The following is a 57,006-nucleotide window of genomic DNA, read 5'->3' as shown; positions in this document are numbered from 1 at the left end:
GTCCCGTCCAATGGGCGCATCAATCGTTGTCAAGGTCGCAGCCACCCGGCCATGCACAAGGGCACAGTACTCGCGCCGCACCACCCGGTCAGCGATCATGCGGGTCAACGCCGTTTGCGCCTCCAAGGTTCTGGCCACCACCATCAAGCCGCTGGTGTCCTTGTCGAGCCGATGCACGATCCCAGCCCGGGCTAACTGGACCGAGGCTGGGTAGCGGGCCAGCAAGCCATTGAGCAGAGTTCCCGACCAGTTGCCAGCGGCCGGATGGACCACCATGCCTGCCGGCTTGTTGACCACCACCACATGCGCATCTTCGAAGCACACATCCAAAGCAATCGGCTCCGGCTTGAAGGCTTGGCTCTGCGCTGTTGGCATCAGCGTCACGCTGACGTTTTGGCCCATCTGGACCTTGCGCGACGGCGTATTGATGGCCAAACCGTTGACACTGACGTGGCCGTCACGGATCAGGCTCTGGAGATGATTGCGTGAAAACTCGCCCGCCAAGCGACCCAACCAGCGGTCCAAGCGTTCACCATGCCCGGTTTCATCCACGCGTTCGGTACGGGTTTCGGCCTCCCATGCCGGGGAGGCCATCTCATCGGTGGCAGATACTTCAGCCCATGCCAGAGGGTCATTCATATAATTCGCGCTCTCTTCGGACCAACCTGACAATGAAAAAACACGGCCCCATGAGACCGACCAACTTGCGATTGACTTTCTTGGGCCCCAGCATGCAGGTTCTGCGCATGGCCCTGATCAGCCTCGGACTCGGGCTGGCGGCTGGATTATCGGGGTGCAGCAGCAACTCCGCACTCAGCAACAGCGAGCGAGAAAGTCCCGAAAAATTGTACGCAATGGCACGCGAAGAGCTTGACGGTGGCGGGTTGGAGCAAGCCCGGCAACTGTTCGAGAAGGTTGAAAACCGCGCCACAGGCTCCTTGCTGGGTCAGCAAGCCCAGCTGGAGCAGGCCTACATCTATTTCCGCCAGCAAGAACGTGCGCAGTCCCTCGCCATCGTCGAGCGTTTCTTGAAAATGCACCCGACAAGCCCAGCGCTTGACTACGCCTATTACCTGCAAGGCCTGATCAATTTCAACGACGATTTGGGCATCTTTGGCAATTGGAGCAAGCAAGATCTGACCGAACGGGATCAGCAAGCGGCCAAGGAGGCGTATCAGTCGTTCAAGGTCGTCACCGACCGATATCCCGATTCGCGCTACGCCCCCGATGCGCAACTGCGCATGGACTACATCACCCATTCGCTGGCCGCCTATGAGGTGCATGTGGCGCGCTACTACTACCAGCGCCATGCCTTCGTCGCCGCGATCAATCGTGCGCAACGGGTGGTTAAAGATTTTCGCGGTGTCCCGGCCACGGAAGAAGCGCTGTTCATCCTGCTCAAAAGCTACGAGCAGCTCGGCCTGACACCCCTCAAGCAAGATACTGAACGGGTGATGCGCCTGAACTACCCCAACAGTCCCTATTTGGCCCAAGGCTTTGAGCCTTCACGCAAGCGTTGGTGGCATCTCTGGTGACATTGGGCGCACCGTCAGTCCGCTCAGGCTTCATAGGCCCTCAACTGCCGCAGCCAAGCCATGGCCTGATCCTCATGACCCAATCGAGGCATGGGCGGCAAGGCTTTGATCAGCCTGCGACCGTAAAACATCCGCACCAAGCGGACATCACAAATCACCAGCAAGCCCAGATCACTTTCGCTGCGAATCAATCGACCCGCCCCTTGTTTCAAGGCAATCGCTGTTTCAGGCAGGGACACATCCCTGAACGCATCACCCCCTTCGGCCTGACAGGCTTTGGCACGCGCATCCATCCAAGGATCATCGGGCACGGGGAAGGGCAACTTGTCGATCACGACACACTGCAAAGCCACGCCGGGCACATCAATGCCCTCCCAGAAACTTTGCGAGCCCACCAACACGGCAGCACGGCCCTCACGACCGGCCGCGACGAAGCGCGCCAACAAGGCGCGACGCGGCTCGTGACCTTGCACCAAGATCTCAACGGCTGGGCCAACGTCAGCAGGGGTGGCCACGAAATGCTGATGCAGCGCCTCCCCGATGCTGCCCAACGCCCGCAGGCTGGTTGTCAGCACAAACGTCCGACCACCCAGTTGACGCACACATTGAGCCGCCACCGCCGCGACCGCCAAAGAGTGGGCCGCGTCTTGCGGTCGGGGCAAATGCTCCGGCACCCAGAGTCGGGCTTGGGTGGCGTAGTCGAACGGACTTTCCACCCGCAAGGTCTGAGCCTCCTTCAGGCCCAAACTACGGGTGAACCAATCCAAGGTTTCGGTCTCACCCAAGGTGGCCGACGTCATCACCCAGGCTCGACCTGGCTTGGCCAAGGGCTCACGCAGCGCTTCACGCAGATCCAAGGGGGCCTCGGTCAAAACGCCGTTCGAGCCAAGCACATCCACCCAACGAACCCGATGTGGCGGGGTTTCAGCGTCAAACAAACGCACACTGTCGGTCAAACTTTGGGCGCGCTGAAAAAGGCGTTCCAGCTCTGGATCCATGCCACGCACAGGCTCCAACGCGGCCAACAGTTCATCCCCCAAGGGCATCAAAGCCTGCAAACCGGGTCGAAAATCGGGGCGATCAACCACGTCATCCCAACGCAGACGGCCCGATCGACGGCCATGCGATTCAGCAAGCGTCAGGGCCCAAAGGCGCACTTGGCGCTCGATACGCCCGGACAAGGCACGCCAGTCCTGCAAGCCACGGGCTTTGGTCAGACCCACCGCCAAGAGATCTCGCCCCAATTCCAACCAAGCCCCCGAGGCCAGGGTTCGACCGAGAAACTGCACCCCAATTTCGTTGAGCTGATGCGCTTCGTCCAGCACCACCGCATCGACTTGGGGCAACAGTTCGGCCAAACCACCATCACGCAGACTCATGTCCGCAAAGAACAAGGCGTGATTGACCACCACCACGTCGGCTTGCAACGCCTCACGCCGAGCCTTCAGCACGTGGCAGTCCCGCAATCGGGGACAATCGCCGCCCAAGCAGTTATCCCGCGAAGACGTGACCCAAGATCGCACCGGCGTGCGCTCATCGAGTTCAGCCACCTCGGCCATGTCACCACTGAGCGTGGTGCGTGCCCACACTTCGACGCGACCCAAATCGCGCAACATGCGCGGATCAGCAGGAAACGGCAAACGATGACGGGCTTCTTCGAGACGATGCAAACAAAGGTACGCCCCTCGGCCCTTCAGCAAAGCCGCCTGCACAGGAAGCCCCAAAGCGCGCGTCAGACGCGGCAAATCGCGCAAGAAGAGCTGATCCTGCAAGGCTTTGGTGGCAGTGCTGACCACCACCCGCAGCCCAGCCAACAAAACAGGCACCAAGTAAGCGTAGGTTTTGCCCACTCCGGTGCCCGCCTCCGCCACGAGCACTTGGCGACGCTCCAAGGCTTGGGCCACAGCACGGGCCAGTTGAATTTGCGCCGACCGAGGGCGGTAACCCGACTCCAATCGGGCCAAAGGCCCCTCGGCAGCGAACACATCGATCACCTCGGCTTCAAGCCCAAGCGGCGATGGGGACAACGCATCAGACGTCATGCAGGATCATGGTTGGTTGTTTCTCGTCTGGACGACGCAACCTTTTGCTGCGCCGTATGCGTAAATACAGGAGATGTTGGGCAGTCCTCGACAGACCCGGCCTCTGATCAAGCAAAACAACCCACTGGGTCCGATTATAGTTTTCAGCCATGAGCCATCCCCCTTCCCAAGGCTACCGACTTTCTGCGGCCACCGGCATCGACCGGGGCGACCGCATGTATCAACAAGATCAGGTTGAAATCATCCCGCACCCGCGCATGCCAGGCTGCTTGCTGGCTGTGGTCGCTGACGGTATGGGCGGCAAGAGCGGAGGTCGCAAAGCCTCCGATCAGGTCATCATGATCGCGCGCCAACTGTTTGGTGCTTTCAGTCCGACACGGGACAAACCCGGTGAACTGCTCGAACAATTGGTGCGCGAATCCCACATGACGATTCGCATGACCGCGATCACGGCCGAGCAAGAACCCCACAGCACCATTGCGGCTTGCTTGGTCACCCCCAACCGAGAGGGCTACGTGATTCACGCCGGAGACTCGCGGGTTTATCACTTTCGAGGCGCCCAAATGGTGACCCGGACGCTGGACCATTCCTTGGTGCAACGCTTGGTCGATCAAGGCAAGATCACCGAAGAAGAGGCCAACTCGCACCCTCAGTCGAACCTCTTGGTCGGCTGCTTGGGGGCCGAGGAAGATCCTCCGCTGGTGCTGCACCACATCGAACATCTCGAAGTGGGCGATTCGTTGCTGCTTTGCAGCGACGGACTGTGGCACTACTTCACCCCACGCGAGTTGGGCACCATCGTCAACGCCCTCAAACCCAGCGACGCCAGCAAGATGCTGATCAGCAAGGCGCGCCAACGGGCGCGCGGAGGTGGCGACAACCTGTCCTTGGCCTTGGTCCGCATGGACCCCTTGGGCTAAGGCCCCTTCGACTCAGGTCAACCGGGTATCCACCCGGCGATAGTCGGTCGCCAAAAACTCGGCCGACTGCATTTCGCGCAACCGAGACACCGTGCGTGGAAACTCATGCACCATGGGCCCCTCGGTGTAGAGCTGCTCGGGCTCAACCTCGGCCGACATCAACAGCTTGACGTGTCGGTCGTAAAGCACATCGACCAGCCATGTGAAGCGACGCGCCTCCGAGGCCAGCTTGGGCGGCATGTAAGGCACCCCAGAGAGCAGCACGGTGTGGAACTGCGAGGCCAGCTCCAAGTAGTCGTTCTGTGAACGCGGACCACCGCATAAGTCCTTGAAGTCAAACCACACCACACCACCTGCTCGTCGCCGAGCACGGATGGGCCGGTGCTCGATATGAAGCAGCGGATCGGCGTCCTTGGCTTCCGCCAATCGATCAAACGCCTCACTCATCCGCACCTCGGTTTCATGACCCAATGGCGTCATGTAGGTCTGCACGTGGGTCAAGGCCCGCTGGCGGTAATCGGTACCCGCATCGACGTTGATCACATCCATGTGCGACTTGAGCAACTCAATGGCCGGCAGGATGCGATCTCGATGCAAACCGTTCGGATATAAATCATCCGGCCTGAAGTTCGATGTTGTGATGATGGAGACCCGATTGGCAAACAGCGCTGTCAACAATCGGTGCAGGATCATCGCATCGGTCACGTCGGCAATATGAAACTCATCAAAGCAGATCAGCCGAAAACGCCGCGAAATCCGCCGGCCCAATTCATCAAGCGGGTTGGGCGTGCCCTTCAGGTCTTGCAGCTGCCGATGCACCTCTCGCATGAACTCATGAAAATGCAATCGAGTTTTGCGAGTCAGCGGCACAGCCTGATAAAAGCAGTCCATCAAGAAGCTCTTGCCGCGCCCTACCCCGCCGTGCATGTACACCCCCTTTGGCAGGGGTGGGCGAACCAAGATCTTGGTCAACGCATTGCCGCGCTGGAGCTTGTAAGCCGACCACGCATTTTGGCAACGCTGCAATGTGGCGATGGCGTGCAACTGCGCGGCATCGGCGCGATAGCCACGCTCAGCCAAACTCTGGTGGTACAGCTCGGTAACGGTCTTCATCGGCACAGTCTTTGGGGGGACACGCAGTATCCCTGTGCAAACTGGCGCCGGCTTGACAAAACTGCGGCATCGCACAGTCCATCGCCGCCCTCGCGATGGACTGTGCGCGATCCCTCACGGATGCAGCACGCGTTGTGAGCTTTCCCGGGCCACCAACTCGGTGCGCAGGGTCCGGGAACGGGAGGATTCACCGGCCACCTGATGGAGCAGTTCCTCCACCAACACCCGACCGGCATCGACGATGGGCTGGCAAATGGTGCTGAGGGAAGGATGGAAGTGCGATGCCAGCGTGATGTCGTCATAGCCCACCACCAAAACATCCTCAGGCACGCGTCGCTCCAACCGACTTAAGGTCAGGATCGACGTCATCGCCGCCAAATCGCTGCTGGCAAAGATGGCATCAAAACGGCGACCCTCTCGCACCATGGTGCTGACACTTTGCTGGATATCGGACGTCACAAACGGCGCGGGAAGACACAGTGAAGGCTGCACAGCCAGCCCCCGTTCGGTATGGGCCCGCAGATACCCAGCATGGCGCAAACCAATCTCAGGCAGCAGCGGATCGCCCACAAAGGCGATGTGCTTGGCGCCTTGATCAATCAGATGCAAGGTCGCCAGACGCCCACCCTCAAAATTGTCACTGCCCACCGTGGCATAGGCTTGCTGAGGCAACTGCGCGCCCCACACCACCATGGGCATGCCACGCACCGCCATGGCATTGAGCTGATCGTGATGGCGCCACTGCCCAATCAACACCACACCGATCGCACGTCCAGTTTCGTACAGCTGCATCGCACCATCGAGCTGATCGGCATCAATGCGCGACAACAGCATGTCGTACCCCTGCTCTGTCAGCGCATCCGCCACGCTGCCAATCAAACTGAGGAAAAACGGGTCTGACAAATGCTGGCGGGTGGTCGGGTCATAAGGCACCACCATCGCCACCGTTTTGTTTTGTTGCAAACGCAGACTTTGCGCACCCGCATTGATGGCGTAGTTCAAGCTACGTGCCAACTCGACGATACGGGTTCGCGTTTCCAAATTGACCAGCGTGCTGCCACTCAGCGCCCGTGAAACCGTCGATGTGGACACCCCAGCCAAACGTGCGATATCGGCCATTTGCAGCCGCGTGGCACGGCGCACACCACCAGAAGTCGATAGAGAAGATTTCATATCCAAGAAAGTAGCAGGCATGACCATGTGCCACGCGCAATCACCTTAAGTGTATGCGCCGACATGGCGACCATACCGGTCATCCACCACCCCGCTCTGGCAGAGAATGTCCAACCTCACCCGAGGTGGTCACGCATGATTTCGACCCTCTTCATGGTCGAAATCATGGCAAAGACCCGTCGGATCGGGCTGCGTTTTTGGCCAAAAACGCAGCCATTTCACTAGGGCAAATACCTAATGCAATCGATTGCAATAAGCACAAAATCACACCATCAGCCCAATGACGAAAAGCTGAGTCCCACAGTTGACTCAGCTGCTCTTCTAGGAACCGCGTCAGCCAACGAATCGTTCGCCATGCATCAAACCTTTCGCTCACAACTGGCTGCAATCGCTTGTATTGCAGCTTGTGTCTTCACCACCGCTGTCCCCGTGACAGCCCAAGCGCAGACAACGACCCCCCAAGCCGTCACCGCTGAGACAACGGCATCCACCCGCATGGCTATCGATACCGCAGCCTCGGCGCTACCGGCTGCGGCCCACAAAGCCGCCGCAGTCCAGAAGCTTGACAACCCTTACGGCCTCGAAGCACTTTGGACCCAAAGCGATCTGGTGGCCAAGGCGGTGCTGATGATCTTGGCTGTGATGAGCATGGGCAGCTGGTACGTCATCGTCACCAAGCTGCTTGAGCAAGGCCGCATGCTGCGTCAGGCGCGCAAGGCTGAAAACGAGTTCTGGCCCGCTGGCACCCTCCAAACAGGCACCGAGCGTCTCGAACAAAGCAGCCCCTTCCGCTTCGTGGCCGAAGCTGGGCTCCATGCCAGCAGCAAGCACGGCGGCCTGCACGCCAAGGTGGATTTCGCCGATTGGGTCGATCTGTCACTGCACCGCGCCACAGAACGCATCCAGCGCCGCCTCGCCAACGGCATGAGCCTGCTGGCCACCGTCGGTTCCACCAGCCCCTTCGTCGGCTTGTTCGGCACCGTCTGGGGGATCTATCACGCGCTCACCGCCATCGGTGTGGCCGGCCAAGCCAGCATCGACAAGGTCGCGGGCCCCGTGGGTGAGTCGCTCATCATGACCGCCATCGGCTTGGCGGTGGCGGTGCCTGCGGTGCTGGGCTACAACTGGCTGCTGCGACGCAACACCGCCGTCATGGACGAAGTGCGCGATTTCTCGGGTGAACTGCACACCGTCTTGTTGTCCTCGGCCCAACAACCGGCCCGCACCTAAGAGGCTTTCATCATGGCCATGAACATACCCGCCGCTGGCGGGGAGGACCAAGCCGTCTCGGCCATCAACACCACCCCCTTGGTGGACGTGATGCTGGTGCTGCTGATCATCTTCCTGATCACTATTCCGGTGGTGAATTACTCGGTGCCGGTGGATCTGCCCAAAGAACGCAACGAGGTGCGCGAAAGCAAGCCGGAAGACATTGTGATTTCGGTCGATGCCGCCGGTCAGATCTACTGGCTTGACGCCCCGGTCAAAAGCCGTGACGACTTGATTGAGCGCTTGAAAAAGATCGCCGTTTTGCCGCAGCAGCCCGAAGTCCATATCCGGGGTGATTTCCGCAGCGACTACGAGCCCGTGGGCAAGATCATCTACGCCTGCCAACGCGCTGGGATTCGCAAGATTGGCTTCATCACCGAGCCGCCCGCCAAGGGTTGAAGGAAAACGCGATGATGAATCACCGGAAAAAACGCCGCTCAGCCACCCCCATGGATGAGCCGGTGGCCGACATCAACACAACCCCGCTGATCGACGTGATGCTGGTGCTGCTGATCATGTTGATCATCACCATCCCGGTCCAGTTGCATTCGGTCAATCTGAACATGCCCACGGGCAATCCGCCGCCCAGCGATGTCAAGCCGGAGGTGCTGCGCATCGATATCGATGCTGGGGGACACGTCCTATGGAACGGCGAGATCGTGGCTCAACGCGAGGACCTTGAACGCCGCATGTCGGAACAAGTCGCCCGCCCCGTGCAACCCGAGGTGCATCTACGCCCAGATCGCAAGGCGCGTTATGACATCGTTGCGGGCGTCTTGGCCTCGGCCCAAAGAACGGGACTGACCAAGATCGGCGTCGTCGGCTCGGAGCAGTTCGCCCAATGAACACCACCAGCATGCCCACCCCTCACGTCACCATGCGTGGCTCGGGGCACAAGAGCTTCCAACCAGCGAATCGCTTCAGTCCTGCCGGCTTGGGCGTCATGGTCGGCGCACACCTGCTGATCGGGTATTTGCTGGTCAGTGGCTTGGGCCGCCAAGCCTTTGAGATCGTCAAGCGGCCCCTCGAAGCCACCATCGTGCAGGAGGTGAAGTTACCGCCACCGCCCCCACCGCCTCCGCCGCCCAAGATCGAGAAAATCCCCGAGATCCCCAAGGTCGAGGCGCCGCCGCCGCCAACCTACGTCCCACCCCCCGACGTGGTGCCCCCACCAGCGCCAGCGCCTGAGCCGTCGATCACGGCGGTGCAGACCAGCAAGCCTTTACCGCCACCCACCCCCGCGCCAGCACCGTCCCCAACGGGGCCGGTCCGCCAAGACATGACCGTGGCCTGTCCGCGCCAAGTCGCCCCCGTGATGCCGGAACGCGCCCTGGATGAAGGCATCAGCGGCAAAGTCCGCGCCGAAGTCCGGATTCGTGGCGGCCGGGTGGTGGACGTACAGATCGTCTCGGGGCCCAAGATTTTTCATAGCGCAGTGCGTGCGGCCTTGCAGCAGTACCAGTGCCTCACCAGCGGTGGGGGCGACATCGTTGCCACCCAAGAGTTTGAATTCAAGGTCGAATAAAGCCCGAGGAGCGATGGATGACGTGCCTTCAATCACCCAAAAATCATGCTGCGGCCCTCTTGCTCGTGATGGCAGGTTCCGTATCCGCACAAACCGTCGTTTCGATGTGGGTTCATGCTGGCGCCGGCCCCGAGGCCAAGGCCTACGCGCAGGCTGCCGAAGCCTTCAACAGCGCCCACAAGGACGTTCGCATTGACCTCGTGCGCTTGCCTGAAGGCAGCTACAACGATCAAGTCAACGCCGCCGCCTTGGCGCACAAATTGCCTTGCGTGCTCGATTTCGATGGCCCCAACGTCTACAACTACGCGTGGACCCAAAAACTCATCCCCTTGGACGCGTTTCCCGAGTTGAAGCAGATCGCTGAGACCGAACTGCTGCCCTCGCTCAAGCGTCAAGGCACCTACAACCAGCAGCTCTACAGCTTGGGACAGTTTGACTCGGGCTTGGCGCTTTGGGGCCAGCGCAAGCTGCTGCAAAAAATCGGGGCGCGCATCCCGACCCAAGTCAGTGAGGCATGGTCGCTCACTGAGTTCGAAGATGTGCTGAAAAAGCTCAAAAGCGCGGGCGTGGCCTTCCCGCTCGACATGAAGCTCAATTACGGCATGGGCGAATGGTTCACCTACGGCTTCTCACCCATCGTGCAAAGCATGGGCGGTGATCTGATCGATCGCCAGACCCTGCATTCGGCCCAAGGTGCGATCAACGCTCCGCAAGCCATCAAGGCGCTGGGCATGCTCCAAGCGTGGTCCAAAGCTGGTTGGATCAACCCATCCACCAAAGACGACGGCGACTTCATCAAGGGCAAATCGGCCCTGTCTTATGTGGGTCACTGGGTCTACGCCGATTACCGCAAAGCCTTGGGCGACGATCTGGTGCTGATACCGATGCCCAAGTTTGGCGCCAAGGCCGTGACCGGAGCAGGTTCTTGGAACTTCGGCCTCTCCGCCGATTGCAAGGCACCCAAGGCAGCGGCCACCGTGCTGGCGCACCTGATGTCGGTCGAGGAGATCACCCGTGTGACCCAAGCCAATGGCGCCATCCCTGGCACCCGCAGCGCCTTGGCCAAGAACCGCAACTACAGCGCTGGTGGCCCGCTTTCGATCTACACCGAGCAGATCCAGCAAGGCGTGGCCGTGATCCGGCCGGCCACCCCAGCCTACCCCGTGATCACCACCGCCTTTGCCGAAGCGGTGAACAACGTGCTGGCGGGTTCGGACCCGAAAAAGGAGCTGGACCGTGCGGCGCGCAAGATCGATCAAACCCTCAAGGACAACAAGGGCTACCCGGTGATCAAGTGATCCCCTCTCGGCCATGCCCCTGACTTTTGAGCGCTTTATGTCGTCCTCCAGATCCCCTCGTTCATCGGTGTTCACCCCGTGGCTGTTCGCCGCTCCGGGGCTGCTGCTGATGGTGACCTTCTTGGTCGTGCCCTTCCTGATGGCGGCCGTCTTGTCGTTCACCGATCAGCGCTTGCTCACGCACGCCGCCATCGCCACCGAGTTCGTCGGCGTCGAGAACTACCTGCGTCTTTGGGAGGACGAGAGTTTCTGGGCCGCCTTGGGCAACAACCTGCGCTTCGTGATCGTCGTGGTGCCGGTGCAAACCGCGCTCGCCTTGGCTCTGGCCATGCTGGTGAATCAAAAGTTGCGCGGCAGCCGACTCTTTCGCACGATCTATTTCATGCCGGTGGCCACCACCATGTCGGTCGTAGCCGTGATCTGGTCGCTGCTCTACAGCCCCGATCAAGGCGTGATCAACCGCATGGTCGATGGGCTGAGCTTCGGGCAGATCGGGCCCCAAGACTGGCTGCGCGATCCTGCGCTGGTGATGCCCGCCGTGATGCTGCTCTCCATCTGGCAGGGGGTGGGTTTTCAGATGCTGGTGTTTCTCGCCGGCCTGCAAGCCATTCCACTCGATCTGTATGAAGCCGCCACGCTTGAAGGGGCGCGTGCTTGGCAGCAGTTGCGCTGGATCACCCTGCCGATGCTGCGCAACACCACCATCTTCGTGCTGGTCACCACCACCATCTACGCCTTCCAGCTCTTCACGCAGGTGCAGATCATCGCCAACAGCGGTGCGGCGGCGCCGGTTGACAGCTTTCGCACCATGGTCATGCTGATGGTTCACGAAGGGTTCCGCAACGGCAACATCGGCTACGCCTCGGCGCTGTCGGTGGTGTTTTTTCTGATCGTGCTGGCGATTTCGCTGCTCCAGCGCTGGGTCATCCGCGAAGAACGGGCGGTCGCATGAAAGCTGCGCTTCAAGCCAAGCTCGTGGCCTACGTGCTGCACGCCTTGCTGTGCGTGTTCTTCCTCTTCCCGCTGCTGTTCATGGGGGTGTCGGCCTTCAAGGGCGATGAGATGCAACTGCTGCAAGACATGGGCACCTTGCGCGCCTTCTTGCCGGTGGGCGATCTGTCGCTGCAAAACTTCCGTGATGTGGCGGAACGCACCCGCTTCGATCTGGCGTTTTGCAACTCGGTCGGATTGGTCGGCATCACCGTGGTGCTGGGTTTGCTGGTCAACAGCATGCTGGCCTACGCCTTGGCACGCTTTCAGTTTCCCGGCCGCCAGGTGCTGCTGGCCAGCATCGTGGCCCTGATCGTCATTCCCTTCGAAGCCATCGCCGTGCCCTTGCTGCTGCTGGTCAACCAGCTGCCGTGGTTCAGCGAAGGGGCTTGGGTGCAGGGCTGGCTGGACAGTTACCACGTGCAGGTGCTGCCCTTCGTCGCCAACGCTTTCTCGGTCTACCTGTTCTATCAATCCTTCATCGCCCTGCCCAAGGATTTGGAAGAAGCCGCGCTGATGGACGGTGCCGGCCCGTGGCGCATCTACTGGAGCATCGTGATGCCGCTGTCCAAGCCGGTGATTGCGACCGTGGCCGTCTTGCAATGCCTGGCCCGTTGGGGCGATCTGCTCTGGCCGGTGATGGTGGTGCGTGGCGACGAGCATGCCACCCTGCCTTTGGCGATGCAGACCTTCTTTGGTCAATTCCCGCGCCAATGGGGCGATGTGATGGCCTTTGCCGTTTTGGCCACCTTGCCCACCTTGCTGGTGTTTCTTGTTTTCCAACGCTGGTTCGTGCGCAGCGTGGTTTCCAGCGCCATCAAAGGCTGATCGATATGACCCGTATCACGCTCAACGCTATCCGCAAAAGCTACGACAGCGGCCCAGAAATCATCCAAGGCATCGATCTGTCGATCCAGGACGGTGAGTTCATGGTCTTCGTCGGCCCTTCGGGCTGCGGCAAATCCACCTTGCTGCGCATGATCGCCGGGCTGGAAAGCATCTCACAGGGCCAGCTGCTGATCGGTGATCAAGACGCCACCCATCGACCCCCGGTCGAGCGCGGGGTGGCCATGGTGTTTCAGAGTTACGCGCTTTACCCGCACATGACCGTGGGCGACAACATGCGCTTTGGCCTGCGCATCAACAAAGTCCCCAAGGCCGAGATCGCTGAGCGTGTGGGCCGCGCCGCCGAGATCTTGCAGATCAGCCATCTGCTGGATCAATACCCCCGGCAACTCTCGGGCGGCCAGCGCCAGCGAGTAGCGATTGGTCGGGCGATTGTGCGCAAACCTGCGGTCTTTTTGTTCGACGAGCCGCTCTCCAACCTCGACGCCAATTTGCGCGTGCAAATGCGCGTCGAGCTGACGCGGCTGCACCGTGAACTGGGCACGACGATGATTTACGTCACCCACGATCAAACCGAAGCCATGACCATGGGCGACCGGATCGCGGTCTTCAACGGCGGTCACATCGAACAAGTCGGCGCCCCGCTGGCGCTCTACGAAGCCCCCGACAACACCTTCGTCGGTCAGTTCCTCGGCTCGCCGAAGATGAACCTGCTCCCCGCGAGCCACGAGGGTTTGGGCCCTTGGCGGCCCTTCAAGACCGAACAAGGCGTGGCGCACCTTGGCGTGCGCCCTGAGGCGCTGGTCACGGTGCCCACCGGCCAAGGCTGGCCCGTGCAGGTCGATGTCATCGAACACTTGGGCGACACCACGTTAGTGTACCTGCGCGTACCCGGCATGGAGGCGCCCCTGTGCATGAAGCTCGCCTGCGGCCGCTGTGACTGGCAGCCCGGACAAGCTCTTTGCATCGCACCCGCTCCCGGTGGTCTGCATCTGTTCGGTGCGGATCACCGCCGCATCACCACGCTTTGAAGCGGACACGCTCAGACATCCACCATGCGTAACCAAGTCCAACTCATCACTTATGTCGATCGCCTCTGTGGCGGCGGCATTGCCGATCTGCACCGTCTCCTAGGTGGCCCCTTGAAGGGGGTCTTTGGTGGCGTTCACCTGCTGCCTTTCTTTTTTCCGATCGACGGGGCCGACGCTGGTTTCGATCCCATCGATCATCTGCAAGTCGATCCCCAACTCGGTGACTGGTCAGACATCGCCCGTCTGGCCAAGGACATCCCGATCATGGCGGACGTGATCGTCAATCACATGTCCTGCGACTCACCGCAGTTTCGGGACTACGCCCGCCACGGCGCAGCCTCGCCCTATGCCGGCCTGTTCCTGACTCTGGACGCTGTTTTTCCGAACGGCGCCACTGAAGCTGATCTGCTGGCGATCTACCGACCGCGTCCCGGTTTGCCGTTCACACCGATCACCTTGGCCAACGGTGACAAGCAGATTTTTTGGACCACCTTCACCCCCCAACAACTCGACATCGACGTCAAGCATCCCCAAGGTCAGGCGTATCTGGAGGCGATCTTGGTTCGTCTGGCCAGCTCAGGCGTGTCGATGGTGCGGCTTGATGCGGTGGGCTACGCCGTGAAAGAGGCCGGGAGCAGCAGCTTCATGACACCGGCGACCTTTGCGTTCATCGCCGAGTTTGCCGACCGGGCCCGCGCTCACGGTCTGGAAGTGCTGGTGGAAGTGCACGCCTATTACCAGCGCCAGATCGAGATCGCCAAAGCGGTGGATTGGGTCTATGACTTCGCCTTGCCGCCGCTGATCCTGCACGCGCTGGCTTTTGGCACCACGGGCCCCTTGAGCGACTGGATTGACCAGCGGCCCCACAACGCGCTGACGGTGCTCGACACCCATGACGGCATTGGCATCATCGATATCGGGGCCGAGAGCAGCGACCGCGCAGGGCATCCCGGCTTGGTGCCCGATCACGAACTGGATGCCTTGGTCGAGAAGATCCACCTCGCCAGCCAAGGCCAGAGCCGCCAAGCCACCGGGGCCGCAGCCTCCAACTTGGATCTCTACCAAGTCAACTGCACCTATTACGACGCGCTGGGTCGCAACGACGCGGCTTATCTGCTGGCCCGGGCGCTGCAATTTTTCCTGCCCGGCATCCCGCAGGTCTATTACACCGGCTTGCTGGCCGGCCACAACGACATGGCGCTGCTGGCGCAAACCGGGGTCGGCCGCGACATCAATCGCCACCATTACCAAACCGCAGAGATCGAACAAGCCTTGCAACGCCCCGTGGTTCAAGACCTGATCACCTTGATTCAGCTGCGCAACGCGCACCCGGCCTTTGCGGGCACATGCCAAGCAGAGCGCATGGGCACAGCCGGCCTGCGTTTGCGCTGGGTCCATGGCGACCACGCCATCGAGCTGGCGCTGGACGTCAGCACGACGCGCTTTGTCATCGACATGCACGGCCCGGAGGGCGCCACCCGCTTGGCTTTGAAAACCCCGGTCGATTTTTGTTGATTTCTTTTGCAATCGATTTCATTTTCTGCCCCTGTCCACTTTCCAACCAAGAATGGAGACCTCGATGAAACGCTCCCCCACCTTGTCTTTGCACCCCATCGCTTGGGCCTCGCTGATGGCTTTGGCGCAAGCGGGCACAGCCTACGCACAGACCGTGGCAGAACCGGCCGCTGCAACGGCCACTGCGACTCCTGCCGTGAGCGAAGCACCTGCACCGGCTGCCACGTCTGCGGCAACAGGCGCCAGCAGTGACGGCCTAAAACTGGACGCCATCGTGGTCACGGGCACATCGACGGCACGCAGCAAGATGAAGCAAAGCGTTTCGATCAGCACGCTGGGGGCCGAACAGTTGCAAAACTCCACCGCCACCAGTGCTGCCGAAGTGCTGCGCGCCGTGCCGGGTATCCGTGCTGAATCTTCGGGCGGCGAAGGCAACGCCAACTTGGGCGTGCGTGGTCTGCCCATGTCCGACGGGGGTGGCCGCTACGTTCAACTCCAAGAAGACGGCCTGCCGGTGATGCTCATCGGCGATATCTCCTTCGCCACCGCTGACGAGTTCGTCCGCGCCGACTATTCGGTCAACGCCATCGACGTCATCCGGGGCGGCTCGGCATCCACCTTGTCCACCAACTCCCCCGGCGCCATCATCAATTTCCGCTCGCACAACGGCAAAGACAGCGCCGGTGGCGCGGTGGGCATGAGCTTCGGTCTCGATCACCGCCAGCAGCGCTTGGACTTCGATTGGGGAGGGGCGATCGGCGATCGCCTCTACGCCCATGTCGGTGGTTTTGAGCGCATGGGCCAAGGCTCGCGCAACACCGACCTCACCGCAGAAAATGGTGGTCAGGTCAAGGCCTCCATCACCAAGGAATTCGACAACGGCTACCTGCGCCTCAACGTCAAGCACTTGGATGACCGGACACCAACGTATCTGCCAGTGCCCGTGGCCCTGAACGGCAACACCATCAGCGCCATCCCCGGGGTCGATCCGCGCAACGCCTACTTCATCAATTCGAATTTCCCGATCGACACCGTGATCGATCGCAACGGTAATCCACAAGTCACCAACCCTGCGGATGGCTTGCACGTGCAAGTCGATGCCATCGGCTTGGAAACTCAACTCAAGGTGGGTGGCGGCTGGACGGTCACCGACCGTTTCCGGCGCAGCGCCAATTCGGGCCGCTTTACCGGCGTCTTCCCGGCGGGCGGCCAGCCCGCAGGCTACACCGGCACCACCCCGGTGTTCTCGGCCAACCTGTTCAACACCAGCTTGGACGACATGGGCAACGTGTTCAACGATGTGCGCGCCCAGAAGGAAATCAAGCTCGATACCAGCAAAGTCACGGTCACCGGCGGCCTATTCAGCGGCGTGCAAAACGTGGCTCAGACGTGGTACTGGAACAACTACAACATCGGGCTGACCGGCAACGGCGCAGCCTTGTACAACAACGCCGGCAGCCCCACCACCGCCCCTGTGGGTAACGCCCCGACCACATGGGGCGGGTGCTGCTTCCGCGCCATCGATGTGCGTATCACCGCCATGGCGCCCTACGCCGCAGCGACTTGGGAAAACGGTCCCCTGAGCATCGATGCCAGCGTGCGACGCGATACCCAAGACGGTAGCGGCTGGCAACGTTTCGGCAGTGCGGGCGGTACCACCATGGGGGCTTGGAATGCCGCCGTCGATAAGGTCAGCTTCTCATCGTCGGCCAACTCGTACTCGTTGGGCAGCAACTACGAGCACAACCGCAACTTGGCCTCCTTTGCGCGCGTCAGCCATGGCGTGTCGTGGAAGTCACCCGACCGCGTGATCTGGGACACCCGCGCTGCGGCCGGTCTGGATCCGTATCCGCTCAACGAAGTCGATCAACTCGAAGGGGGCGTCAAGTTCCGCAGAGCCGGTTTCTCGGCGTTCCTCACGGCCTTCTTTGCCAAAACCAAAGAAGGGGCCGGTTACGAAGTCACGTCGCAAACCGTCAAGCAAAACGCCTATGACTCCAAGGGCGTTGAAGCGGAAACCACCTTCAGCACGGGCAACTTCCGCCTAGCCAGCGGGGCCACGTTGACCAAGGCGCAGATCACCTCCGGTGCCAACAGCGGCAACATCCCACGTCGCCAAGCCAATCTGCTTTATCAGATCGCGCCGAGCTACACCTTGGATGCCGTTGAGATTGGCGGCGCCATCATCGGCACCACCAAGTCCTATGCCCAAGACGACAACGTGGTTGAGTTGCCGGCCTACACGGTGGTGAATGCCTTTGCCAACTACGAGCCGCAGAAAAACACGCTCATCTCGCTGGGTGTCAACAACCTGTTCAACGCCATCGGCTACACCGAGGCGGAAGCCCAAGGAAGCCAATACGTGGCACGTTCCATCAACGGACGCACCGCCAAACTGAGCTTCAAGTACATGTTCTAAACATGTACTCAAAAAAGGGGGCCTTTGGCCCCCTTTTGATCAGAAGTTCAGCGTGCGCTTGTCCACGGCCAAGGCCGCTTCCTTGGTCGCTTCGCTCAAGCTGGGGTGGGCGTGACAGATGCGCGCGATGTCTTCGCTTGACGCCTTGAACGCCATCGCCACCACAGCTTCGGAGATCAACTCCGAGGCCATCGGGCCGACGATGTGCACGCCCAAAATCTCGTCGGTCTTGGCGTCGGCCAAAAATTTGACGAAGCCGGTGGTGTCGCCCAGCGCTCGGGCACGACCATTGGCCAAGAACGGGAACTGACCCGCCTTGTAGGCCACGCCGTCCGCTTTGAGCTGCTGCTCGGTGCGCCCGACCCACGCGATTTCCGGACTGGTGTAGATCACCCACGGGATGATCGAGAAATCAACGTGCCCATGCTGCCCAGCGATGCGCTCGGCCACCGCCACGCCTTCTTCCTCGGCCTTGTGCGCCAGCATCGGGCCGCGCACCACATCACCCACGGCCCAAACGCCGGGCAAGTTGGTTTTGCAGTCGCCGTCCACGACGATCAGGCCGCGCTCGTCGAGCTTGAGACCCACGGCCTCCGGGTTCAGCCCGGTGGTGTTGGCCGTGCGGCCGATCGAGACGATCAGCTTATCCACCGCCAGCGTGACTTCCTCGCCCTTGGCGTTGGCATAGGTGACGACCACGCCGTCACCCGAGGCATCCACCTTGGAAATCTTGACGCCGAATTCGAGCTTCAGCCCCTGCTTCTTGAACGCCTTGAGCGCCTCCTTGGCCACACCTTCGTCGGCAGCCGCCAAAAAGGTCGGCATGGCTTCGAGGATGGTCACTTCAGCGCCCAAACGACGCCAGACCGAGCCCATTTCCAAGCCAATCACGCCCGAACCGATCACGCCAAGCTTCTTGGGCACCGCAGCGATGCGCAGCGCGCCGTCGTTGGACAGGATCTTGTCTTCGTCAAACGGCGCACCCGGCAACGCACGGGCGTTGGAGCCGGTGGCGATGATGACTTGCTTCGCCACCAAGGTCTCGGCGGCTGCGCCTGCGACATGGATCTCATAGCCACCGCCTTCGACGGCCTTGGCAAAGGAGCCCAGACCGTGGAAGAAGCTGACCTTGTTCTTCTTCAGCAGGTAGAGGATGCCGTCGTTGTTTTGCTTCACCACCGCATTCTTGCGATCCACCATCTTGGCCACATCCATCGACAGATTCGACAGGCTGATGCCGTGGTCGCCGAAGTGGTGCGCGGCGTGCTCAAAATGCTCGGAAGATTGCAACAGCGCCTTCGACGGAATGCAGCCAACGTTGGTGCAGGTGCCGCCTGGGGCTGGACCGCCCTTATCGTTCTGCCACGCGTCGATGCAGGCCACGTTGAAGCCGAGTTGTGCGGCACGGATCGCGGCGATGTAGCCGCCGGGGCCGCCGCCGATCACGACGACGTCAAAAGACTTGGACATGTTGAATTCCTAGAAATCTTGGCAAAACGCCCCCGAAGGGGCGCCTGTGAAATCACATCAAATGGAGCGCGGCTCAGATATCGCTCAGATATCGAACAGCAAGCGGGCCGGATCTTCCAACGCTTCCTTCATGGTCACCAGACCCAGCACGGCTTCGCGGCCGTCGATGATGCGGTGGTCGTAGGACATGGCCAGATAGTTGATCGGGCGCACCACCACTTGGCCGTTTTCAACCACGGCACGATCCTTGGTCGCATGCACGCCCAGAATGGCCGATTGCGGCGGGTTGATGATCGGGGTCGAGAGCATCGAGCCGAAGGTGCCGCCGTTCGAAATCGAGAACGTGCCACCCGTCAAATCGTCCAGCGAGATCTTGCCTTCCTTGGCCTTTTGACCAAACTCAGCGATCTTCTTTTCGATGTCAGCAAAGCTCATCTGATCGGCATTACGGATGATGGGCACCACCAAGCCACGGGGCGAGCCCACAGCGATGCCGATGTCGAAATAGCCGTGATACACGATGTCGTTGCCATCGACCGACGCGTTCAGCACCGGGTACTTCTTGAGCGCAGCCACCGCGGCCTTGACGAAGAAGCTCATGAAACCCAGCTTGACGCCGTGTTCCTTTTCGAACTTGTCTTGGAACTTCTTGCGCATCTCCATCACCGGCGCCATGTTCACTTCGTTGAACGTGGTCAGAATGGCGTTGGTCGATTGCGACTGCACCAGACGCTCAGCCACACGGGCACGCAGGCGGCTCATCGGCACGCGCTGTTCCGGGCGATCACCCAAGTTGACCATGGCCGGGGTGGACACCGCCGGCAACGGCTTGGCCACAGCAGGCACGGGAGCCACTTTGACCGCCGGAGCAGGTGCCACCGGGGCGGCAGGAGCGGCAACACCCGCCGCCACAGCACCCAGCACATCCCCCTTGGTGACACGACCATCCTTGCCGGTGCCAGTCACGGCCCCGACCGACAAACCGTTGTCAGCCAACAGCTTGGCCGCCGCAGGCATGGCCACACCGGATTTATCCGCTGCGGCCGGCGCAGCGGGAGAAGCCACCGCAGCCACCGAAGCAGCAGCGGGCGCAGCAGCCCCAGCCTTGCCTTCGGTGTCAATCTGGGCAATCAACTGATCGCTGACCACGGTGCCACCATCGGCCACCACCAAGGCAGCCAGCACACCTGCGGACGGGGCAGGCACTTCCAGTACCACCTTATCGGTTTCGATTTCGATGAGAATTTCATCGATCGCCACGGCATCACCGGGCTTTTTCTTCCATGTCAGCAAAGTCGCTTCAGCGACGGATTCGGACAGTTGGGGAACTTTGACGTCTACGATAGCCATGATGAAGTCTGAATGCGTTATTTGGACAGAACGAAGCCCTTGAGCTTGGCGAAGGCTTGATCAAGCAAGGCCTTTTGCTGCTCTTGGTGCAAGTGGGCATAACCCACCGCCGGCGAAGCCGAGGCCGGACGCCCGGCGTACCCAAGCTTCTGTCCTTCTTGCATGTTTTCGTGGATCTGATGCTGAACGAAGAACCAAGCACCTTGGTTCTGCGGCTCGTCTTGACACCACACGATTTCGGCCAGATTGGGATATTTCTTCAACTCGTTCGCAAACGCCTTGTGCGGGAACGGATAGAGCTGCTCCACACGGATGACAGCCACATCGTTCTTCTTTTCCTCGCGCTTCTTGACCAAATCGTAATAGACCTTGCCCGAGCAAGCGATCAGTCGCTTGACCTTCGAAGCATCCACTGTCGCGCTTTGATCACCGATCACGGTGCGGAACTCACCCTTGGTGAATTCATTCAGTGGCGAGGTGGCATCCTTGTTACGCAGCAGCGACTTCGGGGTCATGATGACCAGCGGCTTGCGGAACTGGCGCACCATCTGACGGCGCAGCAAATGGAAGATCTGGCTGGCCGAGGTGGGCTGCACGATCTGCATGTTGGTGTCAGCGGCCAACTGCATGAAGCGCTCCAGACGCGCCGAGCTGTGCTCAGGGCCTTGGCCTTCGTAGCCGTGCGGCAACATCAGCGTCAGCCCATTGGCACGGCCCCACTTCACTTCACCCGAGGCGATGAACTGGTCGATCACCACTTGAGCGCCGTTGACGAAGTCGCCGAATTGACCTTCCCAGATGGTGAGCGTGTTCGGATCCGAGCCGGCGTAGCCGTACTCAAAGCCCAACACGGCCTCTTCGGACAGGATGGAATCAATGACGACGAACGGCGCTTGGTTCTCGGCAATGTTCTCCAAAGGAACATAGGTGCCGATGTCCCACTTCTCGCGGTTTTGGTCGTGCAGCACAGCATGGCGGTGCACAAAGGTGCCCCGACCGCAATCCTCGCCCGACAGACGCACGGCGTAACCCGAAGCCACCAAAGAGGCGTAGGCCAAGTGTTCGCCCATGCCCCAATCCACATTGATCTGGCCTCGACCCATCGCAGCGCGATCAGCGATGACCTTCTCCACCAGCGGGTGCACCTTGAAGTTGGCCGGAATGGTGGTGATCTTTTCAGCCAAGCGGCGGATTTCCGTCAAGGGCAGACCGGTATCGGCCGCATCGGTCCACTTGCGACCCAAGTAAGGCAGCCAATCGACAGCGTACTTGCTCTTGAAGTTGGTCAGCACCGGGTCCACCGTGTGCTTGCCCGCATCCATGGCGGCGCGGAAGTCCTTGGCCATCTGGTCCGGACCATCGGCTGGCAACACGTTCTGCGCCACCAACTTTTCACCGTAGAGACGCCGCGTCCCCGGATGGGCGCTGATCTTTTTGTACATCAGCGGCTGCGTCAGCGAGGGCGTGTCTTGCTCGTTGTGGCCCAGCTTGCGGAAGCAGACGATATCGACCACCACGTCCTTCTTGAACTCTTGGCGGTAATCCATGGCCAGCTGCGTACACAGCACCACGGCTTCAGGATCATCGCCGTTCACATGCAGCACCGGCGCTTCGATCATCTTGACGACGTCCGAGCAGTACAGCGTCGAGCGGCTGTCGCGCGGGTCCGAGGTGGTGAACCCGATCTGGTTATTGATCACCAGATGCACCGTGCCCCCCGTGTAGTAGCCCCGGGTCTGGGCCAAGGCCAAGGTTTCCATCACCACGCCTTGACCGGCAAAGGCCGCATCACCGTGCACCAGCACCGGCAACACTTGTGAGCCCTCCTTGTCACCCCGACGATCCATCCGCGCCTTGACGGAGCCTTCGACCACCGGATTGACAATTTCGAGGTGTGACGGATTGAAGGCCAAGCTCAAGTGAACCGCGCCACCCTTGGTCGGGATGTCGCTGGAGAAGCCTTGGTGGTACTTCACGTCGCCAGCCGGCAAGTCTTCAGGCGCGGTGTGATCGAACTCGGCAAACAAGTCCTTGGGCATTTTGCCCAAGGTGTTCACCAGCACGTTCAGCCGGCCTCGGTGGGCCATCCCGATGACGATTTCCTGCACGCCCTTGGCACCGGCGCGTTGCACCAGTTCGTCCATGGAGGCAATGAAACTTTCGCCACCTTCGAGCGAGAAACGCTTCTGACCGACGTACTTGGTGTGGAGAAAACGCTCCAACCCTTCCGCTGCGGTCAAGCGCTCAAGGATGTGTTTTTTCTCTTCGACCGAAAAACTCGGCTTGCTACGGATCGCTTCCAGCCGTTCCTGCCACCAACGCTTCTCCGTGGGATCGGTGATGTGCATGTACTCCGCACCCACCGAGCCGCAATAGGTTTCACGCAGCGCCTGCACGATCTCGCGCAGCGTCATGTTTTCCGCTTTGGTGAAGTAGGTGTTCGTGGCGCTGAACGTGATGTCCATATCGGACTCGCTCAGGTCGTAGAACGCTGGTTCCAACTCGGGAATCTTGGGCCGCTCATGACGCTTGAGCGGATCCAAGTCGGCCCAACGGGAGCCCAAAAAGCGATAGGCCGCAATCAGGGACTGCACATGCACTTGCTTGCGCGCCACAGCAAGATCGGCCGAGCTGGCTTTAAGGGCAAACGCATTGGATTTCGCGCGTTGAGCAAAGGACTCGATCACCGGCGCATGGGCCACATCGCGCGTGTCCGACCCATCGGTGGCCGGGACGTTTTGTAGGGCGTCGAAGTAGCTACGCCAGTTGTCTGGTACGGAGCCTGGATTGTCGAGATACGACTCGTACATTTCCTCAACATAGGGCGCGTTACCACCGAAGAGGTACGAATTCGACCTGTATTCCTGCATCATCTGCGCTCACCTTTCGCCTTGGTATGCAAGGCTTTGATGGGTTGAAAAACCTTCCGCGACACGGCTTGACCGATTGGCGGACTGCAATCTGCGTTGGCCCGATGCGTCAGTCATCAAGCAAAACCAGATCGTTGCGGGGGCGAACTCTATCATCAAGTTATCCCTGTCTCGCAAACCGGTCCTCGGTCAAAAAACTTAAGGGATCATAAGACCCATCAAGCCGGCACCAGCGTCGTTCTAGAGTGTTGTCCCGGCTCACTTACCAGCTGCTTGCGTTCTGTCCTAGTGATAACCCTTAATCTTGGGTTCTGCGGCTGCTTTTCATCCTGCGACAGAAGCATTTCGTCATGCAAAATAGCGCTTCTATTGCTTCCCATCCATCATGATCCCCAAAGACACTGTCTCTCCCACGATCCAGGTTCTTGAACGCGTCTTTGTCGTCTTGGATGTGCTGGCGAGCCATCAAGATCCGGTCCCGCTAAAACAGATCAGTGCACAAAGCGGCTTACACCCTTCGACGGCACACCGCATCCTCAACGATCTGGCGGCGGGTCGTTTCGTGGATCGACCCGCAGCAGGAACATACCGTCTCGGTATGCGATTGCTAGAACTGGGTAACCTGGTCAAGGCCAGACTGGATGTACGCGACGCGGCGATTGGACCGATGCGCGAACTGCACAAACTGACCTTGCAGCCCATCAACCTATCGGTGCGCCAAGGTGATGAGATCGTCTACATCGAACGTAGCTTCAGCGAGCGATCTGGCATGCAAGTGGTGCGCGCCATTGGGGGGCGAGCTCCCTTGCACCTGACCTCGGTGGGCAAGCTCTTCTTGGCCCAAGATGACCCGATCAAGGTGCGGGCATACGCCGCCAGAACGGGTCTAGCAGGTCATACACGCAACAGCCTGACGGACTTGGGGCAGCTGGAGCGTGAACTATCGCGTGTCAGACAACGAGAATTGGCGCGCGATAACGAAGAACTAGAGTTGGGCGTGCGCTGCATGGCGGCCGGCATTTACGATGATCAAGGCCGTTTGATTGCCGGCCTGTCGATCTCAGCCCCATCGGACCGACTCGAAGAAAGCTGGTGTGACCGGCTGAAAGAAACCGCAGCACAGATCTCGACCGCACTGGGTTATCGCGCAGCCTGAAGGACGCTCAAGAAACGGGCGTTGGCTGCTCGGCTTTGGCTCGGTTGAGCATCCAGCGACGAACACGCTCGGCATCGGCAATACGAGAGTACTTGCCCTGTGAATCAAGGAAGACCATCACCACATCTCGGTCCGCCAAACGCGCTTGCATGATCAAGCAACGCCCTGCTTCAGCGATATAGCCCGTCTTTTGGAGACCAATTTCCCACGCGGGATTGCGTACCAGCGCATTGGTGTTGCGATAGGGCAGCACGCGATGTCCCACGGTCACTTGATGGGCGGGCGAGGTCGAAAATTCGCGAATCAGTGGTTGCTGGTAAGCCGCCATGACCAACCGCGCCAAGTCCATCGCAGTGGATTGGTTCTTGCTCGACAGCCCCGTAGGCTCGACATAGTGCGTGTCGTGCATGCCCAACTGCTCAGCCTTGCGATTCATGGCCGCCACAAAAGCCTCTTCCCCCCCAGGGAAATGACGCCCCAGCGAACTGGCTGCTCGATTCTCAGAAGACATCAGCGCCAAGTGAAGCATCTGCTCACGAGTGAGATGGGCGCCCACGGGAAGGCGTGAACGACTGTGCTTCTCGTTATCGACATCGTCATCACTGACTTCGAGGATATCGTCCAAGGGCAACCTGTTCTCGACCACAACCAGCGCCGTCATCAACTTGGTCAAGGAAGCGATGGGCAAAACCGATGACGCGTTCTTGCTAAACAGCACCTCAGCAGTGTGTTGATCCACCACCAAGGCCACGCTAGATTCCAGCGCCAGCGGATCGTGTGCCGCATGCAACCCGTTACTGCGACCGTAAGAAACGGGCGAAACATACCCAGCACCGCCGCGCCGCGCCTTGGTTTTCTTGACATGGGCCGTCTTTTTGGCCGCTTGGGCAGGTTCAACCATCCCCAAAACCAAACCAGAAACCCCGACGCTCAAGACCAACGCACGCAGGAGAGAGGAACCCAGCAGATGATATTTATTTCGCATGGACACGATCAGAAACCCAAGGACTAAGCGCCCATGAACGGGCTTCATCAGTCTATGAGAAAGCGGCCCGTGCAGCAACGACAGAAACGGTGAGAAAAGGCTGTGCTGTGTCCGTTCGAACACAGCACAGCCTCGAATCAAGGGTTCAAAGTGGCGTTTTTTATCCCTGTGCAGCAACCCGTTCGTTTTTGCTGCGCAGTTTGTTCAGTGCGGACAAATACGCTTTGGCGGATGCCACCACGATATCGGGATCAGCGCCGACACCATTGACCACACGCCCACCTTGCTGGAGACGCACAGTCACCTCACCTTGAGACTCTGTGCTGCCGGACGTGATGGCATTCACCGAGTAAAGCAACAGCTCAGCACCGCTGCGAACCTGCATTTCGATGGCTTTGATGCTGGCATCCACGGGCCCATTGCCCTCCGATTCGGCGTGATGTTCTTCCGCACCCGCAGCAAAGGCAACTTTGGCCCGAGGCCGCTCACCCATCTCGGAGCTCTGCGACAACGCCAACAAGCGAAAGTGCTCATCTTCGCTGCGCGCACCGTCATCGTTCACCAAGGCCAAGATGTCCTCATCAAAGATTTCACTCTTGCGATCGGCCAGATCCTTGAATTTCATGAATGCGGTGTTGGTTTCGGCTTCCGAGTTCATCTCGATGCCCAGATCCTGCAAGCGCTGCTTGAAAGCGTTGCGCCCCGACAGCTTGCCCAACACGATCTTGTTGGCACTCCAACCCACGTCTTCAGCGCGCATGATTTCGTAGGTATCACGCGCCTTGAGCACCCCGTCTTGATGGATGCCAGAAGCATGAGCAAAGGCATTGGCCCCCACCACCGCCTTGTTGGGCTGCACCACAAAACCGGTGGTCTGCGCCACCATGCGCGAGGCCGGTACGATCTGCGTGGCATCAATGCCCACGTCCAAGCCAAAATAATCGCGGCGCGTCTTGACCGCCATCACCACTTCTTCGAGCGAGCAGTTGCCCGCACGTTCACCCAAACCGTTGATGGTGCATTCCACCTGACGCGCACCACCAATCTTGACGCCGGCCAAAGAATTGGCCACCGCCATGCCCAAATCGTTATGGCAATGCACCGACCAAATCGCCTTGTCGGAATTGGGCACACGCTCACGCAAGGTACGGATGAAGTTGCCGTAGAGCTCAGGAATGGCGTAGCCCACCGTATCGGGCACGTTGATGGTCGTGGCCCCTTCGGCAATCACCGCTTCAATCACGCGGCAGAGGAAGTCCATGTCCGAGCGATAGCCATCTTCGGGCGAGAACTCAACTTGTTCGCAGTGCTGCCGCGCAAAGCGCACCGCCACCTTGGCCTGTTCGTAGACTTGATCGGGGGTCATGCGCAACTTCTTCTCCATGTGCAAAGCACTGGTGGCGATGAAGGTGTGAATACGCGAGGAGTGCGCGCCGCGCAGGGCTTCGGCCGCACGCGAAATATCGCGTTCGTTGGCCCGCGCCAAGGAGCAAATGGTCGAGTCCTTGATCAGATCGGCAATGGCCTTCACCGCTTCAAAGTCGCCATTGCTGGACGCGGCAAACCCCGCCTCGATCACATCGACCTTGAGCCGCTCAAGTTGCTTGGCAATACGCAGCTTCTCGTCGCGGGTCATCGACGCACCCGGTGACTGCTCACCATCGCGCAAAGTGGTATCGAAAATGATCAGCTTGTCGCTCATAAATATCTCCGAGGGGTTTTCAACTCGAACGCTGTACCCGCAAAAACCAACGGCCCGCAGCGTTGCGCTGTGCGGGCCGTTGATCCAGGAAAAACAGAAAAGACTGGTCAGCGTGCCCGCGACGACACTAGAAGAAGAGCTTCTAGTAGAAATCGCAAAAAGGGTGTGGCAACGCGAAAAGTCATGTGAAGCAATATAACACGCAGCTCAAAGCCCCCGAAGGCCCTGCGTTCAACGATGCAAACCCTGCTCTTCAGGCTCATCCGTGGATGTAGACATCAGGCTCACTGGGCGGCCTTTCATCTTGCGAAAAAGATAGACACCGTAACCAGAGAACCCATAAACCACGAACAAGGCGAACAACACAATGGGCGGGTGATAGGCAATGAGCGCAAACGCCAACGCGATCGCCACGATCACGATGAACGGCACCGAGCGCTTGAAGCTGATGTCCTTGAAGCTATAGAACGGCACGTTGGTCACCATGGTCAGGCCGGCATACAACGTCAAACCGCAAGTGAACCAGCTCAACCACTCCACGTGCGAAACGCCCTTCACACCCGCGTCATCCAGCACCCAGATAAAACCGACCACCAACGCGGCAGCGGCCGGACTGGGCAAGCCTTGGAAAAAGCGCTTATCGACCACACCGATGTTGGTGTTGAAACGGGCCAAACGCAAAGCAGCAGCGGCGCAGTAGACGAAAGCGGCGATCCAGCCGACCTTGCCAAGCCCCTTGAGCGACCATTCATAGACGATCAGTGCCGGAGCAGCGCCAAAGGACACCATGTCGGAGAGGCTGTCCATTTGCTCACCAAAAGCACTGGTGGTGTTGGTCATGCGAGCCACACGCCCGTCCAAGCTGTCGAGCACCATCGCACACATGACGCCAATCGCAGCATTGTCAAAGTGACCATTCATGGCCATGACAATCGCGTAGAAGCCGCCAAAAAGCGCCGCCAGCGTAAACAGGTTCGGCAGGATATAGATGCCTTTACGCCGGGGACGGATCGCATCCGACATGCTGCCAGCTTCCGTCACACCCTCATCTTGACGCCCCGATTCCATCGCACGGTCCTGCCCAGAAAAATAATTCATACGTCGATTATCGACCAGTCCCACGGGGAGCATAAAAAAAGGTGCCGTCGATCGGCACCTTTTTAGCAAGCGAAAGCAGCGCTTCAGCTTGATCAGTTGCGGCTCTTGTCCACCAACTTGTTGGCCTTGATCCAAGGCATCATGGCGCGCAGCTGTTCACCGACTTGCTCAATCGGATGCTCAGCTGTCAGGCGACGACGCGAGATCAGGGTCGGTGCACCGGCCTTGTTTTCCAAGATGAAGGACTTGGCATATTCGCCAGTCTGGATGTCCTTCAGGCACTGACGCATGGCGTTTTTGGTGTCTTCGGTGACGACGCGCGGGCCGGTGACGTACTCACCGTATTCGGCGTTGTTCGAGATCGAGTAGTTCATGTTGGCGATACCGCCTTCATAAATCAGATCAACGATCAACTTCAGTTCGTGCAAGCACTCGAAGTAAGCCATTTCGGGCGCGTAACCCGCTTCGGTCAGCGTTTCGAAACCCGCCTTGATCAGCTCAACCGCACCACCGCACAAGACGGCTTGTTCGCCGAACAAGTCGGTTTCGGTTTCTTCGCGGAAGTTGGTTTCGATGATGCCGGCCTTGCCGCCGCCATTGGCCGCAGCGTAGCTCAGGGCCAGATCACGGGCCTTGCCGGTCTTGTCGGCATGCACAGCGATCAGGTGGGGCACGCCGCCACCTTGGGCGTAGGTACCACGCACGGTGTGACCAGGAGCCTTCGGGGCCACCATCCACACGTCCAGATCATCACGCGGGATGACTTGGCCGTAATGGACGTTGAAACCGTGAGCAAACACCAGCGAAGCGCCTTGGCGAATGTTGGGCTCAATCTCGCGCTTGTAGACGTCAGCGATTTGCTCATCGGGCAACAAAATCATGACCACGTCGGCGGCCTTGACGGCTTCAGCGACTTCAGCCACCTTCAGACCGGCCTTTTCGACCTTGGCCCAAGAAGCACCGCCCCGGCGCAGACCGACGGTGACATTCACGCCGCTGTCGTTCAGGTTTTGGGCGTGGGCGTGACCTTGGGAGCCGTAGCCGATGATCGCAACTTGCTTGCCCTTGATCAGGCTGAGATCGGCGTCCTTGTCGTAGTAGACCTTCATGGAAACTATCCTTGGAAAATGAACGGGATGAAAAAAGAAGACTGCGGGCGGGCTGAAAAGGCCTCAGACGCGCAGGATGCGTTCGCCGCGACCAATGCCACTGGAGCCGGTACGGACGGTCTCAAGAATCGCAGTGCGATCCACGGCTTCCATGAAAGCGTCAAGCTTTCCAGAGTCGCCGGTGAGTTCGATGGTGTAGGTCTTGTCAGTCACGTCGATGATGCGGCCTCGGAAGATGTCAGCCATGCGCTTCATCTCCTCACGCTCCTTACCGACCGCGCGCACCTTGACCAACAGCAACTCACGGGCGGTGAAGCTGCCTTCGGTCAGATCAACCACCTTCACCACTTCGATCAAGCGGTTCAGATGTTTGGTGATCTGCTCAATCACTTCGTCCGAGCCATTCGTGACGATGGTCATGCGCGACAGAGAGGCATCCTCGGTCGGGGCAACAGTGAGGCTTTCGATGTTGTAGCCCCGGGCCGAGAACAAGGCGACGACCCGCGACAGGGCGCCAGGCTCGTTTTCGAGCAGCAATGCAATGATGTGTTTCATGATCAGAGGTCCTCGGATCCGAGCAGCATTTCAGTGATGCCCTTGCCGGCTTGCACCATGGGCCAAACGTTTTCGGTCGGGTCGGTGCGCACGTCTAGGAACACAGTGCGATCCTTCAAACGAATCAGTTCTCTGAGGGCGGGCTCAATCTCAGAAGGCTTCTCGATCTTCAAACCCACATGCCCGTAGGCTTCAGCCAACTTGACGAAGTCCGGCAGCGCGTCCATGTAGCTGTGGGCGTAGCGACCTTCATAGTTCAACTCTTGCCACTGCCGCACCATGCCTAGATAACGGTTGTTCAAGGCAATGATCTTGACCGGCGTCTTGTACTGCTGACAGGTCGAAAGCTCTTGGATGTTCATCTGGATCGAGCCTTCGCCGGTGATGCAAAACACATCCGAGTCAGGCTTGGCCAACTTGATGCCCATGGCGTAAGGCAAGCCCACACCCATGGTGCCCAAGCCGCCGGAGTTGATCCAGCGACGGGGCTCATCGAACTTGAAGTACTGGGCCGCCCACATCTGGTGCTGACCGACGTCAGACGTGATGTAGGTATCGCGGCCTCGCGTCAGCTCCCAGAGCTTTTCAACCACGGCTTGCGGTTTGATGACCTCATCCGAAGGCTTGTACTTCAGGCACTCACGACCCCGCCACAGCTGAATCTGATCCCACCAAACGGCCAAGGCAGCCGGTTCAGTCCGCTGCTGGGTTTCGCGAATTTGCGCAATCAGCTCACGCAACACGTCACGCACATCACCCACGATGGGCACATCCACCTTGACGCGCTTGGAGATGGAGGACGGGTCGATGTCGATGTGAATGATCTTGCGATCGACCGAGGCGAAGTGCGTGGGATTGCCAATCACACGGTCGTCGAAACGCGCACCCACAGCCAGAACGACATCGGCGTTCTGCATGGTCATGTTGGCTTCATAGGTCCCGTGCATGCCCAGCATGCCAAGGAACTTCGGATCAGACGAGGCAATCGCACCCAAGCCCATCAAGGTATTGGTGACGGGGTAGCCCAGCAAATCGCACAGCTCACGCAATTCGGCCGACGCATTGGCCAAAATCACACCACCGCCGGTATAGATGTAGGGCCGCTTGGCCGACAACAACAGCTGCACGGCCTTGCGGATCTGTCCGCCATGGCCCTTACGCACCGGGTTGTAGGAACGCATCTCGACCGATTCGGGGTAATGGAATGTGGTCTTGTTGAACGAAACGTCCTTGGGGATATCCACCACCACCGGGCCGGGTCGGCCGGTACGGGCAATGTGGAACGCCTTCTTAAGGACGCCCGCCAGATCGCGCACATCCTTGACCAAGAAATTGTGCTTGACCACCGGGCGGGTGATGCCCACCGTGTCGCACTCTTGGAAGGCATCAAGACCAATGGCGGCTGTTGGCACCTGCCCGGTGATGATCACCATCGGGATGGAGTCCATGTAGGCCGTGGCGATACCGGTTACCGCATTGGTCACACCCGGACCCGAGGTGACCAGCGCAACGCCAACATTGCCTGTCGCGCGTGCATAGCCATCAGCGGCATGCACAGCAGCTTGTTCGTGGCGCACCAGCACATGCAGAAAGCTGTCTTGCTGGTAGATCGCGTCATAAATATAGAGGACGGACCCGCCTGGGTAGCCCCAGATGTATTTCACGCCTTCGGCTTGAAGGCATCGAACCAGAATCTCGGAGCCATTGATCTCCGGATCGGCAGCATGATCGTGTGGGGTTGACATTGGATTGCTAAGTTTGTGTTCCGCGGCAGACATGTTCATCTCGAACCTTTCGGGTTTTCTCTGACGAAAATCGAACGGTGTCCATCCTCGTGATGGCAGCCCAAGCAACCATCGCACCCTTGTGGGGCGGATTCAGGACCTGCGCGGCCAAAACGGAAAGACCCGGGTCGGGCAAACAGTTCAGACCAGTCATGCAGGTAATGCAGCCTTCTATTATCGCATTCACCCGAGACTTGGGCTAAGTACTCGTTCAACTTCTGGCGCGATGGGCCATAATCGCGCCGCCCCGACAACCCCCATGGCGAACGGCCCTTGAGCAGCGACCGCGAACTCTCAGACTTCCTGCGCAGCGTTGAAAAACGCGCCTTCAAGCGAGCCGTCTATTCCGTAAGAGATGATGAGGCGGCTTTGGACATCGTCCAAGATGCCATGATCAAGCTCTCGGAGCGGTACAGCGATCGCCCTGCAGCTGAATGGCCCATGCTGTTTCAGCGCATCTTGTCGAACACGATGATGGACTGGTTCCGTCATCAGAAGGTTCGCAACGCAGTGATGCATAACTTCACCGACTTCGAAGGTGAAGACAGCGATGGTGATTTCGACTTCCTCGAATCTCTCGATAACTTGGAGTCATCTGAAGGGACTGAAAGCAGTGCTGACGCTTTGGAGCGAACACAAACACGCTCTGCCATCGAAGATGAACTGACAAAACTGCCAACACGTCAACGGGAAGCCTTCCTGATGCGTTACTGGGAGGAGATGGACGTTGCCGAAACGGCTCAGACCATGGGATGCTCCGAGGGAAGCGTGAAAACGCATTGCTCGCGGGCGGTTCATGCACTGGCCAAGGCGTTGAAACTACGGGGAATAACACTGTGATGAAAACCGAACTGGATGTGCAACCGAAGGCCGCTCCCGAACAAGCCGCCCTAGAGGCTCGGTTCGGTTACAAAATCACAGCGCACTTGGGACGGCAAGATGAAAACATCCTGCCTTATCACGTCGAGGAACGCCTGCGAGTTGCGCGATTGATGGCCGTCAAAAAAGCGCATGAGGCCCGCTTGCATCGGAAAGCACAGCAACCCGCCCCGAGCACCTCGATCTTCGGCTACGGAGCAGCAGTACTCGGTGGCGGCCCGACTGAGCGCTCATCATGGTGGATCAAGTTAGGCACCTTCGCGCCCTTGGCCGTTTTGGTGTGCGGCATGCTGCTTGTGCATGAGTGGCAATACCAAGAACAAATTGAAGCTGCGGCCGAAGTCGATGCCGCACTCCTCGGCGATCCCCTGCCGCTGTCCGCTTACACCGATCCAGGATTTGCTGAATTCCTCAAGGAACCGCAAGACATCGTGCTGGAATGAGAGATGGTGCTCTTCGAGATGTTTCACACCGTCAGCCGCTCTGTACGCACGGGCGCTTTTTGCACATGGATGATCTTCATGCCCTCGCTGTCACCGGCCCAACCGTTGGCAGCCGAGGAAGCAGGGCCCACTTGGTCTCAGTTAAGCAAGACTGAACAGTCCGTTTTGCAGCCTTTGGCCCCTCATTGGGCCAAGATTGACCCCGATCGCAAGGAAAAATGGCGCGATGTCGCGGCACGTTTTCCACAGATGAGCGCCGATCAACAAAAACGTACGCGAGAACGCATGGCCGATTGGTCGAGCATGAGCGTGCACGAACGAACCGCTGCACGGTTACGCTTTCAAGAGTCCAAACAACTCACACCGGAAGAGCGTGAAGCACGCTGGAAAGCCTATCTGGCATTGCCTGAAGACCAGCGCAAAGCCTTGGCGAGTAAACCGACCACAGCAGGCAGCGGCATCCCGTCGAGCGTGTCCACATCAAGCTCAACCGCGACGACAGGTGCCAAGCAATCAACCAGCCACGCCTTGATCGCTGCCCAGCCCAAGACAAACCTGACTTTGCCGCCGTCCACCGCATCGGCCGCACAACGGTCCGTCTCGCCAGGATCGGTCCAAGCCACCTCAGGACTGAGCACCCGACCGATCAGCACCCGGCCCGAACCACCGCGCCATCAGCAGATCGGGCAACCCAAGATTGCGAGCGGTGGAGCCTCTGGGTCAAGCCCGGCGCCTTCACGCCTGACCCCGAAGAAGCCGGTTTTTGCCTCATCCGCCCCCCTGCCAATAGCGGGATCGTCTGTCGCCTCATCCGCCGTACCCCGCTTTGAGGTTGCGGCCTCAGCGGCCAGCACAACGCTGCAATGACCACCTTGGGCGCACGGCTGCTCTGCTTGCTGTACGAAACCGTTCTTGTCGGCGGCATGGTGATGTGCACAGGCTTGGTGTACGGCATCATGACTGATCAACGCCAATCGATGCAGGGCCGACTGCCGCTCCAGCTACTGATTTTTGCAGTGATTGCCGCCTACTTCATCGGCTTTTGGTCCAGCAAACGGGGCCAAACCTTGGCGATGAAAACGTGGCATCTCCGGGTGGTCACTGCGGATGGATCCCCCTTGAGCGCCGGCAAAGCAACCCAACGATTCGTACTCAGTTGGCTATGGATCGCACCGGGAGCTCTCGCCTTCTTACTGCACAACACGCCACCCACATCGCCGGGCACCCTGGGTTTGATGCTGGGGTTAAGCCTCTTGTTTTATGCCGGACTCGCACGACTGCTGCCGGATCGACAGTGCCTCCACGACGTTTTGTGCCACACACGGCTGATCAAGGTTCCAAAGTGAGTGACGCAGCCGCCACGCCACCCCGCCACCAAAAGGGCCAATACACCGGCCTCGATCGCGTCATACGAGCCAGCAAGCATTCTTGGGACGGCTTCGTCCGAGCTTATCGAGATGAAAGCGCTTTCCGCCAAGAGGTTTGGCTCGCCGTCATCCTGATGCCTCTTGCTTTCGCCTTGGGCAGAACTTGGCAAGACATGGCCCTGCTGATTGGCAGCGTCGTGCTGGTCCTGATCACTGAGCTGCTCAACTCAGCCGTCGAAGCGGCAGTAGACCGCATCTCGCTGGATTGGCACGATCTGACCAAAAAAGCCAAGGACATCGGCAGCGCCGCCGTTTTGCTGGCATTGCTGCTGTGCCTTGGCATCTGGGCAGCGGCCCTGTGGAGCCGCTTTTTCACCCACTGAGGTTGTCAGACCGCTTGTTCGTCGGTTTCGCCGGTACGGATACGCACCACTTGCTCGACGCTGGTGACAAAAATCTTGCCGTCACCAATCTTGCCCGTTTTGGCCGCCTTGACGATGGCTTCCAAGCAACGATCCACATCGACGGTTTTGACCACCACTTCGATCTTCACCTTGGGCAAAAAGTCCACCACATACTCGGCACCGCGATAAAGCTCGGTATGCCCTTTCTGACGGCCAAAACCCTTGACTTCCGTCACGGTCAAACCAGTCACACCCACATCGGCCAGTGCTTCACGCACTTCTTCGAGCTTGAACGGTTTGATGATGGCAGTGATTTGCTTCATGGCAATTGCTCCAGATTGGGTTATTTGAGGGCCTTGTAACGCACACGCTTGGGACGCGCACCTTCTTCACCCAAGCGCTTCTTCTTATCGGCTTCATATTCCTGATAGTTACCTTGGTAGAAGAACCACTGTGACTCGCCTTCGCAAGCGAGGATATGGGTGCAAATGCGATCCAAGAACCAGCGATCATGGCTGATCACCATGGCTGAGCCGGCAAATTCCAGCAAAGCATCTTCCAAGGCACGCAAGGTTTCAACGTCCAAGTCGTTGGACGGTTCGTCCAGCATCAGCACATTGCCACCCGTGGCCAAGGTCTTGGCCAAGTGCAGACGACCGCGCTCACCGCCGGAGAGGTTCTTGACCAGTTTTTGCTGATCATTGCCCTTGAAATTGAATCGCCCGATATAAGCCCGGCTAGGCATGACGAACTTACCCACCACCAGGTTATCGAGTCCCCCAGAGAGGTCTTCCCACACCGTCTTTTCGCCATCAAGCGACTGCCGACTTTGATCGACGAACGCCATCTTGACGGTCTTGCCGATCTTGACTTCACCGCTATCTGGCGTTTCTTGGCCAGAAATCATGCGAAACAGCGTCGATTTACCGGCACCGTTCGGGCCGATGATGCCGACGATGGCACCCATCGGCACCTTGAAGCTCAGGTTATCGATCAGCACGCGGTCGCCAAAGCTCTTGCTGACGTTGGTGAACTCAATCACCTCGGTACCTAAACGCTCAGCCACCGGGATGAAGATTTCGTTGGTTTCGTTGCGCTTTTGGTATTCGACGTCACTCAATTCCTCGAACCGAGCCAGACGGGCCTTGCTCTTGGCTTGACGGCCCTTGGCATTCTTGCGCACCCATTCCAGTTCGAGCTTCATCGCCTTGGTCCGGGCATCTTCGGTGCGTTGCTCCAACTCAAGGCGCTTTTCCTTTTGCTCCAACCACGTCGAATAGTTGCCTTGATACGGGATGCCACGACCTCGGTCCAGCTCCAAGATCCACTCAGCCGCGTTATCAAGGAAGTAGCGATCGTGGGTGATGGCCACCACAGTACCGGGGAAGCGGCCCAAGAACTGCTCCAGCCACTCGACCGATTCGGCGTCCAAGTGGTTGGTGGGCTCATCAAGCAGCAGCATGTCGGGCTTGGACAGCAACAGGCGGCACAACGCCACCCGGCGCTTTTCACCACCCGAAAGCTTACCGATGTTGGCATCCCATGGCGGCAAGCGCAGCGCGTCAGCAGCGACCTCCAGCAAAACTTCGGTGTTTTCGCTACCGGCAGCGGCGATGATCGCTTCCAGATCGGCTTGCTCCGCCGCCAACGCGTCAAAGTCAGCGTTCTCATCGGCGTAAGCGGCGTACACCGCTTCAAGACGCTGCTTGGCAGCCAGCACACCGCCAATACCTTGCTCGACCGCCTCACGGACGGTGGCATTGGGATCAAGTTCAGGCTCTTGGGGCAGATAACCGATCTTCAGATCAGGCATCGCGACGGCTTCGCCTTCGATATCTTTGTCGATGCCCGCCATGATCTTGAGCAGGGTCGATTTGCCCGAGCCGTTGAGACCCAAAACGCCGATTTTTGCGCCGGGGAAAAAGGACAGCGAAACGTCCTTCAGGATCTGCCGCTTCGGCGGCACGATCTTGCCGACGCGGTTCATGGTGAAAACGTATTGGGCCATGGCCGATAGAAACGGGGGTGAGAGAAGTGGGCTGCATTGGCCCTGTGCCGTGCTGAAAAACACGCTCAGAACCGCAGAGATCCGACATTATCCCCAAGATGCCGCCGCAGAACGACGAACGTGAGCCGGGAACCGACAGCCGGTCAGGGACCTATCGGTGATCTTGCCCTTGGCCCTTAGCATGGCGCAAAGCAATTCTCGGTGGCTTGTCATGACTCTGATCTCTCCCTCGCGTCGTCTGCGGACCCGCAACGCATCCAAGACCCATGGTTTCACCCTGATCGAATTGATGATCGTGGTGCTGATCGTGGGCATCTTGGCCGCGTTTGCCATTCCCTCCTACAACGACTACTTGCGCCGGGGCGAAATCACCGAGGCCTTCAACAACTTGACCAGCTCACGCATGAAGCTGGAACAGTACTACCAAGACAACCGCAACTACGGCGCGGGCACCTGTGCCGGTGGCGGCGCGATCGTCAATCCCAATGACGTCAAGTATTTCGACTACACCTGCGTCACGACCAACGCCGATCAGGGCTATCTGATCACAGCCACGGGCAAAACCGGCACCGGCACCGTGGGCTACGCCTACAGCGTCGATGAAGGCAACAGCAAGATCACCATCAGCTACAAGGGTGCTGGCGTCAACAAGCCTTGCTGGTTGGCCCGAGGCAGCGAGTGCTGAGACGCATCATGAAGCAGCAGCCCCATCATCGCGGCTTCACGATCATCGAATTGATGGTCACCATCGCCATCATTGCCGTGGTGATGTTCTCAGCCATCCCCAGCATGTCCACGTGGTTGAGAAACACCCAAGTGCGCACTGCGGCCGAATCGCTCCAAGCGGGTTTGCAAAAAGCACGGGCAGAAGCTGTGCGGCGCAATACCCCCGTGACCTTTTCGCTCGTTTCGAACACCCAGCCCGGCGTGCTGGATAACGGCTGCAATCTGTCTTCGCTATCCGCCTCGTGGGTCGTCAGCGTCAGCAACGATCCCTCGGGCGGCTGCGGCCAGCCCGTCAGTGAAAGCGTGGCGCCTCAAATCCTCGCCAAGTACGCTCGTGGCGACGGCGCACCCAATGTCACCGTGACGGTCTACCAAGCCGATTGCACCACCGTCTCCAACCAAACCCAGACCCGTTTCAACGGCTTCGGCCGTATCGACAACGCAGAACCTATTCGCTGCTTGTTGGTCGATCACGACTCAGGACTCGAAGTGCGCAAGTTGCGTCTTGTGATCGGCACCGGCGGCAGTGTGCGCATGTGCGATCCAGCCGTCACCAATGACACCGACCCGCGCAAGTGCTACTGAACGGGCCACCGAGCATGACCATGCCTACCCCTCCCCGCGTTCGCTCCACGCGCCGTCATGGCGTCCGAGTTTCACCCCATGTGCAGCAACAGCAGCGCGGTGTGGTCCTGATCGAAGGGCTGATCGCCATTCTTATTTTCTCGATCGCCGTCCTCGGTCTGGTCGGACTGCAAGTTTCCATGAGCCGAGCTCAATCGAGTGCCAAGTACCGGATTGACGCCTCCAATTTGGCGGCGGACTTGGTCGGTACGATCTGGGCAGATTCAGGAAAACGGACCTCTTACGACACGGCAGGCTGCCCGGGCCATCCACCTTGCAAAGCATGGTCAGACCGACTCAAGGCCACGTTGCCAGCCTCGTCGTACGACATCGTCTTTGACTCCGCCACAGGTGACTTCAACATCACACTGCGCTGGAGCGTCCCCAACGAGGGTGCGCATCAGTTCGTCACCTCGACCACGATCAATCCCAACCTCTGACGGAGTCCGCATGCATCGGCACCGCCTGTTAAGCAGGACACCGCAGCATTCGTTGCGGCGCATTCAAGGCTTCAGCCTGATCGAACTGATGGTCGGTATGACCATCGGTCTGCTCACCGTGCTGATCATTGCCCAAGTCGCCTTGGTCTACGAAGGCCAAAAACGCACCACAACGTCGGGATCCGATGCCCAAGTCAGCGGCGCTTTGGCGCTACAGACGCTGCAACGCGAAATTCAAACGAGCGGCTATGGCTTGACCAGCGGTGGCACCGTCGGGTGCACAGAAATCCATGGCAAGCGCAACGGTGTGGATTACCTCCAACCGATGGCACCCGTGATCATCACCGACGGTGCCAACGGTCAACCCGACAGCCTGCGCGTGCTCAGCAGCTCTGGCGCCAGTGTTTCTTTGCCCATCCGCGTCTTCGGGGATCATCGCCGTGACGACACCAGTTTTCGCATCGATCAAAACACCGGCCTCGGCACCCGCCAAGGTGATCTGATGCTGGCCGTGCCCACCAAAGACATCGGCACCACGCAGTTTGCTCCGTCGTGGTGCACGCTGTTCACGGTCAGCAAAGATCCCACCAACAGTGTCATTGAACACAAAGCCGACACGGCTTGGCCGTGGAATCAAGATCCAACCACCACGGTTTTCCCCGGCAATGTGGATACCGATATCAGTTACGCCGCAGGTAGCCATCTGATCGACTTGGGGGTCTTGGTGGATCACCTTTACGACATTCGTGACGCGGCCAATGGCTCTGCGGCCAGGTCGTTGCGATTGCAAACGTTCGACTCGACCACGGGCAACACCACCGCCACCGACTTGTTTGCCAACATCGTCAATCTTCAGGCGGTTTACGGCCGTGACACCAACGCCGACTTGCAGGCCGACGTCTGGACCGCGACCCCCCCAGCCAATGCCGCCGAATGGGCCCAAGTGATCGCCGTCCGCATCGCTTTGGCCGCACGCAGCGATCAACCCGAAAAAGACATCGTCACCACCCTTGCCCCCACTTGGCATCCTGACGGCATTGCCCCCGCCGATCTTCGGGTGGACAACACCCCCGACTGGCAACACTTCCGCTACAAGGTTTTCGAAGTGGTCGTGCCCTTGCGCAACATGCTCTGGCAATCCTGACCCGGGAGTTCTCCATGCGACAACGCACCTTTTTGAGCGGGATCTGGCGCCACGCCGCGCCCCGAGCGCGTCAGACCCAACAGGGTATGACCTTGATCTTTGCCTTGATCACCATGCTGGCCTTATCGATGGCAGCCGTGGCCCTTATTCGCAGCGTCGATACGGGAGCGGGCATCTTGGGCAACCTCAGCTTCAAGCGAGACACCTTGCTGGCCGCCGATACCGCCATGCGCAGTGGTGTGGCTTGGGTGGCCGCGCGCTCTGGCAACGTCGAGTTGCAAACCGATCAGCCCGGCGGCTATTACGCCAGCTACTTCGCACGCTTTGATCCCGTGGGGCACAGCAAAGACCCCCAGCGGACGGCGGTTGATTGGGATGGGGATAACTGCGCAGCGGCCAAGGCCAACGGCGTGGCCATCGCCGCCTGTATCGTGCCCTCCGACGTCATCAACCTGCGTGGGGGTGCCCTCAAGGCACGCTACGTGATTGAGCGACTTTGCGATAAGCCGGGCAACATGCTCACCACCGCCATGATCTGCACCAAGCCGATGGTCACCATCGTCAACTCCATGGTAAAGGGCGAAATCAGCTACCAATCAGCCCCGCCCCCTGGTGCCCCCGCCTTGCAGCAATTCTTCCGGGTCACTGTGCGCACCCAAGGGGCGCGCAACTCCACCAGTTTTACCGAAACCATCGTGCATTTCTGAGCACATCTGAGCACGTATCGGAGAACCCACACCATGAGTCTCTTTCACCGCCCATCCACGATCAGAGCAGCGATCGCCGCGTTCTTGGGCCTGCTGATCGGCAGTCCAAGCGTGTTGGCAGCCAGCGCTGACGTGGCACAGGTCCCCATCACCGCGGTCCAAGGTCTGACCAAACCGAACATCATGTTCATCCTCGACTCATCGGGTTCGATGAGCTGGGATTACATGCCCGATGACGTCGGTAGTGGCAGTTGCACCACAAACAATGGCAATGGCAATGGCAATGGCAATGGCAATGGGAACAACAAGAACACTTCGACCTATGCCTTCTGCGCTGCTCAATGCAACGGGGTGGCCTTCAATCCGAGCGTTGATTACCTTCCTCCGGTCAGAGCCGATGGCACAGCATATCCGGCCATCAGTTTCATCAATGCACCCAGTGATGGTTACGTCGGAGGCACAGGCACCAACCTGAGCACCAACTTCTACTTTAACTACACCGGGACACAAACACCCCTCAACTGGACCTACAGTGCGACGGGCACACTCGATACCACCACCACGTTGGCCAAAGAGTGCCGCAGCAACGTCGGTAGTGCCCCAGGCAGCTCGGTTTTCACCCAAGTCAATCTGAGTACGGCCAGTGCCACCGTTCAACAAAACTACGCCAACTGGTACAGCTACTACCGCACCCGCATCTTGATGATGCGTAGTTCGGCAGGCCGTGTTTTTCAATCTCTGGGCGCTGATGCCCGTATTGGTTTCACGATCATCAGCGACACCGGCGTCACAGGGACTCAGTTCCTGAATGTGAGCGACTTCGATCCGACCCAAAAAGCCAGCTTCTTCAATCTGCTCTACGGCATCAGTCCTGGCAATTCGACCCCCTTGCGCGGGGCGCTCTCCAAAGTGGGGCGCTATTACGCCAAGAAGGTCACGGGTCAAACCTATGACCCCATCCAGTATTCATGCCAGCGCAACTTTGCCCTGATGACCACCGACGGCTACTGGAACAGCAACAATGAGTCGGCCAGCTACGGCCCACTTCAACTGACCAATGTCCAAGTGGGTGACCAAGACGGCGCCGAGCAGCGCCCGATGCTGGATGCCACCAAAACCGCCAACACTTTGGCGGACGTGGCCGAGTACTACTGGGCAACCGACCTACGGCCAGATCTGGCCAACACGGTTCCGCCCACTGCTGATGATCCAGCCATGCATCAGCACATGAACACCTTCACGCTCGGCTTGGGCGTGCGGGGACCCTTGGCGTACGACCCGAACTACCTCACACAAACCAGTGGCGACTACGTCGCACTGAAAAGTGGTGCCAAAAACTGGTCAGTCCCGAACGGCAACGCCACCAACATCGATGACCTCTGGCACGCCGCCGTGAACGGTCGAGGTCAGTACTTCTCCGCCGGTGATCCGAGCTCCTTGGCGAGCTCACTGAGCAACACAATCCGGGGCATGATGGCCATGACCGGCACGGGAGCTGCGGCCTCCAGCAGTTCGCTGGCCCCCGTCACCGGTGATGACTGGTTGTTTGTGGGCGGCTACACCTCGGTCGATTGGGTGGGTGATGTCCGCGCCTTCAAGTTCACCATCGATCCGCTGACCGGTAGCGTCACCCCGCCGGCCAATACCGCTGCCGGTCAAGAACTCTGGAGTGCCGCCAAGGTGCTCAACGCCCGCACCACACCCCGGCAAGTCTTGTTCAACAACGGCGGCACGTTGTCCAATTTTGTCTATGCCAACCTGCCCGCCAACGCCCAAAGCTACTTCAACGGCCATTGCACAGCGCCAGTTGCTTTGAGCCAATGCGGTAGCCTCAGCGCCAATGCACTGGCCAAGGTCACAGGCGATAACTTGGTGAAGTATTTGGCCGGTGACACCTCGCTGTACCTCAGCAATACCATGACCGACAACCGGGTTTTCCGGACCCGCAAGTCCTTGATGGGTGATGTCATCAACGGCTCGCCCGCTTTTGTCGGCAAGCCGCCCTTTCTCTACGCCGATGCCGGTTATGCAGCTTTCGTGGCCGCCAAAACCAACCGCATCAAGGCGGTCTATGCCGCCTCCAACGATGGCATGGTTCACGCGTTCAAAGTCGATGATGTCGCCAACGGTGGCGGTGAAGAACTGTGGGCCTTCGTCCCCACCGCTGCCATGCCAGACATGTGGCGCTTGGCCGACAACAACTACAACGCCAACCACCGCTACTTTGTGGATGCATCGCCGGTGGCCTCAGACATCTTTGACGGCACACGCTGGCGCACCATGTTGGTGGGTGGCTTGGGCGGCGGCGGACGCAGCTACTACGCCTTGGATGTCACGGATCCGCTCAATCCGAGCGTGATGTGGGAATTCACCGACGCCAACCTCGGCCTGAGCGTCGGCAATCCGGTGGTCACCAAGAACATGGCTGGCACGTGGATCGTCAGCTTTACCTCCGGCATCAACAACAATGTGGCTGGCGGTGACGGCAATGGTCGCCTTTATGTCATCAATGCCGCAACGGGGGCCCTGATCACCACCTTGGCGACGCTTGACGCCAACAATGCCGCCGTCGGCAACGTCACCACGCCCAACAATCTGAGCAAGATCAATGGTTGGACCATCTCAGCGACCAACAACACCGCCATGCGTTTTTACGGTGGTGACATGCTGGGCAATATGTGGCGCTTCGACTTCGATGGCCGCACCCCGCCTCCGGGCAAAGAAGCCATCCTGATCGGTACGGCCACCACCGCCGCCGGCGTTCCGCAACCCATCACCACCAAACCGGTCCTGACCGACTACACCGTCAACGGCGCAACCTATGCCATCGTGTCTTTCGGCACCGGACGGATGCTCGGTCTGAGTGATGTGATCGACACCACCATGCAGTCGGTTTACACCATCAAGGACACCTTGGACTTTGTCGGTCTGGGCCCTTTACGGGGCACCACAGCCAATCTGGTCCCCCAGATGCTGGGTGCCAACCGCATGATCACGACCCCGATTGGGGTGGACTGGAGCATGAACAACGGCTGGTATGTCGATCTGAATCAGAGTACGGGTGAGCGCATCGTCGTCTCTGGCACGGCACTGGGCAATGGCACCTTGACCTACGCCAGCATGCTGCCTTCGGGCGATGCCTGTTCGCCTTCGGGCACCTCGTATCTCTACACTTTCAGCGTGGGTGATGGCACCATCGTCTCGGCCACGGCCTACACCGGCTTGATCACGGGCTTGGGGGTGTTTGTCGATCTGACGGGCAAAACCCAACTGATGGTGACTGAAAGCAGCGGCAAGATTGGACAAGCAAGTCGTCCGCCTGATCCTGCCACGCCACCACCGGGCGTTCTCAAGCGTGCATCGTGGCGAGAGCTGATGGAATAAGGAGCGCAAGGGGCGCGCTCCCCAACGCAAAGGCACTGCTGGTCAGTGCCTTTGTTGTCTTGTGCGCGCACTTGACGCTGATCGTGCCGCCGTGGAGCCACGGTTCGGGCAAAGCGGGTGGTGGTGGCAGTGGTGGCCTCTTGCCGGCACACGCCAAGCCCACCACCGTGATCCAACGTAGCGCTGCATCACCAACACCCGCCCCACCCATCTCACCACCGATCCCGCCGTCCAGCGCAGCCTCTGCTGCGGCATCCAGCCCCCGTGCCGGAGAAGATGGCGACGATCACTACTGGCCACGCAGCGCCCTCAGCACGCCGCCGCAGGCCCGTGAACGCCTCGACCTGATCGCCCCCGAAGGCCTGCCAGCCGGCCTTTACCGAGGCGAGTTGACCCTGTTTATCGACGATGAAGGCACTGTTCGCCGGGTGCGGATCGAGAACGGCAATTTGCCCGACTGGCTGCACGACATGGTGCGGCAGCAGTTTCTCAAGACCCGCTTCCAAGCCGGGGAGCGCCTGGGCCAAGCAGTGCGCTCGCGCATGCGCATCGAAGTTGAATTCGAAACCCTGCGTTTGAGCGACCTGTTACCTCAAGCTGCATCCCAAGTCACACATCAGCCAATACCCTGAGGTGAGCAGCCACGCTACGAGCGAGCGAGCTGAGGTTGTAGCCCCCTTCCAAGCACGAGACGATGCGGCCTTGAGCATGACGCTTGGCGACATCCATGATTTGGCGGGTGATCCACGCGTAGTCGGCCTCGACCAAGCCCAACTGACCCAACTCATCCTCACGGTGCGCATCGAAACCTGCCGAGATGAAGATCATCTGCGGCGCGAAGGCATCCAAACGCGGCAACCAGTTGGCCTCGATCAGTTCGCGCAAGGCTGGCCCGCGCGTGTAGGCGGGGATGGCCAGATTGAGCATGTTGTCACCCATCGGAATACCGCCGCTGAACGGATAAATCTGATCTTGGAAAAAACTCACCATCAAGATGCGATCGTCCCCTGCCACGATATCTTCGGTCCCGTTGCCGTGATGCACGTCAAAGTCGATGATCGCCACGCGCTCCAGACCGCGCACATTGACCGCATGGCGCGCCGCAATGGCGACGTTGTTCAAGAAGCAAAACCCCATCGACTCACCCCGTGTGGCGTGATGTCCGGGGGGGCGTGTCGCACAAAAAGCGTTCTCCGCCTGACCATCAATCACGGCGTCGGTCGCCGCCACCGCCAACCCGGCTGAACGCAACATCGCTTGGCGCGTGCCAGGGCATACCACCGTATCTGGATCGATGTGACGCGGTTCACCCGAAGCAGTCACTTGCTGCAAGACTTCATCGAGTTCCAGCAAATAGCCCTCGCTGTGCGCCAAGGTCAGATCCTTGTGATCGGCCAACGGGCCATCAGCGCGCAACAAGGCAATGTCGAGGCCTGTGGCCAGCAAATGATCCTCAATGGCGCCAAGCCGCTGGGGACACTCAGGATGCCCGGCCCCCATATCGTGACCCAGACAATCGGGATGGGCGTAGTAAAAAGTACTCATGCTCTAAATTCCGCTATGGTGCGCGACATGAATTCGACGTCTTTGCATGCCGTTGCGCATGATGATGGGGCCCTTCGTGCCCCCCTGATCAAGCTGATCGATCAGGTTAGCACGGTCGTGGTGGGCAAGCGCCCGCAGATCGAGACCTGCGTCGCCTGCCTGCTGGCAGGGGGGCACCTGCTGATCGAGGACCTCCCCGGGGTGGGCAAAACCACCTTGGCCCAAAGTCTGGCGTTATCACTCGGGTTGGCGTTCAAGCGGGTGCAGTTCACTGCGGACATGATGCCCAGCGACCTGATCGGCGTGAGCATCTATGAGCGCAGCACCGAAAAGTTCACTTTCCACCCGGGGCCGGTTTTCAGCCAAGTGCTGCTGGCCGATGAGATCAATCGGGCGGGGGCCCGCACCCAAAGTGCCTTGCTCGAAGCGATGGAAGAGCAGCAAGTCAGCCTTGAAGGTCAGACCCACCCCTTGCCTGAGCCATTTTTTGTCATCGCCACCCAAAACCCAGCCGATCAGTTGGGCACCCACCCGCTGCCAGAAAGCCAGTTGGATCGCTTTCTGGTGCGGCTCAGTTTGGGCTACCCCGATCCCAAGGCCGAATACGCGCTGCTCGCCGGTCGCAACCGACGTGAGCTGCTGCATGAACTGCGCCCCGTGATGAGCCCGACCACGTTTTTGGCGGCCCGCCAAGCCGCCCTGCAACGTCACGCCGCGCCAGCCCTCCTGAACTACGTCTTGGCCCTGCTGAACGAGAGCCGCAACGGCCACTGGTTCCAACAAGGACTCTCCCCCCGCGCCGGCTTGGCCCTGCTGCGCACAGCCCGGGCTCATGCTTACTTGCAAGGTCGCAACTACGTCAGCCCAGAAGACGTTCAAGCCATGGCCGGGCCCGTTCTTGCCCATCGACTGGTTCCCATCATGGGTTCAGGACAAGACGCGTCACAGCAGTTGCAAACCATGATCGAAGCTGTCGGTCTGGTCTGACTCCGTTTTCAAGGCTTGCACTTTCCATGTGGCGCCATCCTTGGGACAACCTAGAGCACTGGTGGCTCAGTCGTCATGCCCCCCAACGGACCCTGCAATTGCGGCAACGCAATGTCTACACCCTGCCCACCCCCGCAGGCCTGATGTTCACAGCCTTGCTGCTGGTGCTGCTGGTGGCCTCGGTCAACTACCAACTCAGCCTCGGCTACGGATTAACCTTCTTGCTGATGGGCAGCGGCTTGGTGTCGATGCTCATGACTGAGCGGCAGCTGGCTGGACTGCATCTTTCCATACAGCAAGCACCAGCAGGGTATCGCGGCAGCCAGGTCGCGGTCTTGATGGCGTTGCGTGAAACCGCCGGTCGGATGCATCGCTCAGTCGGGCTGCGTTTCGAAACCCAAGCCCAAGAAATCTGGGTCGATGTGCCCCCCAACGCCACCCTGAGCGTGACACTTCACGTGCATGCGCCACGGCGAGGTCTGCATGCCTTGCCCACGTTGCGCATCGAATCGCGTTACCCCTACGGCTTGCTGCGCGCTTGGTCGATCTGGCGACCCGCTACCCCCATCATCGTCTGGCCCAACCCGGAACAGCCGACACCGGCATGGCCCCAGCGCATCACGCCACCATCTGCGCATCCCACCCGACCAAAACCCGTGGATGACGCCCGCGAGCAGGATATGGATATCGACGACCTACGACCTTATCGACACGGTGACGCAGTCCGCAAACTGGCTTGGAAAGCCACGGCCCGCTCCCTTGCACAAGGAGGCTTGCCCCTGAGCCGTGAAACGCCCCCGTCCGCCCAGTCATCCCATCATGCACAACCTGTGCTTTTTGATTGGGCCGATACCGCCGATCTCCACGATCCCGAGGCCCGCCTGCAACGCCTGTGTGCGTGGATCGAGCATGCTCACCCCAGCGCCTACGGTCTCACCCTGCCCGGCCAACCCACGTTGAACCCGGCCGAAGGTGCCGAGCATCATCGCCGCTGCCTTGACGCCTTGGCCCGGATGCCATGAAAAGCCGCCCTCGAGAAAGCCGCGACAGCCTGTTTCTGGTCGGCGTGCTGACTTGGACCATGGCGCCCCAATTCGGCGCCGTCCCCCTGTGGTGCAGTCTTTTCGCCGTCACGGCCTTGGTTTGGCGCGGGATGCTGAGCTGGCGCGGCAGTGGGATGCCACCCCGACGCGTGCTGATGCTGGCTTTGCCCTTGGCCGTGGGTTTGAGCCTTTGGAGTCATGGCCACGTGCTGGGCAAAGAAACGGGGCTCAGCCTACTGGTGTCACTCACCGCCTTGAAAACCTTGGAAATGCGCACTCAGCGTGATCGCTTTGTGGTCTGTTTTCTGGGCATGCTGCTGATCATGGCGGGTTTTTTGCGCTCGCAAAGCATGTTCCAAGGGCTGGCCATGCTGGTGTCTGTCACAGGACTGCTGACCTGCTTGATGCTGGAACAGCGCCCCAACGGCCGCCCGGACCTGTGGGAGACGGCCCGCTTGGCCATGATGCCCGCGCTGCTTGGTGCACCCATCGTGCTGGTACTTTTCCTCTTCTTCCCGCGCCTACCACCGCTGTGGGGCCTGCCCGAAGATGCAGGTGCGCACACCGGCCTGTCGGATCAGCTTGAACTCGGTCAGATCGCTGACGCCGCGCTGGATGACAGCCTGGCGATGCAGGTGACCTTTGACGGCCCACCGCCCCCCCCTCAGGAGCGCTACTTCCGCGCCCAAGTGCTCTCGGTGCACATCGGGCAACGCTGGTTGGCACCCAACACAGCGCTCTCGGCCCCGATCACCCCGACCCCGCGTTTTGAGGACACCCTGAACCCATCCGCCATCGGTTACAGGCTGACGCTAGAGCCCTTGCAGATCCGTGCTTTGCCGCTGCTGGAACACACGCTGAGCATGCCAATCATGGAAAGCGCGACCGCCGTCGATCTCATTCGCCACAAGGACATGCACTGGCAAAGCTTGGAGCCGCTGACGCAGCGCATGCAACTGCACGCTTTGGCGGTTGTGATCGGCGGCGTGATTCCCACCGAAGCCACGCCCTTTCCGATCGGCGATCTGGACCTGCCCGAAGGGCTTCATCTGCGGACCCGCGCTTGGGCCCAAGCCTTGCGCCAAAGCCTGAGCCCCGATCAGTCCAACCCTGAGCAGCTGGCAGAGAAACTGCTGCAACACATCCGCACCGCCGGTTTCAGCTACAGCCTGAGCCCCGGTGAATCGCCAGAATCCGATCCCGTCGATGCCTTCTGGCTTGATCACCGCCAAGGGTTTTGTGAGCATTTCGCCAGCACCTTTGTGATCCTGATGCGTGCCATGGGCGTGCCAGCACGCATCGTCACCGGCTACCAAGGCGGATTGATCAATCCGATCGACAAGGTGCTCGAAATCCGCCAAAGCGATGCCCACGCTTGGGCGGAGTACTGGTCGCGGGGTCAGGGTTGGATCCGCGTGGACCCCACAGCAGCGGTGGCACCAGACCGTATCAACGCCGGCGTTCATGGGGACAACGCCGGCGGTGGCGGCCTGCGCAAACTGCTTGGCCCTTGGGCGCAACTTAGCCCGGATATGCGCGCCCAACTCCAAGCCCTTTGGGGCAGCGTCGATCACCGCTGGCGGCAATGGGTGGTGCAGTACCACAGTACCGAGCAATTCGACCTTCTCAAGGGCTTGGGATGGTCCGAGCCAGATTTCGACGACTTGGGCGAGGTTCTAGAAGGCTTGGCCGCCTTGGGCCTTGGCACCCTTGCTGGATGGACCGCATGGCGGCGCTGGCAGCAGCGTGGTGACCCGTGGCTGCGCACGTGGACAGCCCTTCAAGCGGACCTGCGGCGTCACGGCTGGCTTGTCCAAGCCCATCACAGCCCGGCCACGCTTGCCCGCCAAATCCCAGAGCTGGCGACCGTCTTGCTCGAACTGGATGCTTGGCGCTATGCCCCAGCCAGCCAGCGCCCTCGCTTACAAAACATCAAGCGCACGCTGCGACGCGCCCTGCGCGAGCTGAAACACGCAACCGATGACGCACCGAAACAACAGCGAATGTAAGGATGAAAAGTGTGAAGTGCGACGATAGGCCGGATTCTGTGCATCGCCGCTCGTGAGAGAAGCGAAGTGACTGCCATTCATCTGGGCCGGGAGTCGCCTACCCGGCTCGGTGCCACCTACCCGCCAGCTTGCGCGAGCAACGCATCAAGTTCGTGCGTTAGTTAACGCCACGACCTTGGCGCTGGCCTATTTGGTGTTGCTGCACGTAGAGATTGCCGCGTTTCACCCGGACTTAACCGGCTCGTCTCTGTGGCTCTGATCCTCACCTCACGGTGGAGAGGCGTTACCTCCTACGCCGCTCTGTGCAGTCCGGACCTTCCTCCAGTGCGACCTTTCGATCCTTGCACCAGCGGCAGTCTGTCGCGCTTCACGGCGTGGATTGTCCCACGAACCGCACACCCAACTCTAGAATGGTTTGCTTTCATTCCCCTAAAAAGCGCAGGAGCAGCTGATGCGTATTGACCGACTGGCACTGCACCACTTTCGTCATATCGAGCGGCATGAGTGTATGCTCGCGCCGCAGTTCAACCTTGTGATCGGCACCGCCGGCAGCGGCAAGACGAGTCTTCTCGACGCCTTGGCAATTGCCTTGGGCGCATGGAGCTTGGGTTTGCCTGGCACCCATGATCCGGCCTCGATCGGGCCCGATGATCTACGGGCCCAAGCCCGATCGATTCGCAAGCGGGTCCACCCGGCAGCGCGCATTGAAGCGCATGGCGAGGTGCCGGGTCAGGGCGCCGTGAGCTGGGTGCGCAGTCGTACCTCGGAACACTCGCCCACCGACAACAGCCAAACAGCCGCCTTCGTCCAGCGGGTACGCATTCTTTTGGCCCACCTGGGTGGCCCAGCATGGCCGGACACCCCCGCGACCGAGGTTGTTGAAACGGCTCCCGCCGGTTTATTACCGCTGATTGCGTACTACGGCAGTGAACGCCACATGGGCGGCGACAACCGCCGTGCACGCCGACATGCTGCGGCCACCACGTCGCCCCAGACCCATCATTTACGCGAGCGCCGCCTGACACTGCGCATGCGTCGGGCGTTGGCCTTGGCGGATCGCCCCTCGTCCAGCAGCGCAGAACTTCGGCGGCGCTTGAGCAGTTATGCCGATGCCTTCGATATTCGCACCCAACTGTCAGAGATTGAAGACTGGTTGCTCGACTTGGAAGAACTTGAGGCCCGCGCAGTGCTTGATGCACTGCAAACCCTTTTGTCAACCGGCCGGCAAGGCGAGGCGGTTCAACTCAGTCTGAACCATAAAACGCGCCAAGTCAGCGCCCAACGCGCTGATGGTTGGATGGTCGCACCCCGACAACTCGGCGGTAGCGAACGACAACTCCTGACCTTGGGCGGTGACATGATCCGCCGCATCTTGCGACTCAACCGTCATGTTGGCGTGGAACAAGCCTTGGCACAAACGGCAGGGGTGGTGCTGATTGATGATCTGGAAGCTCAACTGCATCCCCAGATCCAGCGCCATCTGATCGAAACCCTGCGCACGCTGTTCCCGAAGCTGCAATTTGTAGCCACCACCAACTCACCCTTCTTGGTCCAAAGCCTGCGTGGTGGCCATGAACTGTTGATGATGCGGGGTCAACCGACCGCTGAGTTAGCCCATCAATCGCTCGAAACCATTGCTTCTGGGCTGATGGAGGTGGCTGACGACGCCCACACCAGCAGTCGTTATCAGGTCATGCAACGCACAGCTCGCGACTATCTGCAAACCTTGCACCTTGCCAGCGACCCGCAGCAACGTGATCAAAAGCTGCAACCTTTTGCTGACAACCCCGCGTTTCAGGCCTTCTTGGACATGCAACGGGCGGCCCGATTGAGGGAATGAACCATGAGACCCGTTCGACGAGGCCCCTCGCCGCAAAGCGCTGATTTCGTTCCCTATGCAAGCGCACTGGCGCCACTGGTGGGGCGCATCGGTCTGTATTGCAGCTACTGCGAGCGACTGATCCCAACCAATCTGGCCATTGAGCACATCCAAGCCAAGAGCCTCCCCAAGTACGCTGCTTTGGAAGGCCGCTGGCATAACTTCTTGCTGGGCTGCGTCAATTGCAACTCGACCAAGGGGGATAAGGAAGTGATCCTCAGTCAGTACCTGCTACCTGATCGGGATAACACCGCGCTCGCCTATGAATACCTGCCCGATGGCACGGTTCAGGTGGCTCGCGGTTTAACGGCGGTGCGCAGCCGCAAAGCTGAAGCCACGCTCGCCTTGGTCGGCCTCGATAAGGCCAGTGCCCAGGCGGCAAGCACCGCCAATGAGGTTCAAGTCGCCCTGGATCGTTGTGCCCAACGCCAGCAAGCGTGGTTTGAGGCCAACGTCGCGCATGACGAGCTGCAAGCCCAACCGGATAACGACTTGCTGCGCCGCATGATCGTGCGTCTTGCGCAAGCCCGGGGCTTCTTCAGCGTGTGGATGACGGTTTTCGCGGCCGACAGGGATATGCGACTGCGGCTGGTACAGGCTTTCCCCGGCACGTTGGAAAGCGGCTGCTTCGATCCTGTGAGCACCGCCCCCGTCAAACCCGCGCCCAATCCCGACAAACTGATCAGCGGCAAGAAGATCTGAGACCCCGCGTGCCGCGTCGAGCCACACCGTCTCAGGGGCTCAGCTCTCGGGCCACACGGAACCCCTGCGACAGGCTTCGGCCATCGGAGAGGTACCCATAACGGTAGGTCGAGCGCACCACACGGGCGGTGTCATTCCAGCCCCCACCGCGCACGGTGCGCCGGTTGCCACCCCGGCAATCGGTATCCCAAGCCGCTCCGGTGGTGGGCGCTCCTTGGTAGTTGGGATGCCAGCAGTCTTGAACCCATTCCCAAACACTGCCGTGGATGTCATACAAACCAAAGGCATTGGGCTTCTTTTCACCCACAGGGTGTGATTGGTTACCGCTGTTGCCGCTGTACCAAGCGTAATCGTTCAACCCCTTCTCATCGTTGCCAAAGGAGTAGTTGGTGGTGGTTCCGGCGCGTGCGCCGTATTCCCACTCGGCTTCGGTCGGTAGTCGGTAAACATGTCCCGTTTTCTGACTCAGCCACTTGAGATACCGCTGAACGTCTTCCCAACTGACATTGATCACGGGACGTGTCTCACGCCCCCAACCCTCGTCAGAAGGCCAGTGGGAGCAATCCTTGTCTTGGAAACAAGCTTCCCACTCTTGGAAGGTCACTTCAAAGCGCCCCAAAGCCACCTTGCGCACAGTGACCTCATGCGCTGGACGCTCATCGTCATAGGCCCCCATACCCGGAGCCGAAGAGCCCATCGAGAAATGTCCTGCTGGCAACACCACCATCAAGGGGCATGCCGGGGCCTCGCAATCGCGGAAAGACTGGCCTGGTGTGAGCGGGGGTAAAGCGTCGGCAGACTTGGCCGATGCAGCCGGCACCGACGTCAGGACCACCGCAGACTCGGCAGCTTTCACCACCTCCGCCGCTTGAGCGGTGGGTGACGGTTCAGAACGAATCAAGCGATGGAGCAACGCCCAACCCAACCACGCCAAGCCCAGCAGCAAGACAAACGCCCCCAACCCCAAGCCAAATCGAACAAGGATGGTGCGGCGCTTTTGCAATTGCTTCATCCGACGCCGATCACGCCGGTCCGCTGAAGACACGGTTGGGGGGCGCACAGAAGCCATCGCTTGCGGCACCACGGTGGGTTGCGGCGGAGTCTCGGGGGGTGCCACCGGGGGCACTCCAACAGGCGCCACCGTCACGGGTGGGGGAGGAGGAGGCGGCGGCGGCGGGGCGAACAAATGCGCCAACTCCGGCAACTCCTCCGGCTCCGGTAAACCGCGCAGGGTGTTGGGTGACCGTGAAGTTGGGGCCACCGGCGCAGGCGTCACAACGGGGGGCGGTGCCGCAGGGGCGGGCGGCGGTGAAAAGGTGGATTGGGCTTCACTCTTGGCATGGGCCGACACCGAAGACGCCACCACCGACCCAAACGAGGACTCCAGCGTGCGCCGGATCATGCTGACGAGCATGCCCATATCGGCGTCCAGTCGCTGGGGATGCAAGCTCATCGCTGGTCGGCGCACCAACGCTTGGAACTCGGTGGGCAGTTCGTGGGAGCGTGGCATCGTGGTGCCATCCAACAGCACCGGCACCAGCCGCAAGCCGCGCTCCAACGCACGCTTCAACGTCACGTGTACCGGATCTTGTGGATCCTGAATCAAGAGACGGCCATCCACATCTGCCGCACTCAACCACTGGGGGCCGATCATCACCAAGACCATCTGGCAAGATTCCAGCGATCCGCCGGCCTCCACCCAGTCCACGGCAATATCTTTTTGGACCCGGGCTCGAACTTGGGAGAGCAACCAGTCTGGCTGGTCTTGGGGTCGATAACTGACAAAAATGGCTGGCATGAGCGATATCGGGCGTCAAGGCGACGAAGACTTCCCCGAGCCGGTCTTCGGGTTGATCTGAGTCAGCGCTTGGTTGTGACGCTCGATTTCCTCGTTGCACACCGCCAAGGCCTGAACCAAATCTGCGTGCTGCAAAGCGCAACGTTGTAGGTTCTGCCGATCTGTCTGCGATTGACGCAACAAATCCTCATAGGTGCTGCCATCGGGCATCAACCCGGGTCGCTCACAGCCTTGCAACAGATTCGCCGCCGGCTCACAGCGAAGGGCCGGCGTCACCACAGGCACATAGTGCGTGCAACCACTGACCAACACCGCTGCGCAAATCAGCATCCTTTTCATCATGGGCACTCTCCAAGGTCAAGGTTGCGCGCTGCGATTGAGAACGGCCAAAGCCTCGGGAGGAACAGGCATGGTCAGGCAAGTCTGTCCAGCCTGTGCCTTTTGCAGTTTTTCCCGTAAGGCCATCAGCTCAGCCTCTCTTGCGGCCGCACTGGCACGGTCCTCGGCACTGGCTGCACCATTCCCCTGTCGATCACGCACCCGCTCCAACTCTTGATTGGTTTGGCGAAGTTGCTTGCTCAATTCGGTTTGGCGAACATCAGCGTGCTTCAGACTCTGATCCAGCGCCTGACGATCTGTTTGTGCCTGCTGATTCAACTCGGTCACCTTGACCTCATGGGCTGCGGCTTGCTCGCTCATGCGCTGTTCCAACGCCTTGCTCGCACGCTGGTGTTCTTGCTGCGCCACATCGGCCACACGGGCAATTTCAGCCAATTCGGCTTTGAGCCGAGCCACTTCAGCACCGCCCCAGCGGTAGCCCAACCAGCCTGCGCCCAGCAACACCACCAAGGCCATCACGCCACGAATGAGATTCACGTTTTTCTCCAAAACAACCCTAGGCCGCGCCGCGCATATTAGGTCAGAACCCCCTTACGACTGAACAGCCGCGCTGTATCGGAATGACCGAAGCGGTAACTGGTTGACAAATCGCGCCTTAAAATCGGCGCCCCCAGTCCTCCAAGGCCGCCTCCAGCGGTCCGCACCATGGCGCTCAAAGCCACTATCCATAAAGCCCACGTGCAAATTGCCGACATGGACCGGGGCATTTACGCCGCGCATGCCCTCACCTTAGCGCGTCACCCGTCCGAAACCGACGAGCGCATGCTGCTGCGGGTGCTGGCTTTCGCCTTGCACGTGCCCGCCGACGATCATCACGGCACGCTCGACTTTGGCGTGGGACTCTCGGACCCGGACGCCCCTGATGTTTTTCAACGGGATCTGACCGGCGAGATCTTGCATTGGATCGAGCTGGGCCAGCCCGATGAGCGCCGTCTCCAAAAAGCCAGCTCGCGCTCTGAGCAAGTCAGCGTCTACAGCTACGCCGCCAGCACCCCGATCTGGTGGGCCGGGATCGTGAACAAACTCGATCGCATGGACAAAGTGGCGGTCTGGCAGATCCCGGCGGAATCGAGCGCCGAGTTGGCCAAGTTGGTCGAGCGCAGCATGCAGTGGCAGGTCACCATTCAAGATGGCACCGTCTGGATCACGGACGGACCACGCACGGTCGAGATCACACCCATCCTGCTCAAAGACCGCCGCACCAAGTACGCTTGATCCACCTCTGAGCCCAACCACCATGAGACTGCTGCACACCATGCTGCGCGTCGGCAACCTGCCGCGCGCTATCGACTTCTATACCCAAGTGCTGGGCATGACGCTGCTGCGCACCACGCACCGGCCCGAGCAAGGCTACGACTTGGCTTTTCTGGGTTACGGTAGCAACCCCGAACACGCCGAGCTGGAGCTGACCTACAACCACGGGGTGGATGGCTACGAGCTGGGCACGGCTTACGGCCACATCGCCATTGGGGTGGCCGACGTCGCCGCCACCTGCGCAGCGGTGCGAACCCGGGCGGCTGAACTCGGTGGCACCATCAGCCGGGAACCCGGCCCGGTCAAAGGGGGCAACACCATGATCGCCTTCATCACCGACCCAGACGGCTACAAGATCGAGTTGATCGAAAGAAGCACCGAGCAGCCATGAGCCACCCGCTCACCCCGCGCGTCATCGCCTTTTTGAGCCTGCCGCCCCTGCTGTGGGCCGGCAACGCCGTGGTGGGACGCATGGCGGTGGGCAGCGTGCCGCCGTTGATGCTCAACGCCCTGCGCTGGCTGTTCGTGCTGCTGATTCTGGCCGTGCTGGGCCGACGTGCCATCCAGCAGCGGTCGCAGTGGCTTGCGTTGCTGCGCCGTTGGCGCTACTTGGCCCCTTTGGGTCTGTTCGGTGTCGGGGCCTACAACGCCTTGCAATATCTGGCCCTGACCACCTCCACCCCGATCAACGTCACCTTGATCGCTGCCAGCATGCCGATCTGGATGCTGGTGGTGGGGGCGCTGGGCTATGGCGTGCGTCCGCGCCGACTGCAAATGCTCGGTGCCCTGCTCTCGCTGGCCGGCGTGGCGGTGGTGCTGGGTCGGGGCGATCTGGACGTGCTGCGACAAGTTCACATCCAGCAGGGTGATCTCTGGATGCTGCTGGCGGCGGCCAGCTGGTCGATCTACAGCTGGATGCTGGTGCGGCCACCCGCTTCGATGCAAGGCGCGGCGCGGCCCCAAATCACCGCACCTGATCATGCAAGCCGCCCGTGGAGCTGGTCCGAGTGGCTTTTGGTGCAAACCCTTTTTGGTCTCGTCTGGGCGGGTAGCGCCGCGGGGTTGGAGCAGCTCATCAGCCCGCGTGACATCGCCTGGAGCAGCCAAGTGCTGATCGCCCTCGCCTACATCGTCATCGGCCCATCGATCATTGCCTACTGGTTCTGGGGTCGGGGCGTGGCCTTGGCCGGACCCACGGTGGCCGGGTTCTTCAGCAACCTCACGCCCTTGTTCGCCGCCCTGCTCTCGACCACGCTGTTGGGTGAGGCACCGCAGTGGTATCACGGCGTGGCCTTCTTCTTGATCGTGGCCGGTATCGTGGTGTCTGCCGCGCAACCGGCCTCGGGATCAACCCACCGCTAACGATTCGTTCACCACAGCCCCCAAACGCTCCGCTACCATCGCGCCGAATCTTTTTCGGAGCCCGCCCCATGCGTTTGACCCGCTTCACACTGCCCCTGCTGTCCGTCACCTTTTTGACTGCGTTGACAGGTTGCGGCGGGAGTGGGG

The 57,006-nt window shown here is 60.0% G+C and carries 53 protein-coding genes and 1 other RNA gene (2 of these 54 only partly in view); 34 read left to right on the top strand and 20 right to left on the bottom strand.

Annotated elements, in window-relative coordinates; translation table 11 throughout:
- Positions 1-639, bottom strand: partial view of an RluA family pseudouridine synthase gene (locus tag AB3X39_RS01305; protein ID WP_369415550.1) — the 5' portion only. The gene continues 360 nt to the left of window position 1, outside the view; 639 of the gene's 999 nt are visible here — the first part of the coding sequence; it begins with the start codon at positions 637-639; the stop codon falls past the left edge of the window.
- Between the two features lie 50 nt (positions 640-689).
- On the opposite strand from AB3X39_RS01305, the gene AB3X39_RS01300 reads away from it, so the two are divergent.
- Complete coding sequence (locus AB3X39_RS01300) at positions 690-1,535, top strand: outer membrane protein assembly factor BamD (RefSeq protein WP_369415549.1); 846 nt, start codon at positions 690-692, stop codon at positions 1,533-1,535.
- 23 nt (positions 1,536-1,558) lie between these two features.
- On the opposite strand, the gene AB3X39_RS01295 is transcribed toward AB3X39_RS01300, so the two are convergent.
- Complete coding sequence (locus AB3X39_RS01295) at positions 1,559-3,577, bottom strand: DNA repair helicase YoaA (protein ID WP_369415548.1); 2,019 nt, start codon at positions 3,575-3,577, stop codon at positions 1,559-1,561.
- A 149-nt stretch (positions 3,578-3,726) separates the two neighbouring features.
- Between AB3X39_RS01295 and AB3X39_RS01290 the strand changes: the two genes are divergently transcribed.
- Complete coding sequence (locus AB3X39_RS01290; protein WP_369415547.1) at positions 3,727-4,497, top strand: PP2C family protein-serine/threonine phosphatase; 771 nt, start codon at positions 3,727-3,729, stop codon at positions 4,495-4,497.
- Positions 4,498-4,509: 12 nt separating this feature from the next.
- Here AB3X39_RS01290 and zapE read toward each other — a convergent pair whose 3' ends face one another.
- On the bottom strand, positions 4,510-5,610 hold the full coding sequence (zapE, locus tag AB3X39_RS01285) for a cell division protein ZapE (RefSeq protein ID WP_369415545.1): 1,101 nt from the start codon (positions 5,608-5,610) through the stop codon (positions 4,510-4,512).
- A gap of 114 nt (positions 5,611-5,724) precedes the next feature.
- The gene (locus tag AB3X39_RS01280; RefSeq protein ID WP_369415543.1) at positions 5,725-6,783 is read right to left on the bottom strand and encodes a LacI family DNA-binding transcriptional regulator; all 1,059 of its coding nucleotides are present in this window, start codon (positions 6,781-6,783) and stop codon (positions 5,725-5,727) included.
- A 354-nt stretch (positions 6,784-7,137) separates the two neighbouring features.
- Between AB3X39_RS01280 and AB3X39_RS01275 the strand changes: the two genes are divergently transcribed.
- From AB3X39_RS01275 to AB3X39_RS01230, 10 genes are all read left to right on the top strand, one after another.
- Positions 7,138-8,013 (top strand): MotA/TolQ/ExbB proton channel family protein, encoded by an 876-nt coding sequence (locus tag AB3X39_RS01275; protein WP_369415542.1) that lies wholly within the window; start codon positions 7,138-7,140, stop codon positions 8,011-8,013.
- 12 nt (positions 8,014-8,025) lie between these two features.
- Positions 8,026-8,451 carry an ExbD/TolR family protein gene (locus AB3X39_RS01270; RefSeq protein ID WP_369415541.1) on the top strand — a complete coding sequence of 142 codons (426 nt, stop codon included), beginning with the start codon at positions 8,026-8,028 and terminating at the stop codon, positions 8,449-8,451.
- Positions 8,452-8,465: 14 nt separating this feature from the next.
- A complete protein-coding gene (locus AB3X39_RS01265; protein ID WP_369415540.1) occupies positions 8,466-8,897 on the top strand; it encodes an ExbD/TolR family protein in 432 nt (143 codons plus the stop codon).
- An 11-nt stretch (positions 8,898-8,908) separates the two neighbouring features.
- Complete coding sequence (locus AB3X39_RS01260) at positions 8,909-9,577, top strand: energy transducer TonB (protein WP_369415539.1); 669 nt, start codon at positions 8,909-8,911, stop codon at positions 9,575-9,577.
- Positions 9,578-9,594: 17 nt separating this feature from the next.
- On the top strand, positions 9,595-10,875 hold the full coding sequence (locus AB3X39_RS01255; RefSeq protein WP_369415538.1) for an ABC transporter substrate-binding protein: 1,281 nt from the start codon (positions 9,595-9,597) through the stop codon (positions 10,873-10,875).
- A 13-nt stretch (positions 10,876-10,888) separates the two neighbouring features.
- Positions 10,889-11,827 carry a carbohydrate ABC transporter permease gene (locus AB3X39_RS01250; protein WP_369415537.1) on the top strand — a complete coding sequence of 313 codons (939 nt, stop codon included), beginning with the start codon at positions 10,889-10,891 and terminating at the stop codon, positions 11,825-11,827.
- A complete protein-coding gene (locus AB3X39_RS01245; RefSeq protein WP_369415535.1) occupies positions 11,824-12,693 on the top strand; it encodes a carbohydrate ABC transporter permease in 870 nt (289 codons plus the stop codon). The genes AB3X39_RS01250 and AB3X39_RS01245 overlap by 4 nt, the downstream gene beginning before the upstream one ends.
- 5 nt (positions 12,694-12,698) lie before the next feature.
- Positions 12,699-13,742 carry an ABC transporter ATP-binding protein gene (locus AB3X39_RS01240; protein ID WP_369415534.1) on the top strand — a complete coding sequence of 348 codons (1,044 nt, stop codon included), beginning with the start codon at positions 12,699-12,701 and terminating at the stop codon, positions 13,740-13,742.
- A gap of 24 nt (positions 13,743-13,766) precedes the next feature.
- A complete protein-coding gene (gene gtfA, locus AB3X39_RS01235) occupies positions 13,767-15,257 on the top strand; it encodes a sucrose phosphorylase (RefSeq protein ID WP_369415533.1) in 1,491 nt (496 codons plus the stop codon).
- A gap of 64 nt (positions 15,258-15,321) precedes the next feature.
- Positions 15,322-17,676: a TonB-dependent receptor domain-containing protein gene (locus AB3X39_RS01230; RefSeq protein WP_369415532.1), complete on the top strand. Its 2,355-nt coding sequence runs from the start codon at positions 15,322-15,324 to the stop codon at positions 17,674-17,676.
- Between the two features lie 39 nt (positions 17,677-17,715).
- Here the strand turns inward: AB3X39_RS01230 and lpdA are convergent, their stop codons facing one another.
- The 3 genes from lpdA to AB3X39_RS01215 all read right to left on the bottom strand — a co-directional run bounded on the left by lpdA (position 17,716) and on the right by AB3X39_RS01215 (position 23,369).
- Positions 17,716-19,146: a dihydrolipoyl dehydrogenase gene (gene lpdA, locus AB3X39_RS01225; protein WP_369415531.1), complete on the bottom strand. Its 1,431-nt coding sequence runs from the start codon at positions 19,144-19,146 to the stop codon at positions 17,716-17,718.
- 84 nt (positions 19,147-19,230) lie between these two features.
- Positions 19,231-20,496, bottom strand: a complete 1,266-nt coding sequence (gene odhB, locus AB3X39_RS01220; protein ID WP_369415530.1) for a 2-oxoglutarate dehydrogenase complex dihydrolipoyllysine-residue succinyltransferase — start codon at positions 20,494-20,496, stop codon at positions 19,231-19,233.
- Positions 20,497-20,513: 17 nt separating this feature from the next.
- Positions 20,514-23,369: a 2-oxoglutarate dehydrogenase E1 component gene (locus AB3X39_RS01215; RefSeq protein WP_369415529.1), complete on the bottom strand. Its 2,856-nt coding sequence runs from the start codon at positions 23,367-23,369 to the stop codon at positions 20,514-20,516.
- A 382-nt stretch (positions 23,370-23,751) separates the two neighbouring features.
- Here AB3X39_RS01215 and AB3X39_RS01210 point away from each other — a divergent pair, with 382 nt between their 5' ends.
- Positions 23,752-24,522, top strand: coding sequence for an IclR family transcriptional regulator (locus AB3X39_RS01210; protein ID WP_369415528.1), 771 nt, complete (start codon positions 23,752-23,754; stop codon positions 24,520-24,522).
- Between the two features lie 7 nt (positions 24,523-24,529).
- On the opposite strand, the gene pbpG is transcribed toward AB3X39_RS01210, so the two are convergent.
- The 6 genes from pbpG to AB3X39_RS01180 form a co-directional block, all read right to left on the bottom strand.
- Positions 24,530-25,423 (bottom strand): D-alanyl-D-alanine endopeptidase, encoded by an 894-nt coding sequence (gene pbpG / locus AB3X39_RS01205; protein ID WP_407069668.1) that lies wholly within the window; start codon positions 25,421-25,423, stop codon positions 24,530-24,532.
- 244 nt (positions 25,424-25,667) lie between these two features.
- Positions 25,668-27,209: a 2-isopropylmalate synthase gene (locus tag AB3X39_RS01200; protein WP_369415526.1), complete on the bottom strand. Its 1,542-nt coding sequence runs from the start codon at positions 27,207-27,209 to the stop codon at positions 25,668-25,670.
- A gap of 231 nt (positions 27,210-27,440) precedes the next feature.
- On the bottom strand, positions 27,441-28,232 hold the full coding sequence (pssA, locus tag AB3X39_RS01195) for a CDP-diacylglycerol--serine O-phosphatidyltransferase (protein ID WP_369415587.1): 792 nt from the start codon (positions 28,230-28,232) through the stop codon (positions 27,441-27,443).
- 167 nt (positions 28,233-28,399) lie between these two features.
- Positions 28,400-29,416, bottom strand: a complete 1,017-nt coding sequence (gene ilvC / locus AB3X39_RS01190; protein ID WP_009453580.1) for a ketol-acid reductoisomerase — start codon at positions 29,414-29,416, stop codon at positions 28,400-28,402.
- A gap of 63 nt (positions 29,417-29,479) precedes the next feature.
- Complete coding sequence (gene ilvN, locus AB3X39_RS01185) at positions 29,480-29,971, bottom strand: acetolactate synthase small subunit (protein ID WP_369415525.1); 492 nt, start codon at positions 29,969-29,971, stop codon at positions 29,480-29,482.
- 2 nt (positions 29,972-29,973) lie between these two features.
- Entirely contained in the window at positions 29,974-31,755 is a 1,782-nt protein-coding gene (locus AB3X39_RS01180; protein ID WP_369415524.1) for an acetolactate synthase 3 catalytic subunit, read from the bottom strand.
- Between the two features lie 273 nt (positions 31,756-32,028).
- On the opposite strand from AB3X39_RS01180, the gene AB3X39_RS01175 reads away from it, so the two are divergent.
- From AB3X39_RS01175 to AB3X39_RS01155, 5 genes are all read left to right on the top strand, one after another.
- Positions 32,029-32,595 (top strand): RNA polymerase sigma factor, encoded by a 567-nt coding sequence (locus AB3X39_RS01175; protein WP_369415523.1) that lies wholly within the window; start codon positions 32,029-32,031, stop codon positions 32,593-32,595.
- Positions 32,595-33,077 (top strand): DUF3619 family protein, encoded by a 483-nt coding sequence (locus AB3X39_RS01170; RefSeq protein WP_369415522.1) that lies wholly within the window; start codon positions 32,595-32,597, stop codon positions 33,075-33,077. The genes AB3X39_RS01175 and AB3X39_RS01170 overlap by 1 nt, the downstream gene beginning before the upstream one ends.
- Before the next feature lie 78 nt (positions 33,078-33,155).
- The gene (locus AB3X39_RS01165; RefSeq protein ID WP_369415521.1) at positions 33,156-33,944 is read left to right on the top strand and encodes a DUF3106 domain-containing protein; all 789 of its coding nucleotides are present in this window, start codon (positions 33,156-33,158) and stop codon (positions 33,942-33,944) included.
- Positions 33,941-34,423: an RDD family protein gene (locus tag AB3X39_RS01160; protein ID WP_369415520.1), complete on the top strand. Its 483-nt coding sequence runs from the start codon at positions 33,941-33,943 to the stop codon at positions 34,421-34,423. The genes AB3X39_RS01165 and AB3X39_RS01160 overlap by 4 nt, the downstream gene beginning before the upstream one ends.
- Positions 34,420-34,827 (top strand): diacylglycerol kinase, encoded by a 408-nt coding sequence (locus AB3X39_RS01155; RefSeq protein WP_369423593.1) that lies wholly within the window; start codon positions 34,420-34,422, stop codon positions 34,825-34,827. Before AB3X39_RS01160 ends, AB3X39_RS01155 begins: the two co-directional genes overlap by 4 nt.
- Before the next feature lie 5 nt (positions 34,828-34,832).
- Here the strand turns inward: AB3X39_RS01155 and AB3X39_RS01150 are convergent, their stop codons facing one another.
- Both AB3X39_RS01150 and ettA read right to left on the bottom strand, forming a co-directional pair.
- On the bottom strand, positions 34,833-35,171 hold the full coding sequence (locus AB3X39_RS01150) for a P-II family nitrogen regulator (protein ID WP_009453267.1): 339 nt from the start codon (positions 35,169-35,171) through the stop codon (positions 34,833-34,835).
- 20 nt (positions 35,172-35,191) lie between these two features.
- Complete coding sequence (ettA, locus tag AB3X39_RS01145) at positions 35,192-36,856, bottom strand: energy-dependent translational throttle protein EttA (RefSeq protein ID WP_369415519.1); 1,665 nt, start codon at positions 36,854-36,856, stop codon at positions 35,192-35,194.
- 211 nt (positions 36,857-37,067) lie between these two features.
- Here ettA and AB3X39_RS01140 point away from each other — a divergent pair, with 211 nt between their 5' ends.
- The 7 genes from AB3X39_RS01140 (at position 37,068) to AB3X39_RS01110 (ending at position 44,513) form a co-directional block, all read left to right on the top strand.
- Positions 37,068-37,541 carry a type IV pilin protein gene (locus tag AB3X39_RS01140; protein WP_369415518.1) on the top strand — a complete coding sequence of 158 codons (474 nt, stop codon included), beginning with the start codon at positions 37,068-37,070 and terminating at the stop codon, positions 37,539-37,541.
- Between the two features lie 8 nt (positions 37,542-37,549).
- Entirely contained in the window at positions 37,550-38,167 is a 618-nt protein-coding gene (locus tag AB3X39_RS01135; RefSeq protein ID WP_369415517.1) for a GspH/FimT family pseudopilin, read from the top strand.
- 20 nt (positions 38,168-38,187) lie between these two features.
- On the top strand, positions 38,188-38,646 hold the full coding sequence (locus AB3X39_RS01130) for a pilus assembly protein PilV (RefSeq protein WP_369415516.1): 459 nt from the start codon (positions 38,188-38,190) through the stop codon (positions 38,644-38,646).
- 10 nt (positions 38,647-38,656) lie between these two features.
- Positions 38,657-39,790 carry a PilW family protein gene (locus tag AB3X39_RS01125; RefSeq protein WP_369415515.1) on the top strand — a complete coding sequence of 378 codons (1,134 nt, stop codon included), beginning with the start codon at positions 38,657-38,659 and terminating at the stop codon, positions 39,788-39,790.
- Positions 39,791-39,804: 14 nt separating this feature from the next.
- Positions 39,805-40,497, top strand: a complete 693-nt coding sequence (locus tag AB3X39_RS01120) for a pilus assembly PilX family protein (RefSeq protein WP_369415514.1) — start codon at positions 39,805-39,807, stop codon at positions 40,495-40,497.
- Between the two features lie 33 nt (positions 40,498-40,530).
- Positions 40,531-43,881, top strand: a complete 3,351-nt coding sequence (locus tag AB3X39_RS01115) for a pilus assembly protein (protein ID WP_369415513.1) — start codon at positions 40,531-40,533, stop codon at positions 43,879-43,881.
- Between the two features lie 71 nt (positions 43,882-43,952).
- Positions 43,953-44,513: a hypothetical protein gene (locus AB3X39_RS01110; RefSeq protein WP_369415512.1), complete on the top strand. Its 561-nt coding sequence runs from the start codon at positions 43,953-43,955 to the stop codon at positions 44,511-44,513.
- Here the strand turns inward: AB3X39_RS01110 and AB3X39_RS01105 are convergent.
- Positions 44,491-45,426: a histone deacetylase family protein gene (locus AB3X39_RS01105; RefSeq protein ID WP_369415511.1), complete on the bottom strand. Its 936-nt coding sequence runs from the start codon at positions 45,424-45,426 to the stop codon at positions 44,491-44,493. The two genes, AB3X39_RS01110 and AB3X39_RS01105, sit on opposite strands and share 23 nt — an antisense overlap.
- 27 nt (positions 45,427-45,453) lie before the next feature.
- On the opposite strand from AB3X39_RS01105, the gene AB3X39_RS01100 reads away from it, so the two are divergent.
- Genes AB3X39_RS01100 through AB3X39_RS01090 form a run of 3 tightly spaced genes read left to right on the top strand, consistent with a single transcriptional unit; the run spans position 45,454 to position 49,465 of the window.
- Entirely contained in the window at positions 45,454-46,413 is a 960-nt protein-coding gene (locus AB3X39_RS01100; protein WP_369415510.1) for an AAA family ATPase, read from the top strand.
- Positions 46,414-46,439: 26 nt separating this feature from the next.
- The gene (locus AB3X39_RS01095; RefSeq protein WP_369415509.1) at positions 46,440-47,435 is read left to right on the top strand and encodes a DUF58 domain-containing protein; all 996 of its coding nucleotides are present in this window, start codon (positions 46,440-46,442) and stop codon (positions 47,433-47,435) included.
- Positions 47,432-49,465: a transglutaminase TgpA family protein gene (locus AB3X39_RS01090; RefSeq protein WP_369415508.1), complete on the top strand. Its 2,034-nt coding sequence runs from the start codon at positions 47,432-47,434 to the stop codon at positions 49,463-49,465. The genes AB3X39_RS01095 and AB3X39_RS01090 overlap by 4 nt, the downstream gene beginning before the upstream one ends.
- A 9-nt stretch (positions 49,466-49,474) precedes the next feature.
- Here the strand turns inward: AB3X39_RS01090 and rnpB are convergent.
- Positions 49,475-49,834, bottom strand: an RNA gene (rnpB, locus tag AB3X39_RS01085) — RNase P RNA component class A.
- A gap of 82 nt (positions 49,835-49,916) precedes the next feature.
- On the opposite strand from rnpB, the gene AB3X39_RS01080 reads away from it, so the two are divergent.
- Both AB3X39_RS01080 and AB3X39_RS01075 read left to right on the top strand, forming a co-directional pair.
- Positions 49,917-51,305 (top strand): AAA family ATPase, encoded by a 1,389-nt coding sequence (locus AB3X39_RS01080; RefSeq protein ID WP_369415507.1) that lies wholly within the window; start codon positions 49,917-49,919, stop codon positions 51,303-51,305.
- Between the two features lie 3 nt (positions 51,306-51,308).
- A complete protein-coding gene (locus AB3X39_RS01075) occupies positions 51,309-52,046 on the top strand; it encodes an HNH endonuclease family protein (protein WP_369415506.1) in 738 nt (245 codons plus the stop codon).
- Positions 52,047-52,077: 31 nt separating this feature from the next.
- On the opposite strand, the gene AB3X39_RS01070 is transcribed toward AB3X39_RS01075, so the two are convergent.
- The 3 genes from AB3X39_RS01070 to AB3X39_RS01060 are packed head-to-tail and all read right to left on the bottom strand — an operon-like array spanning position 52,078 to position 54,720.
- Positions 52,078-53,844: a formylglycine-generating enzyme family protein gene (locus tag AB3X39_RS01070; RefSeq protein WP_369415505.1), complete on the bottom strand. Its 1,767-nt coding sequence runs from the start codon at positions 53,842-53,844 to the stop codon at positions 52,078-52,080.
- 15 nt (positions 53,845-53,859) lie between these two features.
- On the bottom strand, positions 53,860-54,186 hold the full coding sequence (gene lysC / locus AB3X39_RS01065) for an Rz1-like lysis system protein LysC (RefSeq protein ID WP_369415504.1): 327 nt from the start codon (positions 54,184-54,186) through the stop codon (positions 53,860-53,862).
- 15 nt (positions 54,187-54,201) lie between these two features.
- Positions 54,202-54,720, bottom strand: a complete 519-nt coding sequence (locus AB3X39_RS01060; protein ID WP_369415503.1) for a hypothetical protein — start codon at positions 54,718-54,720, stop codon at positions 54,202-54,204.
- A 168-nt stretch (positions 54,721-54,888) separates the two neighbouring features.
- Between AB3X39_RS01060 and AB3X39_RS01055 the strand changes: the two genes are divergently transcribed.
- The 4 genes from AB3X39_RS01055 to AB3X39_RS01040 all read left to right on the top strand — a co-directional run.
- Positions 54,889-55,458: a YaeQ family protein gene (locus AB3X39_RS01055; protein WP_369415502.1), complete on the top strand. Its 570-nt coding sequence runs from the start codon at positions 54,889-54,891 to the stop codon at positions 55,456-55,458.
- A 22-nt stretch (positions 55,459-55,480) separates the two neighbouring features.
- The gene (gene gloA / locus AB3X39_RS01050; protein ID WP_369415501.1) at positions 55,481-55,888 is read left to right on the top strand and encodes a lactoylglutathione lyase; all 408 of its coding nucleotides are present in this window, start codon (positions 55,481-55,483) and stop codon (positions 55,886-55,888) included.
- Positions 55,885-56,859 carry a DMT family transporter gene (locus tag AB3X39_RS01045; RefSeq protein ID WP_369415500.1) on the top strand — a complete coding sequence of 325 codons (975 nt, stop codon included), beginning with the start codon at positions 55,885-55,887 and terminating at the stop codon, positions 56,857-56,859. The genes gloA and AB3X39_RS01045 overlap by 4 nt, the downstream gene beginning before the upstream one ends.
- Positions 56,860-56,927: 68 nt before the next feature.
- Positions 56,928-57,006: the 5' end (the start) of a peptidylprolyl isomerase gene (locus AB3X39_RS01040; protein WP_369415499.1), read on the top strand. Its footprint extends 1,460 nt past the window's final position; 79 of the gene's 1,539 nt are visible here — the first part of the coding sequence; its start codon is at positions 56,928-56,930; the stop codon falls past the right edge of the window.

It is taken from the genome of Leptothrix ochracea (assembly GCF_041083635.1).
GTDB classification, from domain to species: Bacteria; Pseudomonadota; Gammaproteobacteria; order Burkholderiales; family Burkholderiaceae_C; genus Sphaerotilus; species Sphaerotilus ochraceus.
Note: the sequence above shows the minus strand (reverse complement) of the source record. Positions and strands in the feature narration are given on the sequence as shown.

Bases quoted from the DNA above. Each gene is read 5' to 3' on its own strand.
- pssA (WP_369415587.1), bottom strand. From the start codon at position 28,232: ATGTCGGATGCGATCCGTCCCCGGCGTAAAGGCATCTATATCCTGCCG.
- AB3X39_RS01300 (WP_369415549.1), top strand. From the start codon at position 690: ATGAGACCGACCAACTTGCGATTGACTTTCTTGGGCCCCAGCATGCAG.
- zapE (WP_369415545.1), bottom strand. From the start codon at position 5,610: ATGAAGACCGTTACCGAGCTGTACCACCAGAGTTTGGCTGAGCGTGGC.
- AB3X39_RS01245 (WP_369415535.1), top strand. From the start codon at position 11,824: ATGAAAGCTGCGCTTCAAGCCAAGCTCGTGGCCTACGTGCTGCACGCC.
- AB3X39_RS01075 (WP_369415506.1), top strand. From the start codon at position 51,309: ATGAGACCCGTTCGACGAGGCCCCTCGCCGCAAAGCGCTGATTTCGTT.
- AB3X39_RS01240 (WP_369415534.1), top strand. From the start codon at position 12,699: ATGACCCGTATCACGCTCAACGCTATCCGCAAAAGCTACGACAGCGGC.
- AB3X39_RS01150 (WP_009453267.1), bottom strand. From the start codon at position 35,171: ATGAAGCAAATCACTGCCATCATCAAACCGTTCAAGCTCGAAGAAGTG.
- AB3X39_RS01295 (WP_369415548.1), bottom strand. From the start codon at position 3,577: ATGACGTCTGATGCGTTGTCCCCATCGCCGCTTGGGCTTGAAGCCGAG.
- AB3X39_RS01250 (WP_369415537.1), top strand. From the start codon at position 10,889: ATGCCCCTGACTTTTGAGCGCTTTATGTCGTCCTCCAGATCCCCTCGT.
- odhB (WP_369415530.1), bottom strand. From the start codon at position 20,496: ATGGCTATCGTAGACGTCAAAGTTCCCCAACTGTCCGAATCCGTCGCT.
- AB3X39_RS01260 (WP_369415539.1), top strand. From the start codon at position 8,909: ATGCCCACCCCTCACGTCACCATGCGTGGCTCGGGGCACAAGAGCTTC.
- pbpG (WP_407069668.1), bottom strand. From the start codon at position 25,423: ATGGTTGAACCTGCCCAAGCGGCCAAAAAGACGGCCCATGTCAAGAAA.
- AB3X39_RS01095 (WP_369415509.1), top strand. From the start codon at position 46,440: ATGTGGCGCCATCCTTGGGACAACCTAGAGCACTGGTGGCTCAGTCGT.
- AB3X39_RS01210 (WP_369415528.1), top strand. From the start codon at position 23,752: ATGATCCCCAAAGACACTGTCTCTCCCACGATCCAGGTTCTTGAACGC.
- AB3X39_RS01270 (WP_369415541.1), top strand. From the start codon at position 8,026: ATGGCCATGAACATACCCGCCGCTGGCGGGGAGGACCAAGCCGTCTCG.
- AB3X39_RS01080 (WP_369415507.1), top strand. From the start codon at position 49,917: ATGCGTATTGACCGACTGGCACTGCACCACTTTCGTCATATCGAGCGG.
- lysC (WP_369415504.1), bottom strand. From the start codon at position 54,186: ATGATGAAAAGGATGCTGATTTGCGCAGCGGTGTTGGTCAGTGGTTGC.
- gtfA (WP_369415533.1), top strand. From the start codon at position 13,767: ATGCGTAACCAAGTCCAACTCATCACTTATGTCGATCGCCTCTGTGGC.
- AB3X39_RS01180 (WP_369415524.1), bottom strand. From the start codon at position 31,755: ATGAACATGTCTGCCGCGGAACACAAACTTAGCAATCCAATGTCAACC.
- AB3X39_RS01280 (WP_369415543.1), bottom strand. From the start codon at position 6,783: ATGAAATCTTCTCTATCGACTTCTGGTGGTGTGCGCCGTGCCACGCGG.
- AB3X39_RS01120 (WP_369415514.1), top strand. From the start codon at position 39,805: ATGCGACAACGCACCTTTTTGAGCGGGATCTGGCGCCACGCCGCGCCC.
- ilvC (WP_009453580.1), bottom strand. From the start codon at position 29,416: ATGAAGGTCTACTACGACAAGGACGCCGATCTCAGCCTGATCAAGGGC.
- AB3X39_RS01130 (WP_369415516.1), top strand. From the start codon at position 38,188: ATGCCTACCCCTCCCCGCGTTCGCTCCACGCGCCGTCATGGCGTCCGA.
- AB3X39_RS01230 (WP_369415532.1), top strand. From the start codon at position 15,322: ATGAAACGCTCCCCCACCTTGTCTTTGCACCCCATCGCTTGGGCCTCG.
- AB3X39_RS01255 (WP_369415538.1), top strand. From the start codon at position 9,595: ATGACGTGCCTTCAATCACCCAAAAATCATGCTGCGGCCCTCTTGCTC.
- AB3X39_RS01165 (WP_369415521.1), top strand. From the start codon at position 33,156: ATGCCCTCGCTGTCACCGGCCCAACCGTTGGCAGCCGAGGAAGCAGGG.
- AB3X39_RS01055 (WP_369415502.1), top strand. From the start codon at position 54,889: ATGGCGCTCAAAGCCACTATCCATAAAGCCCACGTGCAAATTGCCGAC.
- AB3X39_RS01135 (WP_369415517.1), top strand. From the start codon at position 37,550: ATGAAGCAGCAGCCCCATCATCGCGGCTTCACGATCATCGAATTGATG.
- AB3X39_RS01275 (WP_369415542.1), top strand. From the start codon at position 7,138: ATGCATCAAACCTTTCGCTCACAACTGGCTGCAATCGCTTGTATTGCA.
- AB3X39_RS01265 (WP_369415540.1), top strand. From the start codon at position 8,466: ATGAATCACCGGAAAAAACGCCGCTCAGCCACCCCCATGGATGAGCCG.
- gloA (WP_369415501.1), top strand. From the start codon at position 55,481: ATGAGACTGCTGCACACCATGCTGCGCGTCGGCAACCTGCCGCGCGCT.
- AB3X39_RS01215 (WP_369415529.1), bottom strand. From the start codon at position 23,369: ATGATGCAGGAATACAGGTCGAATTCGTACCTCTTCGGTGGTAACGCG.
- ilvN (WP_369415525.1), bottom strand. From the start codon at position 29,971: ATGAAACACATCATTGCATTGCTGCTCGAAAACGAGCCTGGCGCCCTG.
- ettA (WP_369415519.1), bottom strand. From the start codon at position 36,856: ATGGCCCAATACGTTTTCACCATGAACCGCGTCGGCAAGATCGTGCCG.
- AB3X39_RS01160 (WP_369415520.1), top strand. From the start codon at position 33,941: ATGACCACCTTGGGCGCACGGCTGCTCTGCTTGCTGTACGAAACCGTT.
- AB3X39_RS01045 (WP_369415500.1), top strand. From the start codon at position 55,885: ATGAGCCACCCGCTCACCCCGCGCGTCATCGCCTTTTTGAGCCTGCCG.
- AB3X39_RS01090 (WP_369415508.1), top strand. From the start codon at position 47,432: ATGAAAAGCCGCCCTCGAGAAAGCCGCGACAGCCTGTTTCTGGTCGGC.
- AB3X39_RS01170 (WP_369415522.1), top strand. From the start codon at position 32,595: ATGAAAACCGAACTGGATGTGCAACCGAAGGCCGCTCCCGAACAAGCC.
- lpdA (WP_369415531.1), bottom strand. From the start codon at position 19,146: ATGTCCAAGTCTTTTGACGTCGTCGTGATCGGCGGCGGCCCCGGCGGC.
- AB3X39_RS01200 (WP_369415526.1), bottom strand. From the start codon at position 27,209: ATGAGCGACAAGCTGATCATTTTCGATACCACTTTGCGCGATGGTGAG.
- AB3X39_RS01125 (WP_369415515.1), top strand. From the start codon at position 38,657: ATGCATCGGCACCGCCTGTTAAGCAGGACACCGCAGCATTCGTTGCGG.
- AB3X39_RS01290 (WP_369415547.1), top strand. From the start codon at position 3,727: ATGAGCCATCCCCCTTCCCAAGGCTACCGACTTTCTGCGGCCACCGGC.
- AB3X39_RS01115 (WP_369415513.1), top strand. From the start codon at position 40,531: ATGAGTCTCTTTCACCGCCCATCCACGATCAGAGCAGCGATCGCCGCG.
- AB3X39_RS01070 (WP_369415505.1), bottom strand. From the start codon at position 53,844: ATGCCAGCCATTTTTGTCAGTTATCGACCCCAAGACCAGCCAGACTGG.
- AB3X39_RS01105 (WP_369415511.1), bottom strand. From the start codon at position 45,426: ATGAGTACTTTTTACTACGCCCATCCCGATTGTCTGGGTCACGATATG.
- AB3X39_RS01140 (WP_369415518.1), top strand. From the start codon at position 37,068: ATGACTCTGATCTCTCCCTCGCGTCGTCTGCGGACCCGCAACGCATCC.
- AB3X39_RS01100 (WP_369415510.1), top strand. From the start codon at position 45,454: ATGAATTCGACGTCTTTGCATGCCGTTGCGCATGATGATGGGGCCCTT.